This is a genomic window from Nostoc sp. (genome assembly GCF_036918245.1).
Lineage (GTDB): Bacteria > Cyanobacteriota > Cyanobacteriia > Cyanobacteriales > Nostocaceae > Nostoc.
Map to the genome: position 1 here is coordinate 1 of NZ_JBALEF010000060.1, position 57,671 is coordinate 57,671.

Annotated in this window: 49 protein-coding genes, 1 tRNA gene and 1 pseudogene; 32 read left to right on the forward strand and 19 right to left on the reverse strand. The window is 41.2% G+C overall.

Annotated features, from left to right (window positions below):
- Positions 1-139 precede the first annotated feature (139 nt).
- Entirely contained in the window at positions 140-847 is a 708-nt protein-coding gene (locus tag V7L12_RS16945) for a 2OG-Fe(II) oxygenase family protein (RefSeq protein ID WP_335085895.1), read from the reverse strand.
- A gap of 243 nt (positions 848-1,090) precedes the next feature.
- On the opposite strand from V7L12_RS16945, the gene modD reads away from it, so the two are divergent.
- The 3 genes from modD to V7L12_RS16960 all read left to right on the forward strand — a co-directional run bounded on the left by modD (position 1,091) and on the right by V7L12_RS16960 (position 4,163).
- Positions 1,091-1,966 (forward strand): ModD protein, encoded by an 876-nt coding sequence (gene modD / locus V7L12_RS16950; protein ID WP_335085897.1) that lies wholly within the window; start codon positions 1,091-1,093, stop codon positions 1,964-1,966.
- Between the two features lie 786 nt (positions 1,967-2,752).
- A complete protein-coding gene (locus tag V7L12_RS16955; RefSeq protein WP_335085899.1) occupies positions 2,753-3,430 on the forward strand; it encodes a hypothetical protein in 678 nt (225 codons plus the stop codon).
- A gap of 523 nt (positions 3,431-3,953) precedes the next feature.
- Complete coding sequence (locus tag V7L12_RS16960; protein WP_335085901.1) at positions 3,954-4,163, forward strand: TOBE domain-containing protein; 210 nt, start codon at positions 3,954-3,956, stop codon at positions 4,161-4,163.
- A gap of 506 nt (positions 4,164-4,669) precedes the next feature.
- Here V7L12_RS16960 and V7L12_RS16965 read toward each other — a convergent pair.
- The 7 genes from V7L12_RS16965 to V7L12_RS16995 form a co-directional block, all read right to left on the reverse strand.
- Positions 4,670-5,329, reverse strand: a complete 660-nt coding sequence (locus V7L12_RS16965) for a 2OG-Fe(II) oxygenase (RefSeq protein ID WP_335085903.1) — start codon at positions 5,327-5,329, stop codon at positions 4,670-4,672.
- Between the two features lie 28 nt (positions 5,330-5,357).
- Positions 5,358-6,368: an iron-siderophore ABC transporter substrate-binding protein gene (locus V7L12_RS16970; protein WP_335085905.1), complete on the reverse strand. Its 1,011-nt coding sequence runs from the start codon at positions 6,366-6,368 to the stop codon at positions 5,358-5,360.
- A complete protein-coding gene (locus tag V7L12_RS16975) occupies positions 6,368-6,754 on the reverse strand; it encodes a TonB-dependent receptor domain-containing protein (protein ID WP_335085907.1) in 387 nt (128 codons plus the stop codon). The genes V7L12_RS16970 and V7L12_RS16975 overlap by 1 nt, the downstream gene beginning before the upstream one ends.
- Positions 6,755-6,831: 77 nt before the next feature.
- Positions 6,832-9,465 carry a TonB-dependent siderophore receptor gene (locus V7L12_RS16980; RefSeq protein WP_335085909.1) on the reverse strand — a complete coding sequence of 878 codons (2,634 nt, stop codon included), beginning with the start codon at positions 9,463-9,465 and terminating at the stop codon, positions 6,832-6,834.
- Positions 9,466-9,665: 200 nt separating this feature from the next.
- A complete protein-coding gene (locus V7L12_RS16985) occupies positions 9,666-10,631 on the reverse strand; it encodes a helix-turn-helix transcriptional regulator (protein WP_335085911.1) in 966 nt (321 codons plus the stop codon).
- A gap of 91 nt (positions 10,632-10,722) precedes the next feature.
- Positions 10,723-11,481, reverse strand: a complete 759-nt coding sequence (locus V7L12_RS16990) for a HesA/MoeB/ThiF family protein (RefSeq protein WP_335085913.1) — start codon at positions 11,479-11,481, stop codon at positions 10,723-10,725.
- 309 nt (positions 11,482-11,790) lie between these two features.
- Entirely contained in the window at positions 11,791-12,189 is a 399-nt protein-coding gene (locus V7L12_RS16995) for a hypothetical protein (protein ID WP_335085915.1), read from the reverse strand.
- 231 nt (positions 12,190-12,420) lie between these two features.
- Here V7L12_RS16995 and V7L12_RS17000 point away from each other — a divergent pair, with 231 nt between their 5' ends.
- The 3 genes from V7L12_RS17000 to V7L12_RS17010 all read left to right on the forward strand — a co-directional run bounded on the left by V7L12_RS17000 (position 12,421) and on the right by V7L12_RS17010 (position 14,450).
- Positions 12,421-12,558, forward strand: a complete 138-nt coding sequence (locus V7L12_RS17000) for a hypothetical protein (protein WP_335085917.1) — start codon at positions 12,421-12,423, stop codon at positions 12,556-12,558.
- 383 nt (positions 12,559-12,941) lie between these two features.
- Positions 12,942-13,337, forward strand: a complete 396-nt coding sequence (locus tag V7L12_RS17005; protein ID WP_335085919.1) for a hypothetical protein — start codon at positions 12,942-12,944, stop codon at positions 13,335-13,337.
- Positions 13,338-13,700: 363 nt separating this feature from the next.
- Entirely contained in the window at positions 13,701-14,450 is a 750-nt protein-coding gene (locus V7L12_RS17010) for a hypothetical protein (RefSeq protein WP_335085921.1), read from the forward strand.
- A gap of 575 nt (positions 14,451-15,025) precedes the next feature.
- On the opposite strand, the gene V7L12_RS17015 is transcribed toward V7L12_RS17010, so the two are convergent.
- Complete coding sequence (locus tag V7L12_RS17015; RefSeq protein WP_335085923.1) at positions 15,026-16,300, reverse strand: ribulose bisphosphate carboxylase small subunit; 1,275 nt, start codon at positions 16,298-16,300, stop codon at positions 15,026-15,028.
- A 516-nt stretch (positions 16,301-16,816) separates the two neighbouring features.
- The gene (locus tag V7L12_RS17020; RefSeq protein ID WP_334818382.1) at positions 16,817-17,065 is read right to left on the reverse strand and encodes a hypothetical protein; all 249 of its coding nucleotides are present in this window, start codon (positions 17,063-17,065) and stop codon (positions 16,817-16,819) included.
- A gap of 389 nt (positions 17,066-17,454) precedes the next feature.
- On the opposite strand from V7L12_RS17020, the gene trmFO reads away from it, so the two are divergent.
- Positions 17,455-18,771 (forward strand): FADH(2)-oxidizing methylenetetrahydrofolate--tRNA-(uracil(54)-C(5))-methyltransferase TrmFO, encoded by a 1,317-nt coding sequence (gene trmFO / locus V7L12_RS17025; RefSeq protein ID WP_335085926.1) that lies wholly within the window; start codon positions 17,455-17,457, stop codon positions 18,769-18,771.
- Between the two features lie 72 nt (positions 18,772-18,843).
- Here trmFO and V7L12_RS17030 read toward each other — a convergent pair whose 3' ends face one another.
- Both V7L12_RS17030 and V7L12_RS17035 read right to left on the reverse strand, forming a co-directional pair.
- Entirely contained in the window at positions 18,844-19,488 is a 645-nt protein-coding gene (locus V7L12_RS17030; RefSeq protein WP_335085928.1) for a DUF4439 domain-containing protein, read from the reverse strand.
- A 325-nt stretch (positions 19,489-19,813) separates the two neighbouring features.
- Positions 19,814-20,122 carry a hypothetical protein gene (locus V7L12_RS17035; protein ID WP_335085930.1) on the reverse strand — a complete coding sequence of 103 codons (309 nt, stop codon included), beginning with the start codon at positions 20,120-20,122 and terminating at the stop codon, positions 19,814-19,816.
- A gap of 158 nt (positions 20,123-20,280) precedes the next feature.
- On the opposite strand from V7L12_RS17035, the gene V7L12_RS17040 reads away from it, so the two are divergent.
- The 6 genes from V7L12_RS17040 (at position 20,281) to ylqF (ending at position 25,558) form a co-directional block, all read left to right on the forward strand.
- Positions 20,281-21,468 (forward strand): murein hydrolase activator EnvC family protein, encoded by a 1,188-nt coding sequence (locus V7L12_RS17040; RefSeq protein ID WP_335085932.1) that lies wholly within the window; start codon positions 20,281-20,283, stop codon positions 21,466-21,468.
- Positions 21,469-21,509: 41 nt separating this feature from the next.
- A tRNA-Arg gene (locus V7L12_RS17045) sits at positions 21,510-21,582 on the forward strand.
- A 321-nt stretch (positions 21,583-21,903) separates the two neighbouring features.
- Positions 21,904-22,482 (forward strand): Uma2 family endonuclease, encoded by a 579-nt coding sequence (locus tag V7L12_RS17050; RefSeq protein WP_335085934.1) that lies wholly within the window; start codon positions 21,904-21,906, stop codon positions 22,480-22,482.
- Positions 22,483-22,722: 240 nt separating this feature from the next.
- Entirely contained in the window at positions 22,723-24,141 is a 1,419-nt protein-coding gene (locus V7L12_RS17055; RefSeq protein ID WP_335085937.1) for a DUF3370 domain-containing protein, read from the forward strand.
- A 34-nt stretch (positions 24,142-24,175) separates the two neighbouring features.
- Complete coding sequence (locus V7L12_RS17060; protein WP_335085939.1) at positions 24,176-24,586, forward strand: VOC family protein; 411 nt, start codon at positions 24,176-24,178, stop codon at positions 24,584-24,586.
- A 90-nt stretch (positions 24,587-24,676) separates the two neighbouring features.
- Positions 24,677-25,558 carry a ribosome biogenesis GTPase YlqF gene (ylqF, locus tag V7L12_RS17065; protein ID WP_335085941.1) on the forward strand — a complete coding sequence of 294 codons (882 nt, stop codon included), beginning with the start codon at positions 24,677-24,679 and terminating at the stop codon, positions 25,556-25,558.
- A gap of 127 nt (positions 25,559-25,685) precedes the next feature.
- Here ylqF and V7L12_RS33230 read toward each other — a convergent pair.
- Positions 25,686-25,847: pseudogene (locus V7L12_RS33230) on the reverse strand (IS701 family transposase); the annotation flags it as partial.
- A gap of 489 nt (positions 25,848-26,336) precedes the next feature.
- Between V7L12_RS33230 and V7L12_RS17070 the strand changes: the two are divergent.
- Positions 26,337-32,627 carry an ATP-binding sensor histidine kinase gene (locus V7L12_RS17070; RefSeq protein ID WP_335085943.1) on the forward strand — a complete coding sequence of 2,097 codons (6,291 nt, stop codon included), beginning with the start codon at positions 26,337-26,339 and terminating at the stop codon, positions 32,625-32,627.
- Positions 32,628-32,701: 74 nt separating this feature from the next.
- Here V7L12_RS17070 and ctpA read toward each other — a convergent pair whose 3' ends face one another.
- On the reverse strand, positions 32,702-33,946 hold the full coding sequence (gene ctpA / locus V7L12_RS17075) for a carboxyl-terminal processing protease CtpA (protein WP_335085945.1): 1,245 nt from the start codon (positions 33,944-33,946) through the stop codon (positions 32,702-32,704).
- 407 nt (positions 33,947-34,353) lie between these two features.
- Between ctpA and petB the strand changes: the two genes are divergently transcribed.
- The 6 genes from petB (at position 34,354) to V7L12_RS17105 (ending at position 39,944) form a co-directional block, all read left to right on the forward strand.
- The gene (petB, locus tag V7L12_RS17080) at positions 34,354-35,001 is read left to right on the forward strand and encodes a cytochrome b6 (protein WP_334815089.1); all 648 of its coding nucleotides are present in this window, start codon (positions 34,354-34,356) and stop codon (positions 34,999-35,001) included.
- Between the two features lie 255 nt (positions 35,002-35,256).
- Positions 35,257-35,739 (forward strand): cytochrome b6-f complex subunit IV, encoded by a 483-nt coding sequence (petD, locus tag V7L12_RS17085; RefSeq protein ID WP_334815087.1) that lies wholly within the window; start codon positions 35,257-35,259, stop codon positions 35,737-35,739.
- Positions 35,740-36,354: 615 nt separating this feature from the next.
- Positions 36,355-36,798 carry an ATP-binding protein gene (locus V7L12_RS17090; protein ID WP_292744744.1) on the forward strand — a complete coding sequence of 148 codons (444 nt, stop codon included), beginning with the start codon at positions 36,355-36,357 and terminating at the stop codon, positions 36,796-36,798.
- 485 nt (positions 36,799-37,283) lie between these two features.
- Positions 37,284-38,297 (forward strand): GDP-mannose 4,6-dehydratase, encoded by a 1,014-nt coding sequence (locus V7L12_RS17095; RefSeq protein ID WP_335085947.1) that lies wholly within the window; start codon positions 37,284-37,286, stop codon positions 38,295-38,297.
- A gap of 11 nt (positions 38,298-38,308) precedes the next feature.
- Entirely contained in the window at positions 38,309-39,490 is a 1,182-nt protein-coding gene (locus tag V7L12_RS17100; protein WP_335085949.1) for a glycosyltransferase, read from the forward strand.
- 82 nt (positions 39,491-39,572) lie between these two features.
- Positions 39,573-39,944 carry a hypothetical protein gene (locus tag V7L12_RS17105; RefSeq protein ID WP_335085951.1) on the forward strand — a complete coding sequence of 124 codons (372 nt, stop codon included), beginning with the start codon at positions 39,573-39,575 and terminating at the stop codon, positions 39,942-39,944.
- Positions 39,945-39,986: 42 nt separating this feature from the next.
- Here V7L12_RS17105 and V7L12_RS17110 read toward each other — a convergent pair whose 3' ends face one another.
- The gene (locus tag V7L12_RS17110; protein ID WP_334815077.1) at positions 39,987-40,418 is read right to left on the reverse strand and encodes a hypothetical protein; all 432 of its coding nucleotides are present in this window, start codon (positions 40,416-40,418) and stop codon (positions 39,987-39,989) included.
- Positions 40,419-40,750: 332 nt separating this feature from the next.
- On the opposite strand from V7L12_RS17110, the gene V7L12_RS17115 reads away from it, so the two are divergent.
- The 10 genes from V7L12_RS17115 to proB all read left to right on the forward strand — a co-directional run bounded on the left by V7L12_RS17115 (position 40,751) and on the right by proB (position 49,926).
- On the forward strand, positions 40,751-41,089 hold the full coding sequence (locus V7L12_RS17115; protein WP_335085953.1) for a hypothetical protein: 339 nt from the start codon (positions 40,751-40,753) through the stop codon (positions 41,087-41,089).
- Positions 41,090-41,376: 287 nt separating this feature from the next.
- Entirely contained in the window at positions 41,377-43,515 is a 2,139-nt protein-coding gene (locus V7L12_RS17120; RefSeq protein WP_335085955.1) for a pentapeptide repeat-containing protein, read from the forward strand.
- A gap of 103 nt (positions 43,516-43,618) precedes the next feature.
- A complete protein-coding gene (locus V7L12_RS17125) occupies positions 43,619-44,110 on the forward strand; it encodes a hypothetical protein (RefSeq protein WP_335085957.1) in 492 nt (163 codons plus the stop codon).
- 124 nt (positions 44,111-44,234) lie between these two features.
- Entirely contained in the window at positions 44,235-44,441 is a 207-nt protein-coding gene (locus V7L12_RS17130; RefSeq protein ID WP_094352643.1) for a hypothetical protein, read from the forward strand.
- A gap of 208 nt (positions 44,442-44,649) precedes the next feature.
- Positions 44,650-45,906 (forward strand): GNAT family N-acetyltransferase, encoded by a 1,257-nt coding sequence (locus V7L12_RS17135; RefSeq protein ID WP_335085959.1) that lies wholly within the window; start codon positions 44,650-44,652, stop codon positions 45,904-45,906.
- Positions 45,887-46,384, forward strand: coding sequence for a Holliday junction resolvase RuvX (ruvX, locus tag V7L12_RS17140; protein WP_335085961.1), 498 nt, complete (start codon positions 45,887-45,889; stop codon positions 46,382-46,384). Before V7L12_RS17135 ends, ruvX begins: the two co-directional genes overlap by 20 nt.
- 143 nt (positions 46,385-46,527) lie before the next feature.
- Positions 46,528-47,100, forward strand: a complete 573-nt coding sequence (locus tag V7L12_RS17145) for a DUF3727 domain-containing protein (protein ID WP_334932447.1) — start codon at positions 46,528-46,530, stop codon at positions 47,098-47,100.
- A 230-nt stretch (positions 47,101-47,330) separates the two neighbouring features.
- Positions 47,331-47,957, forward strand: coding sequence for a hypothetical protein (locus V7L12_RS17150; RefSeq protein WP_335085963.1), 627 nt, complete (start codon positions 47,331-47,333; stop codon positions 47,955-47,957).
- Between the two features lie 53 nt (positions 47,958-48,010).
- Entirely contained in the window at positions 48,011-48,550 is a 540-nt protein-coding gene (locus V7L12_RS17155) for a YqeG family HAD IIIA-type phosphatase (RefSeq protein ID WP_099100917.1), read from the forward strand.
- 266 nt (positions 48,551-48,816) lie between these two features.
- Positions 48,817-49,926, forward strand: coding sequence for a glutamate 5-kinase (proB, locus tag V7L12_RS17160; RefSeq protein ID WP_335085964.1), 1,110 nt, complete (start codon positions 48,817-48,819; stop codon positions 49,924-49,926).
- A gap of 145 nt (positions 49,927-50,071) precedes the next feature.
- Here the strand turns inward: proB and V7L12_RS17165 are convergent, their stop codons facing one another.
- Both V7L12_RS17165 and V7L12_RS17170 read right to left on the reverse strand, forming a co-directional pair.
- Positions 50,072-50,713, reverse strand: coding sequence for an HAD family hydrolase (locus V7L12_RS17165; RefSeq protein ID WP_335085966.1), 642 nt, complete (start codon positions 50,711-50,713; stop codon positions 50,072-50,074).
- 20 nt (positions 50,714-50,733) lie between these two features.
- The gene (locus tag V7L12_RS17170; protein ID WP_335085968.1) at positions 50,734-51,708 is read right to left on the reverse strand and encodes an ROK family protein; all 975 of its coding nucleotides are present in this window, start codon (positions 51,706-51,708) and stop codon (positions 50,734-50,736) included.
- Between the two features lie 111 nt (positions 51,709-51,819).
- Between V7L12_RS17170 and V7L12_RS17175 the strand changes: the two genes are divergently transcribed.
- Positions 51,820-52,041, forward strand: coding sequence for a hypothetical protein (locus V7L12_RS17175; protein WP_335085969.1), 222 nt, complete (start codon positions 51,820-51,822; stop codon positions 52,039-52,041).
- A 4-nt stretch (positions 52,042-52,045) separates the two neighbouring features.
- Here V7L12_RS17175 and V7L12_RS17180 read toward each other — a convergent pair whose 3' ends face one another.
- The gene (locus V7L12_RS17180; protein WP_335085993.1) at positions 52,046-52,798 is read right to left on the reverse strand and encodes a Mut7-C RNAse domain-containing protein; all 753 of its coding nucleotides are present in this window, start codon (positions 52,796-52,798) and stop codon (positions 52,046-52,048) included.
- Positions 52,799-53,902: 1,104 nt separating this feature from the next.
- On the opposite strand from V7L12_RS17180, the gene V7L12_RS17185 reads away from it, so the two are divergent.
- On the forward strand, positions 53,903-54,880 hold the full coding sequence (locus V7L12_RS17185) for a sucrase ferredoxin (RefSeq protein WP_335085970.1): 978 nt from the start codon (positions 53,903-53,905) through the stop codon (positions 54,878-54,880).
- A 170-nt stretch (positions 54,881-55,050) separates the two neighbouring features.
- On the opposite strand, the gene V7L12_RS17190 is transcribed toward V7L12_RS17185, so the two are convergent.
- Positions 55,051-56,646 (reverse strand): helix-turn-helix domain-containing protein, encoded by a 1,596-nt coding sequence (locus tag V7L12_RS17190; RefSeq protein ID WP_335085971.1) that lies wholly within the window; start codon positions 56,644-56,646, stop codon positions 55,051-55,053.
- Between the last annotated feature and the right edge of the window lie 1,025 nt (positions 56,647-57,671).

Below are 57,671 nucleotides of genomic sequence, written 5' to 3' on the forward strand. Positions count from 1 at the left end.
TCGGTCTATATCTTGAGGCAGGTTTTGGTTCATATTTGTGATACTCCCCCTCAAGTGTCCCCCTTGTCAATACTCTGCCACCTGAATCCTTACATCATTTGTAAGCATATCTCCAACCTTTTTGGATTTTTACTATCAACTAAGCACCTACATCGAGATTGTGAAAAAAAGTAATCCTGAGAGCCAATCGGCACTGTAGTGCAGTCGATGCTACTGGAGTTACCATGTGCCAGGAATTATCTGAGCGCACAATCACAGCCGAAAACTGGCCCAGTGGTGCAATATCTTGGAAGACAGATTCTGGTTTTTCGTCCAAGAGAATTCGCAAACAACCACCCCAGTCCATAGACCATTGTTCATTGAAAAATAGCAAATGAGTCAGAGCTTTCGATGGTTCATCAGTATGAGGGCGATGACAGTGACCTAGATTATATCGACGAAACCCAATCACCATTGCACAGTCTTTCAATTCCACCCCAGACATCTGTGTTAAGGCTTGGCGGTAAGCAGGTGTCCACATTTCTTCTATCACTTGTCGCCAAATACTGCTGAGATTACCAAGATTAGAAGATAATCTTCCTTGTGTAATGCGATCGCGCCAACGAGCTGACAACTCAGGGCTGGCGCGATCGCAAAACTTGTATATCAAAGCAATATCCTCATTACTCGCAAGCATCTCACTCCAAAGGTATCCATATCCTTCCCCTATTGATAAGCAAAACTGTTCCTGGGGAAAGCTGGCAGCAAGTTCCAAGCTAGCTGCTTTGGGCAACAAATTCTCTATCACAGCATAACTGTATGGAACTGATTGCATTGTTGTATGATAAATGGCATCTAAATTTAGCATTCTCAATCTTCTTTGGATTATGTTTGTAATTTACACTATCTGTATGATTGCTAAATTCAAGCTTGATATTATAAGTCAATAGTTTCCAATCTCAGCATTTAACTAATTTTGGCGACTGAGGTATATATTCTTTCTTAACAAAGTCATTTTGTTACCAACTATTTGGGATAATAGTAGTAATTATTACAATTCCTACAACTGAATGAGATTAGGTTGAGTGTGAATCTTGATTGAGCTATTTATTTGTCAGCCGATCATAAAACTAAAATGAGTGTTTTCTTCTCAGATGAGGCGATCGCTAGGTTAATTCAGGAAGATGTTCCCTACCTAGATTTGACAACCTACGGACTTGGCATTGGCAAGCAACCTGGTGAAATCGAGTTTTCTACCCGTGATCCGATGACCATTTGCGCTACTGAAGAAGCAGCCAGAGTATTAAAATATTGTGGTGCCGAAGTTCATTATCAAGTCGAAAGTGGTACGGTCTGCCAGGAGAAGCAATTAATTCTTCAAGCTAGTGGCACTGCTCAAGCTTTGCACAGTGGCTGGAGAGTTGCTTTAAATTTGATGGAATACGCCTCCGGCATTGCTTCGCGTACAAGAGTATTAGTAGATACTGCTAAAACAGTAAATCAGTCTGTTTCTATTGTGACTACTCGTAAATGTTTTCCAGGTACTAGAGCGCTTTCCATCAAAGCAGTTCTAGCTGGCGGGGGTTTTTTTCATCGCTTAGGATTATCTGAAACAGTTCTGATCTTTAACCAACACCTGATATTCCTGGGAGGTATAGTTGGGCTAATTGAGCGCATGAATGAACTGCGACGACAGTTTCCAGAACAACATATTTGCGTTGAACTAGATACACCAAAAGATGCTTGGATGGTTGCTCAAGCAGGTGTAGATTTAATTCAGTTTGATAAAATTCCCCTACCAGACCTTGAGCCTCTAGTTTTGAAGTTAAAGCAGCAGTATCCAAACTTAAAACTAGCAGTGGCTGGTGGTATTACCTCTGAGAATATAAAGGATTATGCTAGCACTGGTATAGATATTTTAGTGACAAGTTCACCGTACTTTGGTAAACCGTGCGATATTGCAGTCAAAATGACGATGGTACAGTAGGCATTTTTAATTTAGTTTGATACTTAAGATTGCAGCTGTTAAAACGCAGGAGTTGAGCCAGAAAGAACAGTGCTTACGCAAGACTAAGAACAGAAGTAAGTGGGCATTTTACGAACTTAAGCAGTTGAAATAGAGCGATATAGCCATCTATCGCTCTATTTACTTAATCAGTAATTGTAGCATTTATTTGGTCTATTGGTTGTATACACGGACTAGTGTAGTCGCTGTATGGTTTTGCTTCAACTATAGTATCGGGACAACTACAACCCTTCCCCATAACTCGGACGGTTTTCCAATTTACAGGTGAGTCTCACTTATAAACAGTTTATTAACTTGATAGTTACCTATTTATAAGGCAAATAACGACAGTTTAGTTTCTTTACAATATTAAGCTGAACTATTTTAAAAAGAAATAAAAATTAATTTTGTTCCTGTTTTATTACTATATTAGTTGGTATTTTACTCAATAAGTTGGTATTATCTTCATTAGATTACACAGATACACTTATCCATTTGGAGAAACGCAAATCTAACAAGAGGTTTGCGACTAACTTTGGCGTCAGTATTCATTAGTTTTTAATATGAGTTATTAAAAACTAGCTATTTAGTAGCGTCTGGTAAGGAGTTAAAAGTTTAACGATAGAACCGTTTTTCTTTTTATCTAACAGAATTTATTGTCAAATTGCTCAATTTTGGCGATAACGATACTAATTTTTGTTGAGCAAACAACTTTGAGCAAAACTATCTAATTTTTTCAATATTCAATAGGAAACGGAGAAGGATTTTATGCGTTTTACCCGCCAGATACCCATTACGTCTTTAATACTATCGCTACTGGTTTTATGGCAGCCTACTTTAGCTGACTCCAGAAGCGATGTTCCTTGGAATCAAAAAGAAAAAACACCTTCTCTTTGGGATAAAAATAAGTGTCTTGGAGGTTCTTCGCAAAGTTTTCGCTTGGGTGGAGAACTCAATAATCCAGCCACTTATAACTTGCAAAAATTGCAAAATTTACGAGATACTTTAAAAAAACAAAATCCAGCATTAGTTACTGAAATTACTGTGAGCTTTCAAACCGGCTCAGGGCCACGAACAGAAACATACTATGGAGTTCCCCTATGGGAATTAATTAATAATCCGAAAGCCGGAGGTGGTCTAAAACCTGGGAATTCTGGGGTGAATAGTAAAAACTCTTTTCTGAGGCAATATGTTCTAGTTGATGCCACAGATTGCTATGGTGCAGTCGTAGCTATTGGTGAAATTCAACCTAACTTTGAAGGGAAAACAGTGCTAGTTGCATTTGCAAAAAAAGGTAGTGATGGTAAAGTCGTGCCTTTAACAGATGAAGGATTTGCTCGTTTAGTAGTTCCAGGTGACAAAGCTGGAGGTCGTTACGTTAGTAATGTGACAAATATCCTCATATTATCTGCTCCTCCTTCTCCTTTGAAACCAAAATATTTCTGAAAACCCTTCTGATTAAAGACGCCGACAACGGAGAATTCCTACACCACTTGGTCAAGTAGACCAAGTGGCTTTCGATTGCAAACATTACGCCTTCTTGCTCGTTTAAAACTAAGCTTTGATATTTTCATCCAGATGCAAGAATCAGGGTTTGATAGAGAGCATTCCAATCTTGTAAAAAAAAGTTATATTAAATTATTAAAAAAGTAACCAATACAGTTAGTAGCATTCAACTGCTTGACAAATTATTAAATTTACCATATACCAAAAATTATCAGAACGCACCAAAATAACTGAGTAGCTAGATCACCAAAAACAGTTTTTAATGAATGCTCCGCCAAGCTTTGACTGTCCCTTTGACTACTTTACTATCAACTTTTTCGCGATATTCTAATACCAGTCTGATATCTAAGTTATTCTGTAAGGCAGAAAATAACATCCGACTAAATGAAGATAATCTAATAATCTGATAGTTGTTAGTATTACTTAGTTTAGAATTATCTTTGAACGTAGGGAGTATCAAAATATGGAAGTTAGCGCTCGTAATTCCTTAAAAGGAACTATTAAGGAAATTCGCCCAGGAGCAGTCAACTCTGAGGTCATATTAGAAATTGTGCCTGGGGTGGAAGTAACTGCAATTATTACCAAAGAGTCGGTAGAGCATCTCCAACTTCAAGAGGGAAAACAAGCGATCGCTCTAATTAAAGCGTCGGATGTTATAATTGCTACAGAATAGCTCGAAATGAGTAGATATGCACCTTGGGTTTGGACACAGGATTGATACTTGATAATAGACTTCTTGCATGAATCAAAGGTCCTCACCTTAAATCCCTCTCCCAAGCTTAGGAGAGGGACTTTGAAATTAGCTCCCCTTCTCCCCAAATTGGGAGAAGAGGTTGGGGGATGTAGCAAAATCCCGCAGGGTGGGCGAATTTTGCATTTGTGCAAGAGGTCTAATGAAACAAAATCAATTGATTGGGACGATGATTTTGTGACTGAATCAAAATTGACTGTTCTAGATACAGTTAGCGACGAGTTTGAATATGAAACAAAATCAATGTCACTTTTCCAATCTGTTTTTACATACCATGTCTGATTTTTTGGTAAATTATTTGGGTCAGTAGTGATTCGCCAGTAAATTATCAGTCTAGATTCGCTTTCATTTATCTGTTATATATATCTTTTTTCTGACTTTCCATTCAAATAGGCAAAATATTCTTAATAATTTGATAATCGAACGGCTTAAGACTCTGGCAGCCAAAAGCAAGTCTGTAGATGCAAACGGTGTTGAGTTGCATTAAGGGAAATAGGAGATACCATGTGCCAAGAGCGATCGCAACGTACAATAGCAACTGAATATTGCGGCAATGGTGGAACTTCTTGAATTACAGAAGTAGTTTGATTATCTTCGAGAATTCGGAAATACCCTCCCCACTCTGGGTTCCATGCTTCATTTAAATAGAAAAGTTGAGTTACATGTTTACGGGGGATATCTGTATGAGGACGGTTCCAGAACCCTAAATCATGTCGTGTTAAATAAATTGTTAGTGAATGGTTTTTCAAATTCAAATTAGTAAGATGCTCCATCGCCTCTCGATAATCAGGAGTGAGAAGTTGTTCAATCAATTTTTGCCAACTAAGACTCAAATCGCTGATATCTTGTAGACCTTTGTACTTACTTTCATCCAGAATGCAGCGTGCAAAAAACCTGTAGTCATCATATGTATATTCCGGGTATCCATCTGGCTCAAAGTCTCTAGCATGATATTCTTTATAGTTTGTAGTCGGAAAACTATTTGCTAGTTCAGATTGTACTGAAGTGTCAAGCAAGTTTTCAAATACAATCCATTTATAGGGAATTGACTGCATAGTTGCATTACTAATTGCACTTAAGTTCAACATAATCCCTCTTAAAAAACTTTCAAATAGTTTATTGCTGTTTAACTAAATATCGCTCCAAATCGTCTATCATCCGATTGGCTGCAAGGGGGCCAAACTGAACCCAGTAAAACCCCACCTCATGAACTTTTTCCTGTTGGACAACTTTCAACTTTGACCACAACGATTCTGCTTTCAGTTGCTCAAGCATTGGGTGTAAATCACTTGTGCCCAGTACGTCTTCTGATACTAGAAATAAAATATCCCCATCTAACTCCCTCAAAAGTTCTTTTGATAAAGCATAGCCAGCAGGGCCACCCCCTAGACTTAGGGTTGCTTGACTATCCAAAGTTTGAGAGTAAGGACGTGCAACACCCGCATCTTTAAGAATAACTCCTGAAAAACTTGCCTTCGCCCACAGCCAAAGTGCATCAGTACGCAATTCGGCAACCGAGACTAAAGTTGTATTCAGGCGATCGCCCATTTTTGCTTTAAACTGTGTCAAACGTGCATAATAATTATCCATTACCTGCTGGGCTGTTTTAGTTTTACCCAGAACACGGGCTGTGAAAGCAAAAGATTCTTTCCAAGCTCCAGTGGTTCCAGGAGGAGCCAAAACAGTGGGTGCAATGTGTGATAACAGTGGATAAATATCTTGATGAAAAGCCATACCAAAAATCAGGTCTGGTTTGAGAAACAAGATTTTTTCTATACTAGGAGGCAGCCAATCTACATCTTCAATACCTGATAGCGGGCCTACTAACCGCTGTAATTGTGAGACAAATAACTTTGGGGCAGCTATAGGTTTGATCCCCAACGCCAAAGCATTTTCTAAAGAACCACCACTAAGCACAACAACTCGTTGAGGATGAGCAGGAACTGTTGTTTGACCCATTAAGTGCTGAACTACTCGAACCTGACTTAAAGAAGAAACACTCAATTCATGGCTAACTTTTGGGTAATTAAAAAAGAAACAACCGTTTAGCCACACTACCACAGCAAGCAACCCTAAAAAAGGCAGGCATAGGACAAAACACTTGGTTAACCAATGAGTTGTTCTCATTAAAATTCCCACTTTACTGTCAACTCTGCTGTATACGGACGACCAGGAATAATTCTTTGGAGATAGTCAAAGCTTGCTTCATAATATCGAACATTAAATATGTTATTCAAGTTGAGTCCAACGCTAAAGTTGTTATTCCGATAGTACAGAGCTGCATCGGTGAGAAAGCAGCTTGGGATCGTAAATGTATTCAAACTATCTGGCTTATTATCTCCAACGTAGTTAAAGCCAATTCCACCTCCAAAACCTTTGAGAGAGCCAGTACCAAAGGTGTAAGTTGTCCACAAACTAGCGACATGAGCTGGTACTCCTTCTACTCGATTCCCGACTGGAATATCATTGTCTTTGGTAACGCGTGCATCTGTATAACCGTAAAAGCCAATCACATTCCAACCGGGTTGAGTTTAACCATTGAGTTTTACCCACTTGACAAGACTCTATTTTTCTTAACTTGACACCAATGCTAAAACTCCCACGAAATTGTGCCCAAGACCGTTAACGGCGCACCGGGATAGATAGTATCTCTTCCCTGGCTACTTTCGTAATATCTCTCATCAAAAAGATTCTTGATATTGATTGCAGCCTTCCAGTTATTGCGTTTGTAATAAAGTGCTGCATCCGTGCGGAAGTAGCTGGGCAACACAAAACTGTTATCCAAATCGCCCTGTCTATCGCCCACATAATACAGTCCCAATCCAAATCCCAAACCTTGTAAACTCCCACGTTGGATTTCATAGGTTGTCCACAGACTAACAGTATTCTTAGCAACGCTGCCCAACAAATTACCAACTGCATAGTCATTGTCTTTGGTGATTTGGGCATCGGTATAAGCGTAAGAGGCAATAATTTTCCAACCGGTCAGGATTTCGCCAGCGATATCTAGCTCAACGCCCCGACTACGTTGCTCCCCGGTCAAAATGGAAAAATCAGGATTGTTGGGATCGGTGGTCAAGACGTTAGTTTTTGTAATCTGGTAAGCAGCTAGGGTTGCAGACAGTCGGTTACTCAAATCGGCTTTAACACCCACCTCGTATTGTGTACCTTGGGCAGGATCAAATGTAGAACCATTGACTGAAGTACCAATGTTAGGAACGAAAGAACTGCTATAGCTAGCGTAGAGAGAAATTGCTGGTATCGGCTGGTAGACAAGACCAACCCGAGGGCTAAAGGCTTGGTCAGATTGACTAGTGCTAGTTGAGGCAAGTAAATTGTCATTTTTCTGCTCAGTAAAATCGAAACGCCCTCCGACTAGCAGCTTCAAATTATCCAGTAGGGTAATCTGATCTTGCAGGTAAATTCCTAATCTATCAGTGCGAATTTGTCTATTAACAAAAGTTGTTAAAGGATTGGTAGGGATAACGCTGTTATTCACCGGACTAAAAATATCGATAGGTGACAAAATACCTCTGCTAAAAATCAGCGGACCTTCGCTTCGGTTTAGCTCTATTCCCAAAAGCGGTTGGTGGATAATTGACCCGGTTGCAAACTTTCCTATGACCTCTGTTTGGAGACTGTAGGTGTCAGTTTCAAATTTACCATTTGTAAAATTCCTATCCAAAAACCGATCGTCGATCAAGTCCCCTTGTTCTGCCCGGAAATCATTTACCTTGTTTATAGTAATGGAAAGGGCATTGCGAAGCTGCCAATTTTTATTAAACTGATGTTCTAATCTGTAGCCAGCTCTGTAAGCTGTGGTTTTTGAATCATTTTCTCCTGGAACCCCTAAGAAGCGACTAATCGGAATTGGGGCAGGTCTGTTACCAATAGCGACGATGCCTCGATCAAATTGGGTATTATTGTTTAAATACTCAAAATCAAGGTTTAATGTTGTGTTGGTACCGATTTTCCAGGTTAGAGATGGTGCGATGAAGATACGTTCGGTGTCAACAAAGTCACGAAAACTCCCGGAGTTTTGGTAAGCAACATTCAAGCGATATAATAGAGTTTTGTCCGCATTCAGTGGACCAGAGATATCGAATGTGGGACGATAAAAACCGTAGCTTCCTGCGGTGAAGTCAGCAGCGTAATAAGGTTCACTCAGCGGCTGCTTCGTAACAAGGTTAATAATCCCACCCGGTTCAGCTTGACCGAAAAGCACTGAGGCTGGTCCCTTGAGTACCTCAACTCGTTCCAAGTTTGCTATTTCTGATAATGTGAAGAAATCGGCATCGCGGAATCCATTTCTAAAATTTCCATCCTGCTCAAAACCACGAATGATATAGCGAGCAGCTCCTGTACCCCCGTAGTTGCCTGCTTGTGTCACGCCGCTGACGTTTTGCACTGCATCCTGTAGCCGCACTGCTTTTTGGTCTTGTAACACCTGTCGGGGCACTATTTGAATTGAGGCAGGAATGTCACGCAGGGGTGTATCGGTTTTGGTGGCAGTAGAGGCATTTGGTACACGGTATCCATCCTGCTCGCCCGTCACCACTAACTCAATCGGTTCATTACGACTAGCTGATGGTTGAGTTGGTTGTGTCTGCAACCCTGGCTGCTGTTCTGGCGTTGTTGTTGGCTGTTGAGTAGTAGAAGTACTAGGGGTGACTCCAAAAACTAAACCTTCTTTTGTACTATCAAACAACTCCACCGCAGGCGCACTCATTTCCCCAGTCACCGTTACTCGCAATGTGTTCACATCTGAATTTGCAACTGTAATTAATGCAATTCCGGCTACTGGCTTTGATTGTCTAAAATCCCCACTTCTTAGTTGCAACTTGGCATTAGGGATATCTGCAATATAGGAATTACCCTCAGTTTTCGGTAAAACTTGTAATTTGAGAGAATTAGCTGTGACTAAAATTAACTCTATCCCTTTATCAGTAGAGTTAACCTGAACATCCGTAACTAATACCACATCTGTAGTTGCTTGACTAAGTTCGAGAGATTTATTCTGCTCTCTAGGTACTCTCCATAAATATGAAGCATTAGTTTTAGGAAACTGTAGCTGATTCAATGTTTGAATTTCTTGGAAGACTTCACCTGAGCGTACTAAAGTTTTTTTGACTAACGGTTGTTCAGCATATGCTGGATTGACTAAAGTTAGAGAAACAACAGATATTAACCAGCAAACAGCAGGGTACAGTAGTCTAATAAACATTTTTACACACACTTTTCAGGTAATATTAAGTATTTAAATCGAGATCAAGTATAATTTTCCTTACAGTCCATAGCTCTCAATTTCTACTAACTAAGTTGGTAGAAAAATATTTATACCAACCTAATTATTGTAAAAATATATAACTTTTCGGTGTTTGCGTCTTATTCGAGCCGGAATTTTTTTTATTCGAGACGGAATTTTTATCTCTGACAGGACTTAGGACTTACCCCAAACTTCTTACGAAAAGCATTACTAAATGAAGGTAAGCTAGCATAACCTACTGTTCTGGCTACTTCTGTGACATTCATATTTCTTTCAGTAAGCAGCTTATAAGCTAGTTCCATTCGGCAGTGATGCAGATAGCCAAACACCGTAGTCCCAAAAACCTGCTTAAAGCCTTGCTTCATTGTGCAATCATTTAAACCTACTTGTCGTGCTAGTTCAATAAGAGATGGTGGGTTGTCTAAATGTTTTAACAGAATTTCTCTAACATTGTAGATGCAGTCAATATCTGATGGCTTGAGTTTATTAATTTGGAAGCAACCTTGGTTGATTTCTACTTCTTGCTCTACTAGCATTGCTACCAGTTCCCAAACCTTACCTTCAAGATAAATTTGTTTAGTAAAGCCTTGGTATGGACATTGAAGAATTTGCTGTACTGCTATTTGCATTGCAGGAGTTTGAGTTCCATAGCGTTCATAAGTTGGTTGATCCCAACATCTAATTAGATGTTGTAATTCTTTTGGGAGTTTACCAGATGTATTTTCTGTAAAGCTATGAAACACATTTGGATGTAGGTGAATAGCTACTTCTACTATCCGCGCTGATGGCTCTAATACAGCGCACTCAGATGCCATACCACTACCACTTAAAAAGTATTCTGCTGTCTTGAACTCAAGGTTTTTAAATTCGCTCTCTAACAAAATAAGGAATCGAAATTCTAATGGATGCTTTCGCTCATGAAGTTTTAAAATGAATGATTTTGGCTGCTGATAATTGGAAATTTCTAAAAATATGCTATCTCGTAGCTGAATCTGTCGCCAATACCCTTGCCCAAATTGATACTTTCTAGTGATATCAAAATTATCTGAACTATCATTATTCTGAATTATTTCTGCTTGGTATAATAGTTTTACGTAATCTGGATATGGGAGTATTAATGTCATTGTAATGGTAAGCTACTATGAAGTATTTAAAGAGTCAAAATAACAGATACTTGGCTGATCAAGTAGATTCGGTTGTTTATAAAGATGTTGTTTACGAATTTTCCGAACAAGAACTACTACCACACACCAGACATGAAGGATCATGATAAGAATGTCGTTTGGCAAATTCCATTCGCATCAAGTCGATTGTCAGCAGTTGTGACAATAGCGGTTCACTAAACTTAGTAATCAGCTTTATTACCTCTAATGCACTAAGACAAGCTAGTGTCCCAGAAACAGCACCGATAACCGAGAACCCACGCTGATTCCAATCAGGCTTTTCTGGGAACAAGCATGATAGACAAGGAGTAACACCAGGAATAATCGTCGTCAGGTAAGCTTCCATTCCATCCATTGCAGCTTCCACCATTGGTTTTTGCCAGCGCACGCAAGCCTGATTGAGCAAGTTCCGCTCTGTGAAATTGTGGGCGCAATCAACAGCTATATCAGCAGATTGCACTAAAGAGTCTACATTTTCCTTTGTAACGTAATCATGAACTGCTTCCACCTGAATATCAGGATTAATAGCTTGCAGAGTTTCTTTGGCTTTAATTACTCTTGGCTTACCTACCCAATCATTTGTCATCAGAACCTGACGATTCAGATCATCTAGCCGTAAGTCACCACCCCGAACTAGGATTAGCCGCCCAACACCCGCTACTGCCAAATAAAGTGCTGATGTACCACCTAATCCCCCTACACCTGTAACCAAAACCGTTGCAGACTTCAAGCGCTTTTGTGCTGTCTCTCCAAAATTGGGAAGCATCATTTGGCGGTGATAGCGTTCTAACTCACTGGGTGTTAAGTTCATCGCTTTTTACCTCTTTATCAGTTGTAAAATTTACCACCTAGTTGGTAGCAATTATTGTAGTTGTCTATACAGTTTCTCATTTAATTACCTGTAAAGTTGGTATTTATTTTAGACACTATTAAGGGAGCTATGTATAAATAGAGCGATGTCTACGACGGGCTACGCCTACGCGAATAATGAAATAAACCCTACAGCAAAGCTGCGAGGTATTTGAGATATTAGGAATGGCTGATGCAGGTATTAGTACGGCATCTATAACTGAATGGCACGCTTGACTCATGTGAAACCCTTGTAAAGTCAGGGTGTGGGCTATAAAATACTTGGCCAGCAAAGAGTCAGCAACATAATTAAATTGCTTGACCAAAATAAAAGTAATACCCATAACACACTATTAATTATCTTAAAATTCGCTTGAGATAAATCAGTAGTTTTAAGAGATTGCTGCTCATACCAAAGTTGCCAAACTCGTCCCGCAGTGTAAAGTGTACCAATACTCACCACTAAACTTGGCAACCAAACACTACTGACTATTTTTTCAGTAACAATTTGGATTACAAGAATTAGCAAATAGAAGCCAAAGACTTTACGAACTTCTGGGTATTTAAACCAAACAATAAATGCAATTGTAGGAACAATAAATCCAATTGCGATCGCCAACCAGATCCAGACTCGAATAAATCTTAGCCCAGCATCACTGTAGTTAATCACTTGACTAATTGGTAATATTCCGATTCAGGTAAACCAACCTATAAATACCGCTACTAGAGTTGCCAGTACTACAAATAGAAATGTTGTTCTCCAAGTCATTAATTGTTTGCTCCATGAGGTAATTGAGCCAAATTTTCCTTGTCCTCTTCTATATTTAATCAAATATAGGCGAGCGTGCTAGTGTCACAAAGGTAATAAAATCCCCTCCAGGAACAAAAATTGGAGGGGAATATGCTAAATGAAATAATTACTGTCTATGCTATCGCTGATAAAGCATTTTACGCTTTTTTATCTTTCTATTTTGTTAAAGTCCCGTTAACTACAATTTGGGTTGATGGCGGCTATCGAGGCAAGAATTTTCAGCATTAAGTGATGAATGTATACCGATATATTATGTCGGTTGTTATCTGCATCAACATCGCAATATTCTTCATCAACGTTGCAATATTTTTCATCAACATTGCAATATTTTTCATCAACATTGCAATATTTCTCATCAACATTGCAATATTTCTCATCAACATTGCAATATTTCTCATCAACATTGCAATATTTCTCATCAACATTGCAATATTCCTCATCAATATTAAAGCAATTGCAAAGAAAAACAGGTAAAAACTGAAAATCAAGAGAAATTACTCAGATTGGTTTGGATTTTTTTAACAAATATAATTATTCACTAATTTTACTGAACCAAAAAACAGCTTTAGTAAGGCAAAGTAGCTTTAGAAACCTCTTTAAGGAATATATTGATGTCTCGTAAAAAACGTACATCCCGTGTTCTCGAAAAAGCTGAGTTGAGATCCGCTGGACTAAAAGCAATTGATTCAAATATGAATTTTGGTGATGATTGCGATTTGCAAAACTTGAGTCAAGCAATTGAGCAGCTAAGAACTATGCTTGATGATTATAACACTGCTTTAACTGTAATCGATTCTTCCAAAACTAAAATCGATGTGATGGAAAAAACCCTAAGTAATCTTACAGACAAGATGGTAAGAGGGGTTGCTTTTAAATATGGCAAAGATAGCAGCGAATATGAAATGGCAGGTGGGGTTCGTGATAGTGAACGGGTTCGCAAAAGCAGATTGAGCCGCCTGAAAGCTGCGGCTGGAGAAGCATCAGATGAAAATCCTAAAACTACCTAATACAGCCCGGATAAAAGCATAAGACACAGGAAAAGCAATCTTCTTGCAAGGGATGTAGGGAACGAAGAAAGGCTACTTTGCTGATTAAAATTATTTTCTTAATTACTGCAATTGTTTATGGTAAAGCATAACCTATTGCATTTTTTTATATTTACTAATACTCTTTGATAAACAATAATTATATACAGCTAGTATCATGCATCGTCATGCATATTAGATCGGGTATTTTGTAGTCCTGCTTAATATTTTGCAATGTTGAAAGTCTTGCAGAGTAGCATTTTCAACCATTTTACTTGTCTAAATACTGATTAGAGTTTATAGTGATACGGTGTTTTCCGTTCCTTGTCTCGGCAGATTCATAACATGATATATTCTGGCAAATTACAAAAGTATTTTGCGGGCATTTCTTTGTCTGTAATTTTAGTAGGTGACTTAGTTCTCACACAAAAAACTGCTCCAGTTTTAGCCAAAACCATAAATACTTCGATCGGTGAGGCTGTGACATTCAGTTGCAATGATAGTGAAGCGACAATCGCAGCTAAAAAGGGCCCCAAAGTAGTTAATGGAACAGCAAGAATTTACATTGGTTATCAGCAACTCTCAAATAACAAAAACCCTGTAACTATCCGCTTCAATAATGGGATAAAAGCATGGTGTCGTAATGATTACGAGACAACAAATGACGATGGTACAGGTTACGGATTGTATTGGAATGGAAGTGATGTCTTATATGGCATCTACTCTTCCACAGGCACTCAGGCAGGTAATGATTTTCGCCGCTTTGCCAGTGGGCGTTGGTTGTCTAGCTATGGCAATGGAGGCGGGCCAAAAGCCGCAGTTATAGCCCGGCTTAATCCAGCTAATGGCCAGGTTAATTATGCCACATTTTTATCTGGTAAAAAGCCAGATAATGGACAAACGAACTCTTTACTTGTCCAGTCTCTATCATGGAATGGCGCAAATTTGACTGTGAAAGCAATGTCATGGTGGAATCCACGTGGCACTAATAGAAATTCCATGAATTGCTCTGGTTCATCACCTTATCAATACACAGCCGCATTTACAGGCGATTTAAGAACGATGACCTCAGTTTCAGCGAGTACTTGTAGGTAAAAGAGAAAAATTCAGCTACCAAATTGAGGAAGCATATTGTTTCCAGTTGTTTGAGAATTAACAAAAACCCTAGCGACTCGAATTCGCAGCCTCAGATACCCGACTTCTCTAAGAAGTTGGGTATCTTATACCAATTCGTAATGACGCTCCTGCGTCGCTAACGCTGCGCTAACGTAATTCCTAATGACGCTCCTGCGGACGCTCGCGGACTCGCTACCGCTACGCTAACGCTGCGCTAACGTAATTCGTAATTAAAAAAGTTAGATTTAATCTGGGTTTTCAGCTTTACATCTGTAGCCTGATTTGGGAAAATTGGTATTATTGTTCACAAATAATTTAGGATTGGCTTTGTAGAGACGGCGATTCATCGCGTCTCTTGCCTTAACCGAACAGTATTGGGATTGCTATAACTAAAACACCATTTCTTTAGCAGCTAATTACCCAGACATGATATGAGCTAATAGAAAATAAAGCTTTTTTAAACCCGCTCGCGCGGGTTTTGTCTGTGTAGACGCAGTTTCTAACCGTCGATTTAACTTCCGATTCCTAACTCCCAGATTCTGCTGTATCTGCCCCTAATTGTTTCCATTTGGACGCTGAATTATTGTCTCCACCACCCGCCGCTTGGCTTGAGGATCGATACCTACTAAGCGCACATACTCACCGCTATATTCTGCCAAAGTTGACTCCAAATTTGAGATGGCATCAGACTCGGCATCAATGTGGCTATGAACACAAGTTTGCCAAGAACCTGTGCGGAAGCGGCGCTCATCTACGTGTTCAATACTAATTTTGTAACCTTGAGATAATAATTCCCTAATTTGAGCTTGTGTATCTAGAGTCAAATGTGGACTGGATGCTTCCTGTTTTTGGAATCCATTAGTTTTTGCTTCTTGAGTTGCAGCATTGCTTGACGGTTGACTAATTGGTTTCACAGGAGCAGGTGGTGCTGATTGAGAATTTCTACCTCGATTGAGTCGATTGTAATCATCAACCAAATGGGAATTTTCCACCCGTTTTTGTTCGCCAACCAGGAAGTTACCAGACTCGATTAAGTGAGACAGTCTGAAATCTGGCTTTTTAAATTCTGGTGGCCCTTTAGCGCTGTTAACCACACTCAAGGATATCTGCTCAAAACCTACTTTATGAATGTAGGTGCGGATTTGTTCGTCATAAATGCGCGATCGCAAAGCGCTGAAAAAGTCAATAGACTGATTGACAAAAGTATCAACTAGCTGTTCAACTTCCTTTTGTGACAGTCCATCGGGTTCAAAAATCCCCTTGACAATTCCTACTTTGTCATCTCTATCTGGTTCCCAGTAGAATTTCTCCATCCGTCCATCCCGAATTAACGGTGCATAGAGGGTGGAAAAATCATTACCTGTGACAATAATCGGCACACGATGTAAAGGTGTGGAATCATAGCTTCCCGGCAACTGCACATCTGTGGGATTATCAGCAATATTCATCAGTGTGGCATTCACCAACTGTGTATTTACAGTATATTGAGTCCCTTCATCAAAGCGTCCAGCACCGGCATCTAAATCGTTAATCATTAGTACACACATTTTGCCGCGTACTTTGATCAGTTCTGCTGTTTCCCGATAGCGCAACCGAATCAACCGCGCTGGATCTCCGGCATCTGGACTTTCCAATTCGCCGCCAGATATGTGAGTTACTTCGATACCCATTTTCTCGAAGACTAATTGACATTGAAATGTTTTGCCTTCTCCTTTGCGTCCATGAATACCCAATATCACGGGAACTCGCACACCAGGAAGCTTCAGGAAATTTTTGGTAATGTGGACAGCAAGTTTGTCCAAAAAGCGGGGAGCGATGTAGTAACCCATGAGTTTATGTGATGAAAAATTAACACTTCTAAGGTTAATGTTAAGTTTTTTTTGGGGATAGCGATCGCTTTTCTTTCAGACAAGCTTGTGCTTGTTAATTTGTTGGGTTGATTGTCTGTTGCCAAAGGTGAACAGGCTCCCAAGCATGGAAGGAGTGAAAACTGCTGTTATTTGGTAGTGCCAAAGATTTGATTACAATATCAAATGACTTTGATAAGCCATTAGAATAATTCCAGGATTACTGAGATTAGCCTATTTTTTAAAATACAGCGTGTTTGAAAACACGTCTTAGAGGATGTTTGAAAAGTCATGATTGATGTATAAGATATTTTTTTACCCCTCCCTAACCCTCCCCTTGTAAAGGGGAGGGAACCGAATTTTTCTTGTTTCCCCCCTTTACAAGGGGGGACTAAGGGGGGTAACAACGTAATTAAAATCACAGCCAATCACTTTTCAAACAACCTTTTAGTATTGCATATCGCTACATTTAATAGAAATCGTTTGTATCTACTACGTCTACTTACCCAAAACTCCTTTTAAAGCAGACAACGCCTCTTCTGTTAATGTATTTGGGTTGTTAGGATCGGTAGGCAATTTAATATCGCGATTTGCAAGAGCAGCAATAATCTTAGTGTTTAGTACTGAATCAGGAGGCGTTTCGCCACCCCATATACTTTTTAATTCCTGATCATCTGTTACTTCCTCAATAAATATAACTGGAGCTTTATTTAAATCAACGTTATCTTTGATTTTGTTTTTAGTCATAAATCATGTCTCAGTTACGTATAGTTAACTAGTTATTGAATACATACTTAATGTATCATCTGGAAAAAGGAGAAATCAAGGGTTTATACCAAATATCCTCCTTTTATTACTACTTTTCCGACTTTTTTGATTAATGCAATTAGGCAATGGCTGAGGACGCGATCGCACTTGCTGGCAATGTGCCAGTTGGAAAATGTTAAGCCCACCGCTGACGGTGGCTTTTCGTGTTACAGCAAAATCGATTGTAAAAAACCTTGAGAGTGCAGTCTCAAGGTTACAATTGACCCAATACTTTATTTGCACTTGTTATGGTTTAACATGACTTTTTATTTAATTTTACTTCTGTAATGTTGATGGATACTTATAATATGGGAATTAAAAATTTAACTATGGAAATACAACCGATACAAGTAATTGGAGGTGGACTAGCTGGGACAGAAGCAGCTTGGCAAATAGCCCAAGCTGGAGTGCCAGTAATTTTGCATGAAATGCGTCCAAAGCGATTTAGTCCTGCTCATCATACAGAACATTTAGCAGAATTAGTCTGTAGTAATTCCTTTGGGGCAATGGCAAGCGATCGCGCCGCGGGATTATTGCACGAAGAATTACGCCAACTCGGTTCGATCGTCATCTCAAAAGCTGATGAACACGCCGTTCCGGCCGGTGGGGCGCTAGCCGTAGACAGGGGACAATTTGGCCAAGATTTAACTGAAACTTTAGCGAGTCATCCTTTAGTTGAATTCCGCCGGGGTGAAGTGTCTGCAATTCCTGAAGGGATTGTGGTTTTAGCAACCGGGCCTTTAACCAGTCCTGATTTAGCAGAAGATTTGCGCCGCTTTACGGGGATGGAATACCTCAGCTTTTTTGATGCAGCTAGTCCGATTATCGTGGGAGAATCGATTAATCCTGACATTGCTTTTATGGCATCACGTTATGACAAAGGTGAAGCCGCTTATCTCAACTGCCCAATGAATAAAGAGCAGTACTTGCACTTTCGAGAAGAACTCTGTAAAGCTGAACAAACAGAACTCAAGGGTTTTGAACGAGAAACGGCGAAATTTTTTGAAGCTTGTTTACCCATAGAAGAACTAGCACAGCGGGGAGAAGATACCATGCGCTACGGCCCCCTAAAGCCAGTGGGATTGTCAGATACTCGCACAGGGGAACGCTCTTATGCTGTGGTGCAGTTACGACAAGAAGATAAAGCTGGTCAACTATGGAATATGGTAGGATTTCAAACTAATCTGCGTTGGGGTGAGCAAAAACGAATCTTTCAATTAATTCCAAGTTTGGAAAAAGCAGAGTTTGTCAGGCTGGGAGTGATGCACCGCAATACTTTTATTAATGCTCCCCAGTTAATGCATCCTACCTTGCAATTTAAAGAGCGTCCGACATTGTTAGCCGCTGGACAATTGATTGGTACAGAAGGTTATACTGCTGCGGCTGCGGGTGGTTGTTTGGCGGGAATTAATGCAGCGCGATTAGCTTTGGGTAAAGAAGCTTTGGTTTTACCACCAACAACAATGATGGGTGCGTTATTAGAATTTATTAGTTCCGCTTCGCCGAAGCATTTCCAACCAATGCCGCCTAACTTTGGGATTTTCCCCGATTTAGGAGTGAAAATCAAAAGTAAACCAGAGCGTTATGGACGTTACCGCGATCGCTCTTTAGCTGATTTGGCAAACTGGAAAGCTAATCATAATTAATGGGAATGGGGCATTGAGATTTCCCCATTACCCCTTATCCCCAGAGGGGGCCCCACCTTCCCCACTCCCTATCTATACCTTCAGTACCCAGGCTTCACGATTCTCAGAGCTAACAAAAGACGCTGGTACGATTTCGAGATTTACTCCAAGTGCTTTGAAAGTGGCACGAATAGCCGCAGCATGGGCAGCCTCAGTAGAACCGATACTTGCCCCGACAGTAATCAATTTTGGAGTTTTCAACTTAGCAATTTCGTGGCTATAGGCGATCGCAGCATCAGTCTCCAAAGCTAAAGCCAGCTTGGCAATATTCACATCGCTATCCAAGTTCCCCTCACCCCTTTTGATGTAAGATGAAAGATCATAGGTAGACTCTGTTTTTACTGGAGTTCCCCCCAAAGTGGTGATCGTAGCTGCTAAAGCATCTCGATGCTTTTTATGATCCGCTTGGTTGCGGAGCGCCAAAGCCAAAACAGCTTTACCAACTTCAGTATTAGTCAGTTTGCCAGCAGCAGCACCATAAGCCCAAATTGCCTGATGTTCGTAATAAAGAGCATTGTTCAGAATTTTTACATCGTTTCGCCCAGCAGTTGTTGTCCGAGCATCAGCTTTCTGGGCAATCAGGGGCAAACCTAATGCAGTCGCTATACCACCAACTGCTCCACTCACTATTACCCCACGGCGGGAGGATTTTTTGCTGAAAGGGTTTTGATAGTCCATGAGTTAGTGTCTCCTAAAGAAATTACGGTTTTTTTGATGCGGATATGAAAATGAGGAAATAGCCAGGGCATGAATAACCCTGGCTGCAAGTATTACCTTTGGAAAAGAATAATTTTGCCCAACGAATAGTTCTAATGTGTCTTGACTAGATGTTTACTTTCCAAGTCAATGACTGCTCATTTGTAACTCATTTTGGTAATGGTGTCAGCAATTACACGAAATATGGATAAATACTATTTTTGTATTTTTAACGAAACGCAGTATAGTCAAGCATTTAGTCAGATTATTCCCTTTTCAAAGAAAAGCGAATAAAAGTAACTTTGTATTATTTATGACCGTTTAATTTACTTGTCTTAATAGTGACTAATCCGTGTATACCTAGCGCTGTAATTACAGCTCCTAGCAATCCCCAAGTACCATCGGCAAATACGTTGATGCGATGAATGTAGGTGCGATGATAGGCATACTCTAACTGTCTATCACTTACTTTTCCAACCTCTACCAGGTTTTCCACATACTTTTCAGCTTTGATCAGTGCTGCATAATCGAGATTAAACCAATACAACGATACTCCCACCACTGCTAAACCTGGAAAAACCAAGGTAATTAAGAGAATTGCTATACGTGCATTCATACATCTCACCCGCTGATATATGTGCTTAATGCTGACATAGCTGGAATCCTTGTGTTACAACTTGGCAGACAATTTAATAATGCGTTGGAGTGGGTGAATCAAATTTTGGGAATAATCCTCATAGTGTTTGAAAGTATCGTTTTGATTAGGTTCGCACTATGAGAGGGCGATTTCTAGAAAAAAAGCAGATTTATTGCTGTTTATCGATTGCATTTTGCTGCATTTTGTGGATTTGTTTGGCATTAATTCCAGCCGACGCAACGTCTACAGGGTCTATTGATACTCTGCGGCAACAGCAGCAACAAATGAACCAGCAGCGTCAGGGTGTGGTTAACGATCGCGATCGCTTAAATAATCTCCAACAAGAGGCCCAAAAACACCTCACTGGTTTAAAGCAAAATCTGCAAACTACAGATAGCTATCTTCTAGAGAGCGAATCACGATTACAACTGGCTACCCAACGCCTCCAGCAGTTAGAAGCTGATTTAGATGTGGCAGAACGTTCATATCAGGAGCGGCAAATTGCAACAGTAGCACGATTGCGTTACCTCCAGCGATCGCCTGCTTCTGCTGGATGGGCGGTTTTGCTCGAAAGTGAAAATATCAGCGACTTTTTCAGCCGTCGTCATCAGTTGAAGTTAGTGTTTCAGGCAGACCAACAAATTTTAGCAAAACTCAACACCCAAGCAAGCTCTATCGATAAACAAAAAACGGAAGTAGAACAGCAAAAAAATGAAATTGGCTTAATTCGTGAGCAACTGTTGGCACAAAAAGCTGATTATCAAACCCAGGCGCAATCACAATCAGAATTGATTCAACGCCTGAATAGCGATCGTTTGGCCTTAGAAGCAGCGCAAAATCAGCTAGAGAGGGAATCCAAAAATCTGGAAGTCTTGATTCAACAAAAGGTAGCAGAAGCCCAAGCAAAAACCAACAGCCGGACAAGTATCATCATTCGGGGAACTGGTGTAATGGCATATCCTAGCGATGCTTCTACTAGCAGTCCCTTCGGCTGGCGGGTACACCCAATTCTTGGCTATCGTCGCTTTCATGCGGGGTTGGATTTTGCCGCCAGCTATGGCAGTAAAATTCGGGCAGCCGATTCGGGAACAGTAATTTTTGCTGGGTGGTATGGTGGCTATGGCAGAGCGGTAATTATCGATCACGGTAATGGCATGACTACACTTTACGGTCATACCAGCGAGTTATATGTTTCTGAGGGACAAGCAGTTGAACGCGGACAAGCGATCGCTGCTGTCGGTTCCACAGGTTTCTCCACTGGCCCCCATCTCCACTTTGAAGTTCGTCGGAATGGTACGCCCGTAGACCCAGCTAATTATCTTTAATGCGAATATTATCACAGACGTGCTATAATATTGAAGATTAAGGGCGCGTAGCTCAGTGGATAGAGCAACAGATTCCGGTTCTGTGGGTCGGGGGTTCAAATCCCTCCGCGCTCGTTACCTTTAGAAGACTAACCAAGAAATTAATGTGTCATTTTCGGTCATGGGATAAACCCAATTTACCCTATGAGAAAGAATGGCAACGGATAGTCTGGAATACAAAAATTAGTGTACGTAATGTAATGAGTGATATAACACTATACATTTTGTTTTATTATTCAGTCTCTCATCTTTATACTTACCCCAAACTTTTTTAAAAAATAAAACAACGTCGCATTTGTTGGCAGGAATTCCTAAAGTAGAGGTAGAGGCTAAATCTTCCCTATTAGCAGCGCATGGGTTTGATGCAACTAAGATTTTTGTGGAGCGCAATTAATTATGACTGCTTTAACCTTACAATTACCTTCTAATCTGCAATTTACTGATGAGGAATTTGCACAGATTGTAGCGGTGAATAAAGAATTACGACTAGAGTTAACTGCGGAAGGGGAATTAATTATCATGTCACCGACTGGGGGAGAAACGGGAAACCGTAATTTTGATTTATTAGGTCAGATATGGTTTTGGAGCAATCAAAATAATTTGGGAAAAGCTTTCGATTCTTCTACTGGGTTTAAACTGCCAAATGGGGCAACTCGTTCACCTGATGCTTCTTGGGTAAGGATAGAAAGATGGGATGCTCTTACTCCAGAACAGAGAAAGAAGTTTATCCCTTTGTGTCCTGACTTTGCAGTGGAATTAGTTTCTGAAACTGATGATGTGGAAGATACTAAAGCCAAAATGGAGGAATACTTAGCAAATGGCTTACAACTGGGTTGGTTAATTAATCCTAAAGATAAACAAGTAATAATTTATCGCCCAAATCTTGCACCGAAAGTTTTACAATCTCCCACAAGTTTATCGGGTGAAGATGTTCTCCCTGGTTTTGTTTTAAATTTAGAGCAGATTTTTGCATAGCTCGCTGATTATCTTGATTTGATTTCTACAATCACTGAACGTTCTCAAATTCGCCTAAACCTTCGGCATTTCCTTTAAACATCAAAAGCCCTGCGGATGTGGGCTACTGGAACTATACTTACAATTTAATAGCGATGCCTGCGGCGGGCTATGCCTACGCATTCTCAGAAATCCCCTTCAAGGAACTTGTAGTAATAACTTCCAATCTTTGACACTACAGCTTTCTTGATGCTTAAATTTATGCTAGCTAAATTCCCATTATCTGTATTCACACTTTTATTAGGACTTGCCATAACTCAAACCTTTGAATGCACAACTCAAAAAGATAATTCAGCGATCGCTCAAACTTCACCGAAGCCAGCGCCTCAAGAAATTGTGCAACCAGGAGAAGTTCGAGCCTTACCTGGCAAGTTGGATAACATACCTGTTTTTAACAGCAATAGCCCAGAATGGATTAAAACTGAGGGTATTTTACTTTCTACCTTTCCTCCAAACGGTAAAAAAGTTCCAGCAGCACACCTTAATTTTCCCTTTCAGGGACGCTTTGACTTATTCGCCCACCACTACAGCCACACTCCCAAGGATTTACAAACGCTATATTTGGGCGTAATTGTGCAGAACCCTGGTAAAAAACCAGTAACAGTAGATGTATTGCAAGCCGCGAGTTATTTGATGCAGGATGCGCCCTTTGTCACTTTATCCCCCTACATAGAAAATAACGATGGTAAGGCTTATTCAGGCCCAGGCGATCGCGCTGTTGGTGATGTACTCCGGGGTGTTCGCCAAGCTGATTTTCCCGCAAAGCTGATAATTCCTCCAGGACAAAGCCGGATGTTGTTAAATCATCCGATTCCTGTACGAAATCTAGAAAAGCCGGTGAATGGTCGCTCTAGCTTTATGCGGCTGCGTAGTAGCGATCAAGTTTATGCGGCAAGTTTAGCAATGTTTGCCAAGAAAAATTCTGATAATACAGAACGCCAACCCACTCTTGCAGAATGGCAAGCTTTACTAAATACCGGCAACTTTGCTGGACCGCGAGATAAAACCCCTACTCCTCCAAATGCTACCAGTGGCGCACTAATTTATGGGCGTGTAGCTGGTGTGTCACAAGGTTCTCAATGGCAAGCAAAGTTGGTAGATAATCCCCAAAGCAAATATCTGACTATTCCCCAGCGTGGCAAAGCTATTTCTTATGCTTTAGACACATTGCTTAGTGGTCGATTGGGCACTCAACAAATCCAAACGGCCAAAATGCTGGTACGTTATCCAGATACGGCTTATGAAGCACATGGTAATTATGGGGTGGAATATAAACTCACCTTACCTTTAAGCAATAATACCAACCAAAATCACACCGTGACTGTTACTTTAGAAACACCTTTGAAGGAAGATAAATTATCTCAAGGTGGTATGCGTTTTCGCAAACCATCCCTAGATTTTCCTTTCTTCCGTGGTACAGTGCGGCTACGCTACTTTGATGACCAAGGTCAACAAAAGACGCGCTACATACATCTATGGCACAGAACTGGTCAGGTGTTAGAACCATTGGTGCAGCTTGTACTTCCACCTTCGACTCAGCGGATAGTACAAGTAGATGTGATTTATCCACCAGATTCGACACCACCGCAAGTGCTGAGTGTAAGAACTTTAGAAAAGTAAGAGTCTCAAAAAAATCAAATAATTTAAAGCTTATATGGTTTTCCAGTACACTAACGCATTTGTCACCATAGCATCAGTTAATTGTGATAATTTAGTGAATTTCTATACCAAATTGCTGGAGCAAAAGCCAGTTATTTTGATTCCGAATGTCTATGCTGAGTTTAATTTGGTTAGTATGCGATTAGGTATTTTTAAACCAAAGAACACAAACGAATCGGAATTTGAAGCAATGTCTGACGACAAGCCACTTTGTGTCTACGCCAAAAGTAAGATAAGTTTGTGTTTAGAGGTAAGTAACTTAGAAGATGCGATCGCTCACCTAACTGCTTTGGGCTATCCTCCACCAGGAGACATTTCCATTGCTTCCCACGGCAGAGAAATCTATGCTTATGACCCTGATGGCAACCGTTTGATTTTACATCAAGCTGCTAGAGGGAGTCATTAGTCATTTGTCACTTGTACTGAGCGTAGTCGAAGTATTGGTCATTTGCAAAGGACAAAGGACAAAAGACAAATAACAAAGGATAAAGGACAAATGGCTATAACTCAAAACTATAGATTAAACCTGATTCAATGGTATCCAGGTCACATTGCGAAAGCTGAAAGGAAGCTCAAAGAACAGCTGAAGCGCGTAGATGTGGTGTTTGAAGTGCGAGATGCTCGGATTCCCTTAGCGACTCACCATCCCCAAATAGGTGAGTGGGTGGAAGGTAAAACACGGGTGTTGATACTTAACCGAGTAGATATGATTACGCCGCAAATGCGATCGCTGTGGATCGATTGGTTTAAACGTCAAGGAGAAGTTCCTTATTTTACCAACGCTCAACATGGTAAAGGTATAGCAGAAGTGGCGCGGGCAGCGCAAGCTGCTGGGGTAGAACTCAATCAAAGAAGAAGCGATCGCGGCATGTTACCCCGTCCAGTGCGGGCTGTGGTGATTGGTTTTCCTAATGTCGGTAAATCAGCTTTAATTAACCGCCTGTTGGGAAAGCGAGTCGTGGAAAGTGCAGCCCGTCCTGGGGTAACTCGCCAACTACGCTGGGTGCGAATTTCCGAACATTTAGAATTGCTAGATGCTCCTGGTGTCATCCCTCTAAGATTAGAAAACCAAGATGCAGCCTTGAAATTAGCTATTTGTGATGATATTGGTGAAGCATCTTACGATAACCAGCTAGTAGCAGCAGCTCTAGTGGATTTACTCAACTATTTAGAAGCTGTAGCCGCAGATTTATTACCAAAAAAACCATTACAGTCTCGCTACCAACTCGATTCGACATCAGAGACTGGGGATACCTATTTGCACGCCTTAGCAGAACATCGCTACAAAGGTGATGTAGAGCGAGCTGCAAGGCAACTTTTAACAGATTTTCGCAAGGGGTTGTTGGGTGAAATGAGTTTAGAATTACCACCCAATTAAATCTAAATACAAAGAGTAAAAATTTTGCAAATTGTCTACATATATAAAAAACCTATTTGATTTGTGACAGGACTTACGCAACTATCACAAGTAATGGCGCAGCCACACCGCGCTGCGCGCCAAACAACTAGGCGATAAACATCGTAATGTCTTGACGTGTTAATTGCCGAGCTAAATAATTTGACAATAATCTATGCTTAATTTGATAAATTGTTTGACCAGTTTTATAAGCTAAATCTTTGAGCTTAAACTAGATTAAAATAGCGCAGGCAATATTATTTCTCGGAATAGTACATAGTTACGGCAAAAATGCGATCGCGCTAGATACCAGCGCCACTTGGGATGACCTAGCACTACAAGAACAACAGCAACTGCATGAAATGATCGTTCATGTCCAACACCTGACTAACGGTTTATGACAAATGGGAATTCGCCAATATAAAGTACTCGCGGCTTGAACATTACGGCATTATTTTCTGGGATGAGCGGTACTGGTAAAACTATGCCCGCAGAAGTTATTGCCACTCACCAACTAAATTAATACTTCTTTGCTGTTGCCTGATGCCTTTGTTTGTCAGATCAAAAACTCCTTGACGGAGTTCTGATGCTAGTTTGGGAAATCATCAAAAAGCGATCGCCATATCTACATGAAGGTGCTTTGCATTCCTACTCTTTGCCTCTAGTGCCCTATACTCAATGCAACTTTTCTAACGTTTGTTAACCAAGATATGGTAGTGGGAATCATAACACTAGTATAAAGAAATTTTCGTCAAAATTTATGAGCGCAAAAGTTGATGGAACTTTAAAGATTGCTGGCTACCAAATCATCAAGCAACTTTATTCAGGTTCTCGTACTCAAGTATATCGGGCAATTCGAGAATGCGATCGCCTACCAGCTGTCATCAAGCTCTTAAAACGAGAATACCCAACTTTTACCGAATTAGTACAGTTTCGCAACCAATATGCGATCGCTAAAAACCTAGATATTCCCGGCATTATCAAACCCTACAGCCTGGAAGCCTATCACAATGGTTATGCCCTAGTGATGGAAGACTTTGGTGGTATTTCCCTGCGGCAATTTCCTCAAGGAAAAACACTGACATTAGAGCAATTCCTACCCATTGCTCTGCAACTGCTAGACACTTTACACCAGTTACATCAACAGCGCGTCATTCACAAAGATATCAAGCCAGCCAACATCTTGATTCACCCTGACACCAAACAAATCAAGCTGATTGACTTTAGTATTGCTTCGCTTTTACCACGAGAAACCCAGGAAATCCAGTGCCTCAATGGATTGGAGGGAACGCTAGCCTATCTGTCGCCAGAGCAAACCGGACGGATGAACAGAGGCATTGACTACCGCAGCGATTTCTATTCTTTGGGTGTGACTTTCTTTGAATTACTGAGTGGACAACTGCCCTTTGAGTCCCAGGAACCGATGGAGTTGGTGTATTGCCACATTGCGAAACTTCCACCTTGCGTCTGCGATTTCAATCCCAAATTGCCCTTGATGCTGGGCGAAATTGTCCGCAAACTGATGGCGAAGAACGCCGAAGACCGCTATCAAAGTGTGCTAGGACTTAAACATGACCTTGTTACCTGCTTAGAACAGTGGCGAGAAACAGGCAAACACACCTGGTTTGATTTAGGACAGCGCGATATCAGCGATCGCTTTCTCATAAGAGAAAAACTCTACGGGCGGGAATCGAAAGTAAAGGCCTTACTAGAGGCATTTGGTCAGGTTGCCAATGGTAGCTCTCAATTGATGCTAGTGGCAGGTTTTTCTGGTATTGGCAAAACCGCAGTCGTCAATGAAGTGCATAAGCCGATTGTGCGGTGGAATGGCTACTTCATCAAGGGCAAATACGACCAGTTCAACCGCAACATTCCTCTGTCTGCTTTTGTACAAGCCTTTCGTGACCTAATGGGACAGTTGCTTAGTGAAAGCGATACTCAGCTAAAGCAATGGCAGAAAAAGATTTTAGCGGCAGTTGGAGAGAACGGACAACTTCTGATCGAGGTAATTCCTGAACTGGAACAGATGATTGGCAAACAGCCTGCGATCGCTGAACTATCTGCCAGTGCAGCACAAAACCTTTTCAATTTGCTGTTCCAACAGTTCATTCAGGTGTTCACAACCAGAGAGCATCCGTTAGTAATATTTCTGGATGATTTGCAGTGGGCAGATTCAGCATCGCTGAATTTGCTGAAGTTATTAATGTCTCAGAGTGATTGCGGCTATCTATTCATTATTGGCGCATACCGCGATAACGAGGTGTTTGCGGCTCATCCACTCATGTTAAGGCTAGATGAAATCAAAAAGGCATCCTCCTGCATCAACACCTTGAGCCTAGCTCCCTTAAGTCAAGCAGATGTTAACCATTTAATCGCCGATTCGCTCAGTTGTGCAACTGAAAAGGCATTACCGTTAACAGAGTTAGTTTATCAAAAAGCCAAAGGCAATCCCTTTTTCACAACTCAGTTTTTGAAAGCGCTATACGAGGATGGGCTGATTACCTTTGATTGGGAGGTAGGTTTTTGGCAGTGTGATGTAGCGCAAGTGCGATCGCTTGCCCTCACCGATGATGTGGTGGAATTTATGGCACAACAGCTTCAAAAATTGCCATCCAACACTCAAGATATTTTGAAACTGGCAGCCTGTATTGGCAATCAGTTCGATTTAGCGACGTTAGCGATCGTCTCTGAAAAGTCGCAGATGGAAATCGCTGTAGACTTGTGGAAAACATTGCAAGAAGGATTTGTGATTCCAACCAATGAAGTCTACAAGTTTTATCAAACTGAAACATCAGCTGCCACAGTCCCAATATCAGCACAGAAGGTTGACACCTGTGCTTACAAGTTCTTGCACGATCGCGTTCAGCAAGCAGCCTACTCTCTCATTCCCAACCAGCAAAAACAGGTCACTCACCTGAAAATTGGGCAACTTTTGCTGAACCATACACCAGCCTCAGAACAGAACGAAAAACTATTTGAGATTGTCAATCAACTCAATATCGGGAATAGCTTAATTGTCGATCCATCTCAGAAAACAGAACTCGCTCAACTCAATTTACAAGCTGCACAAAAAGCAATAGCTGCAACAGCATACACCGCCGCATTTGAGTATGCCACTATAGGTATTGCAATGCTTGCACAAGATCGGTGGCAAACAGAATATGAACTAACCCTGACACTTTATGAAGCTGCCACCGAAGCAGCTTACTTAAGTGGCAACTTTCAGCAGATGGCACAATTTCCAGCAGTCATTTTGGAAAATGCTAGAACCTTATTGGATACCGTTAAAGTCTATGAAATCCAAATTCAAGCCGCTCAAGCTCAACATCAATTTCTACAGGGCGTGGAGCTTGCTCTCAAGATTTTAGAGCAGTTAGGAATCCATTTTCCAAAGCAACCGGGTGAATCAGATATTGCATCGGCTTTCGAGGTAACCAAATCCATCTTAGCTGGAAGGCAACCGCCAGATTTAATGGCTCTACATCAGATGATAGAGTCAGACAAATTAGCCGCTATGCGGATTCTCGTAGGTGTCTCTTGTTCTGCCTATGTTGTCGCTCCAACACTCTTACCATTTATTATCCTTGAGCAAGTAAATTTATCTGTTCAGTATGGCAATACCTCAGACTCTACAAATGGTTATGCCTACTATGGACTGCTGCTTTGTGGGGTGGTAGGAGACATTGAATGCGGCTATCAGTTTGGACAACTGGCACTCAAATTACTCGAACAGTTTAATGCCAAAAATTTGAAAGCCAGAACTTATGTCGCAGTATGCTGTAGTGTATTGCATTGGAAAGAGCCGCTCAAGAACACCTTAGCGCTTTTCCGGGAAGGCTATCAAATTGGGCTGGAAACGGGAGATTTAGAATCAACTACCATTTGTGCATTCGGTTACGTCATGCACTCTTTATTTGTCGGTAAAGAACTGGGGGAGCTAAGTCGGGAGAGCGATGCCTTCCGCCTTCAACTCACTCAACTCAAACAAGAAGGACTTCTCAGCCATCTGACTATTTTTCAGCAAGGAATTTTGAATTTAATCGGCGATGATGCTGAAGTATGGCAACTGATTGGTAAGGTTTTTAATCAAGAGCAAATGCTGCCAGTCCTCCAGCACTCAGGCGATCAAACTGCGCTGTACTATTTCTATGTGAGTAAACTTTTTCTCGGTTATCTGTTTGGGAAGTTTGAACTTGCAGTGGAAGCTGCGATCGCAACTGAAAATTATCTAGGCGGTGTCATCGGATTATTTGTGGTTCCAATCTTCCACACCTATGATTCTCTGGCTCATTTGGCAATCTATTCCCAAGTTTCCGCAACAGAACAACAACACATTCTTGGGCGGGTGAGCAAAAATCAGGAAAAGATCAAAACTTGGGCTAGCTATATTCCAGCCAATCATTTACACAAGTTTTATTTGGTTGAAGCAGAACGATATCGGGTTCTGGGACATAAATCAGAGGCAATAGAATTGTACGATCGCGCCATTGCTCTTGCCAAAGAACACGGTTACACCCAAGAAGAAGCACTTGCCAACGAACTGGCCGCTAAGTTCTACCTCGACTGGGGTAAACAGCGCATTGCCCAGGAATACATGACGAACGCCTACTATGGCTATGCTCGTTGGGGCGCAAAAGCTAAAGTCGCCGACTTAGAACGCCACTATCCCCAACTCCTCGCCCCCATCCTCCAGCAAACCCGTTTTCCCCTCTCAACTAACGAAACTATCTTTACATTGGAAAGTTTCACCTCCACCAGTTCTGCCACTTCCAGTAGTAGCAGCGTATCTGTTGCTTTAGATTTAGCAGCCATTCTCAAAGCTTCCCAAACCCTTTCTGGGGAAATCGAACTCGAAAAACTGCTTTCAGCTTTGCTGCATATCGTCATTGAAAATGCTGGAGCTGATAAATGTGTATTCATGCTTTTGGAGTCAGATCGGTTGCTAGTTCAGGCTTTAGCACAGCTTTCCCTGAGTGATGTACAGAATCAGGCTGCCAAGGTCGATTTTTACCCGATGTTGCTCAACCCACAGCCCGTTGAAGACTCAGTTGATGTACCAGTTGGCTTAATTAATAATGTCAAACGCAACTTACAACCAGCAATAATTACTGATGCTACAGTGCATCTGCAACTAATCAATGACCCATATATTCAGCAACAGCAACCTAAGAGTATCTTGTGCAGCCCAGTTTTGCATCAGGGTAAATTGCTGGGCGTATTGTACCTAGAAAATAATTTGGCAACCGCAGCCTTTACAAGCGATCGCGTCGAACTGCTGAACTTACTTTGCGCTCAAGCTGCAATTTCTCTGGAAAATGCCCGACTTTATCGCAATTCTCAGAACTCTGCTCAACAGTTAACACAATCTCTAGCAAAATTGCAGGCTAGTGAAATCCGCTTCCAAAATTTGGCGAATAATATTCCTGGTATGGTGTACCAATTCCGTCTGGCGGCTGACGGTTCAACTTCAACACCCTATGTTAGCTCTGGCTGTTTTGACTTATATGGGTTAGAGCCAGAGTTGGTGATGGCAGGGACGCATAGCCTTTATGCCATGAATCATCCTGACGATCGCCCAGCTATTGCCCAAGCGATCGCCTACTCTGCTCAAAATCTCACACCATTTGAGCAAGAATGGCGCATTATCCTGCCTTCAGGAACTATGAAATGGATTCAATCTGCTTCTCGACCAGAGCAACAAGCCGATGGCGCAATTCTATGGGATGGGGTGGTAATTGATATTAGCGATCGCAAACAGGCCGAAGCATCTCTAGTCAAAAAACGAGAGTTCTTGAATGCCATCATTCACAATATTACCGATGGGATTGTTGTTTGCGATGCTAGTGGGAAATTGACTCTATTTAACAAAGCAACTCGTGAATTTCATGGCTTACCAGTAGAATCATTACCAGCAGAAGAATGGACAGAACACTTCGATCTTTATCAACCGGATGGTCAAACACCCCTATCAAAAACGGAAATTCCTCTGTTTCGCGCCTTACAAGGGGAAATCGTCGAAAATGCCGAAATGGTAATTGCGCCAAAGCATGGTTCTAAAAGAATTTTATTAGCAAGCGGACAAGCGATCGTCGATTCTTCGGGCAACAAATTCGGTGCAGTCGTTGTGATGCGAGATATTAGCGATCGCAAACTTGCAGAACTTGCCTTGCAGCAAAAATCACAAGATTTGCAACAAGCCTTGAACGATTTACAACACGCCCAATTACAAATTGTTCAAAGTGAAAAGATGTCAGCCCTGGGCAACTTAGTTGCAGGTGTGGCTCACGAAATGAATAATCCCCTCGGTTTTATTGCTGCCAGTCTCAAACAAGCTAAACCTACCATCGCTGATATTGTTGAACACTTAAAACTCTATCAAGAAAGCTTGCTCAATGTAAATGATGAAATTAAAGACCATGCTAAAGAAATCGATTTAGATTATAGCTTAGAAGACTTGCCCAAGATAATTGATTCCATGACTATGGCGTGCGATCGCTTGAAAAATATCAGCACCAGTTTACGAACTTTCTCGCGTGCCGATAAAGATTATAAAGTACCGTTTAATATTCACCAAGGCATCGACAGCACGATTTTAATTTTGAAACATCGTCTCAAGGCTAACGAGCAACGTCCAGCAATTGAAGTGATAACTAAATACAGCATTTTACCTCAAATTGAGTGTTTTCCTGGACAATTAAATCAAGTATTTATGAATATCTTAGCAAATGCTATTGATGCCTTGGAGGAATCGAATCTTGGCCGAAGTTTTGACGAAATTAAAGCAAATCCAAACTGTATTACAATTACAACTACAGTAGAAAATAATCTAGTTAAAATTACAATCGCCGATAATGCAAAGGGTATAGATGAAAAGGTAAAACAAAAAATATTTGACCATTTATTTACGACAAAAGCTGTCGGTAAAGGTACAGGATTAGGATTGGCGATCGCTCGTCAAATCATTGTAGAAAAACATGGCGGAGCGATCGCGGTGAATTCCCAACTTGGGGAAGGAACTGAATTTGTGATTCAGCTACCGTTATCGGCATAACTAAATCTTATTTGGTAGTTATGGTATCAGATGGAGTCTAAATCCCCACCTGATTTGTCTCCTTGTCCCCTTATTCAAGCCTTACCCACCACCATCGAGTTTTTCACCAAAAGTTCGACTGCTGCTTGATATTGCAGATCCGCTTCGGTGCCAATCTGTTCCCGGTTAATGGCTGGTTGGGAAATAACTTTATCCGGCTTAATACCTAGTTTGTTAATATCCCGGTGTTCAGGAGTTTCATACTTAGCAATTGTCACTGCCAAGCCCGAACCATCTGATAATTCAAACAAGGATTGAATTAATCCCTTGCCAAAAGTGGTTTCGCCTACCAACTGGGCGCGATGGTTATCTTGGAGTGCGCCAGCGAGAATCTCACTGGCACTAGCAGTTCCTTGATTCACCAAAATCACCAGAGGATCTTTGGTCAGGGCTGGCCCAAGGGCTTCAAAACTACCCTGAATGCCTTGTCGGTTAACAGTGTAGACGATAATCCCAGAGTCTAACCACAGACGGGCGATTTCAATTCCTGATTGTAATAATCCCCCAGGATTATTTCGTAAATCTAGAATGTAGGCAGCAGCGCCTTTTTTTTCTAGACTAGAAATAGCGTGTGCCACTTCCATTGAAGCGTTGGCATTAAATTGTGTAAGACTTAGGTAGCCAATGGGTGTACCCTCAGCAGAAACACGCAAATCTGAAACCACAGGGTTAAGAGCAATGCGATCGCGTGTCAGTCTAATTTCCGTTTCTGTCTCTCCGTCTCGTTCGATCAAGAGAGTCACAAGGCTGCCACTCGGCCCGCGCATTCTGGTTGCAGCTTCATCAAGGGTGAGATTTTCTGTGGAAACACCTTCAATTTTGAGAATGCGATCGCGTGGTCGAATCCCCGCTTTATCCGCCGGTGAACCGGCGATGGGAGCCACTACTTCCAACTTCCCATTCTCAGGATTCAGGGCAATTTGCAATCCTACCCCAGTCAGTTCCCCAGAAGTATTGACCTGCAAGCTGCGGTACTGTTCTGGATCTAAAAAGCGGGTAAAAGGATCGTCGAGGCTCTTGAGCATCTTCCCAATTGCCTGATAACTGGCATTTGAGTCTGCCAGTGGCTTCTCTAGAACCTTTTGCCTGACAGCCGCCCAGTTTTGATGATTAAACGTCTCATCTAGATAAGTACGATTAACAATTCGCCAAACTTCCGAAACCAGCTTTTGTTCCCCAGTCAAAGCCAGTGCTGGCTGAGTGAGCGTACCCAACACCAAGCAAAATGCCATTAACAATGAAAATCCAACCCGAAAGACTTGTTTGTTCATGAACCCCATTATCAATTCCACCTCAACCCAAATTGCCTAGATAATGCCCACTTCCTCTGTTGTTGATGAAATCTATCTCTCGATTATGTTACTTTTTTTATAGAAGTGGTGCATTTTTCTCATCAAGTTGTTCAGTCAACTGATGCATCGTATCCACTCAGCAAAGGATAAAATCTACTTTGTGTCCACCATTTTCTGTGTAGGGGCGTAAAGAGATCGCAATATATTCCATCTTTACAGAGTGTAAAGTTTCTGAAGTCTCTTAGCACGCCAAAAGCCCAAAAGCAAACAAAAAAACTCCCCTTTACTAAAATCCCAAAATTACTAGTTGGGAGAGAAGTCTGAGCGAAGGCTTCTGCCGATTCAGAACTTCGGGATTTATCAACCGCAACCGACTTTTAGGAACTTGAGATTGTATGACCAACGTTTCCGACTGGTTTGAGGAACGCCTGGAGATTCAGGCACTCGCCGAAGACGTCACTAGCAAGTACGTCCCTCCCCACGTCAATATTTTTTACTGCCTGGGTGGAATTACCCTGGTTTGCTTTCTGATCCAGTTTGCCACTGGATTTGCCATGACGTTCTACTACAGGCCAACAGTCACTGAAGCTTTCTCCTCAGTGGAGTACCTCATGAATGAAGTGAACTTCGGTTGGCTAATTCGCTCCATCCATCGCTGGTCTGCCAGCATGATGGTATTGATGATGATTTTGCACACTTTCCGGGTTTATCTGACTGGTGGTTTCAAAAAGCCCCGCGAATTGACCTGGATAAGTGGTGTGATCCTAGCTGTGATTACCGTTTCCTTCGGAGTTACCGGCTATTCCCTACCTTGGGATCAAGTTGGCTACTGGGCTGTGAAAATCGTTAGCGGCGTACCAGAAGCAATTCCCGTGGTTGGAGTTCTGATTTCCGACCTGCTGCGCGGCGGTTCTAGTGTTGGTCAAGCAACACTAACTCGTTACTACAGCGCACACACATTTGTACTGCCTTGGTTGATTGCAGTATTCATGCTGTTTCACTTCTTGATGATCCGCAAGCAAGGTATTTCCGGGCCTTTGTAATCTCAGCTATTAGCGAAAGGCAACATTTGTTAGTTTTCAGATCAAGTTGTTTGTTTTAAACTTATGAAACACAATAAATTAATTGCACATAAGTTACAAAAAACAAATACTTGTATCTGAAGCCCAAAGCTGTAGAAAACTTCAGGCGGATGACTGTAGATATAGTAAACGCTGTTTCTTGCCTGTTGGTTGCCTAGTAGCTGATAGCTTTCACAAATGCTTTAATTGAACTTAAGCAGGAGAGCACATTTCAAAATGTCAACACAAAAAAAACCTGACCTGAGCGATCCTCAGTTAAGAGCAAAACTCGAAAAAGGCATGGGTCACAACTATTATGGTGAACCCGCTTGGCCTAATGACCTACTTTACGTCTTTCCAATTGTGATCATGGGTTCCTTCGCTGCGATTGTGGCTCTAGCTGTGCTAGATCCCGCAATGACCGGTGAACCAGCAAATCCTTTCGCCACACCATTGGAAATTTTGCCAGAGTGGTACTTGTATCCAGTCTTCCAAATTTTGCGATCGCTTCCTAACAAACTTTTAGGAGTGTTAGCAATGGGTTCCGTACCAGTAGGTCTAATCCTTATTCCCTTTATTGAGAACGTGAATAAGTTCCAAAACCCCTTCCGCCGTCCAGTTGCAACCACAGTATTCCTCGTTGGTACTCTTGTCACCTTGTGGCTGGGTATTGGTGCTGCTTTGCCATTGGATAAATCTTTGACCTTGGGACTATTCTAAATTAGTCACTAGAAAATGCTTTGACGCCTGTAAGTTTCAAGAGCAGATGCAGATGTGCTTTTGAAAACAATCAACAGGCGTCAATTTTAACAGGAAAGAATTCAGGAGTCAGAAGCCAGAATTCAGAATTTAATTCTGAATGAAAAGCGGATAACGCTACCCAAAGCGAGTCCGCGTATCCTATGGGAAAGCAAGTTAAGCACTGCGTCTCGTAGATAGCGTCTGAAGAAACGGGTTTAATTCCTACACTAAATATGCTGTTTTCAGTGGTCAACAAGATAGTGTTGGGTTTGTAGCAAGACTCTACAGAGTATCCCTCACTGATTACATTCTGAATTCTTCTTTAATAGTTCAGATTGCATCTGGTATTTGAAGTTTTGGATGGAAAAGCTATTCCCAAATCTCAAATGATCAAAAGTCAACAAATACAAACATTTCTTACTTACTTAACGTAAGTTGCTAGTTACAACCCTCAGATTGCCAAAATCGTTCATGTTTTGTATTTTGGTACACAGAATATGTCAATTTAGATTTTTTTATGTGAGAGAAATTTTGCGAACAGCGCAGAATTTAATAACTAGCAACTTGGGTTTACTTATATTCAACTCACAGTTAATGCTTAGTATAGTGCAGCAAGACCATCTGACTGTTAAGAGCGAACTCAGGCTCTTAAACCAGGTGCAAGAATGGTTTGAGCAATTTTGTCTGCAACACTTGTCTCAACTTGGCTGGTCAAAAACCCAACTTGATCGCCTCAATTTAGCATTAGCAGAAGGCTTTACCAACGCTGTTCGTCATGCTCATCATGCTTTACCCCCGGAAACAACCATTGAAATTAACGTTTATCTGTGGATTGACCGACTAGAGATTAGAATTTGGGATTACGGAAAACCTTTCAATCCTGATGCGATCGCAGAGCCAGCCCCAGGTACTCTGCAAGTAGGTGGGTATGGATGGTTTCTCCTCCGGCGGTTGGCTGACCGGGTTGTATACGAACGTGGTGCGGATGGTAGAAATTGCCTGCTCATTGTCAAATACTCTGTAGAAGCACAAAAGTAACAGTGAAATTTGGCTTGTAAGCGGAGTGTAGGGAAGGAGTATCGACAAAAAACTAGGGCTTTTCTTCTCTACAATACTCTCTTGCTAGCTCGCCCGTACTTAGGAGTCAAACAAATAAAACTTCTCCTATAGTCGTCACCAAGCTAACGAAGATTTTGCTAAAAGTTGAGGTACACACTTTCAAACAGAAGCAGTTTTTGCTGAGATACATAGTTATTTGATTGATAAAAGTATACTCCTTTTTTAATATTATTTAAATTGGAGAAATATATTTTTTACGTAAAATTGCTTATTAATTATGATTTTTTGGTAAAATTTTAAGTAATATTTTTGTATAAAAAGGATTAGTGAATATAGTAAAAATAGCATTCGAGTTACACTAGCTCCCTTGTTAAGATTTGTCAGCAGTGTTGAGAATCTTAATGTTTGTTCTCTAACAAGTGCCATTTTGTGCTTAAAGAGATAGACAGAATAGGGGACAAAATATGACTAAGACAGCCCTAATTACAGGAATTACTGGTCAAGATGGCTACTATCTCAGCCATTTGCTTCTCAATCGTGGTTATCGAGTTGTCGGATTAGTACCCCCACATCGACAACCTAATTTGACAAAACTGGGAATACTGGCAAATCAGGTAGAAATTTTTACGGTTGACTTGAGGGATAGTGCGGCACTGTTGACCGCAGTTGAACAACTGCGTCCTCAAGAAATTTACAATTTGGCGGCTCCCAGTTTTGTACCCGACTCCTGGAACGACCCATTGGGAACCCTGGATTTAATAACTGGTACAGCTACCAGGCTCTTGGAAGCAGTACGAAAAGTTGGTTTGTCTACCAGATTTTATCAAGCCAGCAGTTCAGAAATGTTTGGCGATGTATTCCTCTCGCCTCAAGATGAGGAAACTCCTTTTCGTCCCAAAAATCCTTATGCTGCGGCTAAAATGCACGCCCACTGGACGATGGTACATCATAGACAGCGCTATGGACTATTTGCCTGTAGCGGAATTTTATATAATCACGAGTCTCCTCTCCGCGCACCTCAGTTTGTCACACGCAAAGTTTCTTTGGCGGCTGCATCAATTAAATTGGGTTTAACTGACACCTTAGAAATCGGTAATCTCGATGCCAAACGTGATTGGGGCTTTGCAGGTGATTATGTAGAGGCCATGTGGCTAATGTTGCAAATTGATGAACCAGAAGAATATGTGATTGGCACTGGTAAACTGCATAGTGTTAGAGATTTAGTTGCCACAGCCTTTGAGTCAGTCGGATTGGATTGGAAGCAGCATGTAGTCTTAAATACTAGCTTGTTGCGGCAAGATGAGCATTTTCAACTAGTAGCTAATCCCAGTAAAGCTAAAAGAAACCTCGGCTGGGAACCCCAAGTAAGCTTTGAGGAACTTTTAGAAAAAATGGTAAAAACAGATTTGGAGCGGTTACAAAGCGGTGCGTTGGATGAAGTCCTTGCCGCAGGCATCGTGCCCTTACCGCGAGTGTAAATAATCTTAAGATGCACATCACTACAGTGACAAAAAACCTGAATCTAGGTGATAAAGTTAACAAAAAAACTAACCATGTCTTCGTGTTTTTAGAAATTTTCGCTCACGAAGGTGGTATTCAATCGTATATAAAAGATATTTTTCGCGCCTATCTGGGATTGAGCCAAGACTACAAGGCAGAAGTTTTTTTACTGCGAGATAGTGCTGATAGCTTAAATCCGTTTGAAGACGAGAACTTAAAATTTCATTACTTTAAAAATCAGTCCCCCTATTTGGGGAGATTGCAAATGGCAGCGGCTTTACTGAAGTGTCTGTTGCAGAGCCGTCCGCAGCAGGTTTTCTGTGGTCATATTAACTTAGCAGTATTAATCCAAACACTTTGCCAGCCCTTGGGAATTCCTTACACTGTGCTAACTTACGGCAAAGAAGTCTGGGAACCGTTGAAAAATCAAGAACGTCGCGCTCTGACATCAGCAGATAGAATTTGGACAATTAGTCGCTACAGCCGCGATCGCGCTTGTATTGCCAATAGTCTAAACCCGAAAATGGTACAGATGATGCCTTGTGCAATTGATCCAGATAAATTTACTCCTGGTTCCAAACAACCAGAATTAGTCCAGAAGTATGGCTTAACTGGTGCAAAAGTGTTAATGACAGTAGCGCGGTTATGGTCAGGAGATATTTACAAAGGTGTAGATGTCACCATTCGGGCTATACCACAAATCGCTCAAGTTTTTCCAGAAGTGAAATATTTGGTAATTGGTCGCGGCGATGACCAACCACGATTAGCTAAACTTGCTGCATATTTAGGTGTGAGCGATCGCGTCGTGTTTGCGGGTTTCGTTGCCACAGAAGAATTAATGGAACATTATCGCCTTGCTGACGCCTATATTATGCCTTCGCAAGAAGGCTTTGGCATAGTTTATCTAGAAGCAATGGCTTGTGGAGTGCCGGTGTTATCCGGTGACGACGATGGTTCCGCTGACCCCTTGCAGGATGGTAAACTGGGATGGCGAGTACCACACCGCAGTCCTGATGCTGTAGCAACAGCTTGTATAGAAATGCTTCAAGGGGATGACCAGCGATGTGATGGGGAGTGGCTAAGAGAACAGGCGATCGCTCTGTTTGGCCTAAATGCCTTTCAACAGCACTTACAAAAAATGCTGCTATCCTCAGTAATAAAGTCCATTTGAGTCCAAATGACAAACGATCAATGACTCATAACTAATGACTAAAATCGCTATCCTAGAAGGAGAGCAGGACGATATTTAAAAAATGAGCTTTAAGTCATTTCAATTGAATCTTTTAAATCTCCGCCCTTGGCTCACCCTGCTGGCAGTTGTTTTGTTACTGGCATCAGTGGGCTTGGGTTGGTTAGTTAATTCATTGCTAATTATTTTCGGGTTGCTGTTGTTGGCACCTATTGTGGCTTTTTTTGGCTTTCGTTGGTGGCTGCAACGCAACTTGGTTGCCGATCAATGTCCCGTCTGTGGATATGAATTTACAGGTTTAAATAACACTCAGTTGCAATGTCCTAACTGTCAGGAATTACTGTTAGTACAAAATAGTCATTTTCAGCGCTTCACACCAGAAGGCACAATTGATGTCACTGCTGTCGAAGTTCCAGCCAAATCACTGGAAGAATAGTCAAGGATCGTTAGTCATTAGCAAAGCATAAATGACTAATGACTATTTATTTTTTTGCGAGATTGAGAGGCTGTAAGTATACTGTTGCGGGGATAGTTCGCCCACATACAGCGAGTATTTTCCTGCCTGCCAATAACCAGAAAGTTCTGACTTACCTCCAGAATAACTATCTGCTAGTACACAAAAGCGCCCCCCAGGCCCGTCGATCAGCAGTGTTGGCTTTCCTTGACTCTCTACTGTTAATCGCAAATAAGGTAGTGACTCTGTAACTTGGATAACTTGATTAGGTTCAGTGGTAATATTGCCACAATTACTTTTGACAGTTCCCCCAGACTTGCCGTTCAAAATCATTGGATCTGGTTGGGAATTTCGATTAATTTGGATTGTTGGTGTCTGTGCCAAATTAGCCTCAGTGAAAACCAAACTCATAGCCAAAGCTGTGGGAATAATTGCAAGTAGCCTAAGCGTCTTCATTTTAATTAATGCTCCAGTTTTTAGAGCAATATTGTTATACAGTCTGATTTATATAGACGACAGCAATCCGTCTTGGTTCCAAAAGACGCCGTATAAAGCAATACCAGTCTGTTAAGGATTATTTGTGAAGATTTGATAGGTGTATGTAGAGACGTTGCATTGCAACGTCTCTACAATTGATGTCTGGAAGGCAACAAAAAAAACATAATTTTTCCCTGTTCAGAAAGGTCTTGCACTTACAGACATTAGCTAAAATCACTAAGACAACCACCAAAAATAAAATTTGGTTGGTCTATTGTTGAATAAGTATGCTAACGAGGTAGGAAAGATTGATGAATCCTCAACCAGAAGAAGACTTACAGCGTCGCCTCAATCAGCTAGAGGCAGAGATTAATTCCCCGCCTGGGGTGGTTTCACAAGAACAAAAACAAACGCCTCAGTCTGTTTTTGCCAGCTTCAACTTGCAACTGGAGCGATTTCAGATTTGGTTCAACAGCTTATCTGGTGTGAAAAAGCTGGTAGTTTCAGGTGTGACGGTGCTAGTAGGCTTGGCGATACTGCAAGCAGTGTTTAAACTAGTTGCATCTGTAATCAGTCTGGCACTTTTGGCAGTGTTAGTGTATGTTGGATACAAATTTTTTGTGTCTGGTAGCTTTCAACGTAAGCAATAAGTTGATATGCATTTACTTTGCACTTTGTCGGGAGTTATGAGAGTCAGGAGCCGGAATCAAAACGGCTTCTGACTTACAGAGGATTTCAAGGAAGGTGAAGTCCAGAAGTGAAGTGTCAAAACTAGGTATCAAGCCTGTTTTACTTCTAAATTCTGAATTCTGACTCCTGAATTCTGCTGTATAACTCCTAAATCCTATTTCAATATGCTTTTCTTTTTGCTGATTAGCTTAGTCTATTTTAATTGTGCCGATCGCGGCGTAGAAATAATATCAAAGGAAATTATACGATGACCTCACCAATTGTCAGGAGAACTAGTAATCAATCTGGTCAGTCAAAAAAATCGGAAAGAGCCAATTCGCTGCTAGCAAGTAGGCGTTTCGCTGCTTGGGCGGCTGAAATCACACTAGTAGTTACTAGTGGGTTGATTCCCTTTGGCATTGGTGTCTATGCCAATTCTAGAAGCGATCTGAACCGAGTGCCGCTTAACCCCGTGCTAGTAGTCACAGAAAGAGCGATCGCCAGACCCCTAGCTCTACCTGTAAGCTATGGCATCCGTAACGTTGCATGGCCGACTAATATTTTGTGGACAATCGCCCTGTTAGCACCTGTAACTCTTTCGTGGTGGCAATTGTATTTATTAGCTAAGACTGGTAGCACAATTGGGAAACGTTGGTTAAAAGTGCGGGTTGTCAACGAGCAAGGGAAGCCGCCCGGACTGGGGGCAGTTGTAATTAGAGAAGGCGTTGGGCGTTGGACTGTACCCATTTCCATAGCCTATTTGCTGTGGCGCTACAGCTTTGCTTTTCCGAATTTAGGATTATTCACATTTTTGTCTTTGTTAATGATTGTGGGTGAAGGGATAGGCTTACCGTCGCGTCGGGGGCGTCGCGCATTCCACGATCAACTCGCAGGTACTTATACAATCGATGCAGTCTTAGCTAGCAACAAACAAGCTCAGTCTGCTGACGGTAATGATCAAGCAGAAGAAAAGCACGAGGGTGAAGAATTAGCGGCAGAGCAAACCAGCCAGTCGCCTAATTTGTGGCGGCGAATACAGCAAAATCCCAATCTGACTTTGTTTGGGGTAGGGCTGACGAGTATGACTGCTGTGCTGGCAACTTTAATTGGCACTCAAGTTTATATCCAAATTCAACAATCCCAGCGAGCAACCAAGCAAATCAACAGCCAACAATTCCTCGAACTTGTCAAACAATTGACTCCCAACTCTGGGGCGACTAATGAGCAACGCCAAAGTGCAATTCTGGCTATGGGTGGTCTTAATGACCCACAATCTATTAAATTTCTCGCGGATTTATTAGTTAGCGAAACTAACCCCAGCCTTCTGGATACGATTCAACAAGCTTTGACAAGTGTTGGGCCCCAAGCTATCCCGGAACTCAAAAATAAGAATCAGTTTTTGGTCAGCGAACTGGAATCTGTGGGTAGCACTGCAACCAAAGAGCGGGAATTACGGCAAGGGCGGCTACAAAGAAACCAGCGGACAATCAACAAGATTCTCTCTGTTTACAGCGGTAAAAAAATCGAGGGTGTTGACCTAAGTAGCACCCAATTAGGTCAAAGCGGTACTTCAGGAAGTTCCTTCTTCAACTTAGTACTGGACAATCTTGATTTATCTGGAGTTAAGTTTAAATCTGCAAATCTTAACCAAGCCAGCTTTAAAGGTAGCCGCTTTCGGGGCGTGGGTGAAGATGGGCGCTGGGATACCTACGACGATGTAATGGCTGATTTAAGCCAAGCTCAGTTGCAGCAAGCCAATCTTACTGATGCTAACCTCAGTTGCGTCTTGATGAACCGGATCGATTTGAGTCGCGCCACTCTTAACAGAGCCAACTTATCTAACGCGCGTCTATATGATGCTAAACTCAACAGCACCCAACTAGTAGGAGCCGATCTGCGAAACGCAGTTTTGGAAAAAGCCAGCTTGACTGGGGCAGATTTAGGCGATGCCAAATTAAACGAAGCCAATCTGTATGCAGCGCGTTTAGGTCGCGCCACTGCCATCGGAACGCAATTATCTTTTGCTAACTTAACTAACACTGATTGGCAAGGAGCAGATTTATCAGGAGCTTATTTGGATCGTGCTAATCTCAGCAATGCTAACCTTAGTGCTACTCGTTTAACTGGTGCTGTTTTGCGTTCTGCCCAAATGGAAAACGTTAACTTGCAAAATGCCGACCTGAGTCTTGCAGATTTACGAGGGGCAAATGTCGCTGGAGCAGATTTTAAGGGGGCAATTCTCGCTCCTAGCAAACAAGATCCAGCAGACCAATTTGTCCAAACCCCAGATTTAGGCTCAGTATCTGCCGTAGTCCAAGGTGTTGATTTTTCTCAAGCCAAAAATTTAGATGCCAAGCAATTAGCGTACATTTGTACTCAAGGTGGTATTCATCCCCGTTGCCCGTAGAATGGAGGGGGCAGGGGAGCAGGGGGACAAGGGACAAGGAAAATAACTATGCCCAATGTCCCATGCCCAATACCCAATAATAAAATGGTGTGAGGAGTTGGTTATGAAGTATATTCCATCTTTGGTTTCAGTTTTGGGGGCTGGTTTGGTCTTGAGTCTGGCGAGTATGAAACCAGCACAAGCTCAAGTAGCTTATGGCAGTTATATTGGTATCGGTCCCACTATTGGTATTACTGATGGTATCCAATTTGGGGGGGTGATAGCAGGGCGCTACAAGCTTTTGGAAGCACCAATTTCACTGCGTGCCCAAGTGTTAATTGGTAATAATACGGCTGTTGTACCAACGGTTTCTTACGATTTCCCCCTCAACTGGCAAGCTGATGCCTACCTGGGTGCTGGGTTAGTGCTGGCTGGTGGTGGTGGTTCTTCTCCTGTGGGCGACAAAATTAGTTTTGCTTTACAACCAGGTATTGATTATATGATCCCACATAGCAATACTGTCCTTTTTGGCAATGCCATTATTGCTTTTGATGCCTACCGAGATAGCAGTGGTACAGCTATCTCAGTTCAAGGTGGTGTTGGTTTGAGATTTTAAGGGACACGCTATCCCTAAGAAGCGTTAAACTTCATTGCAAATAAAGAAGTTAGTCCAAACAACGTGATAGTTTTTGGTCATGAAGAGAGACAGCACAGGATTAACACAGGAGAACACAGTGGCAATGGAATCAAATTTATTAACAGATGCGGGCGCAGATGAAGTGAATCAAGATTTCAGTGAATATGTCGCCAATCTGCAACTTCACATGACTCTGCAAGCTCGCAATCTTGTTCCAACGCTGAAGCAAACACTGGTAGATAGTCGCCACCAATTACTCCATCAAACCCAAGCCCACTTTGAAAAGCTAGTTTCTCGGCAAGGGTTATAAAATATATACAAATTTTAATCAAAATTCAAATAAAATAAGGGCAGATGTTGTTGGGTCAATGCCAATGGTGTTCTCACAAGGTCTGCTTTTTCTGCTTTTTAAGTATTAAGTTACTAAAATCACCCTTTTGGCACAATAGTAGAGAGCAGAAACTAGTTAAGATTATTGCAGCAGTTCCTTCCTTTCAAGAGCAGTTAGTTAAGGCTAAATGGCGGCTCGAATAAAAATGACTTCATTACTTCCCAGAAACCTCAGCGTTGTTATCCGACCAGTCCAATACCGGGATATGGACGGCATTGAGCGCATAACTCAAGAGTCATTCGCAGCCCTCACTCCGAAGGGAGCAGGTTTTGCCATCAGCCAGATGCAAAGGCTGCGTCGCTGGTATGGATTACTCAAATTTTTAAGTTGGTTTCCTAACCCGCTACAGTATCGCCTCTGTGCTTATATCGCGGAGCAAGGGCGGATACTTTTAGGAATGATTCAAGTGTCACCCTTTAACCGCACACGTAGCACTTGGCGGATCGATCAAGTGTTACTAGAGCGTGGTGTGGATAAACAAGGAATTGGTTCGCAACTTTTGCGTCACTGCTTTGAGTCGATTTTAGAAGCTCGCACTTGGCTATTAGAAGTTAACATCAATGACATAGAGGCGCTGGCACTATATCGGCAAAATGGATTCCAGCGTCTAGCAGAAATGACATACTGGGAAATTGGGCCAGAATTACTGGCTGAATTGGCACAAGCAGAGCCAGACTTGCCCAACCTGTTGCCAGTGAGCAATGCTGATGCCCAGTTACTGTATCAATTAGATACGGCATCGATGCCACCTTTGGTGCGTCAGGTTTTTGACCGCAATACCCGTGACTTTAAAACCAGCTTGTTCGGCGCTTTAACTGATGCAGTGAAGCAATGGCTGACCAAAACAGAAGTAGTCAGTGGTTACGTATTTGAACCGCAACGCAAAGCTGCGATCGGCTATTTTCAGGTGCAACTCGATCGCAAGGGTGAAGTTCCCCATGCCGCAACGCTGACAGTTCATCCTGCTTACACCTGGCTTTATCCAGAATTACTATCTCAACTGGCTCGCATTGCCCAAGATTTTCCCCAGCAAGGGTTACAACTAGCCTCCTCAGACTATCAGGCAGAACGAGAAGAATATTTAGAGCGAATTGGAGCAAAACGCATAGAACATACATTAGTGATGTCTCGCTCTGTGTGGCACAAGCTACGAGAGTCGAAATTCGTCTCCTTAGAAGGAATCCAGTGGACTGATATGCTGCAAGGTTTACAACCTACTCGTAAACCTATACCAGGTGGGATGTCATGGATACAACCAGGAAAGTTGCCATCCTCAGACAAACCTCTGCCAAGCAAGCCAGAACCGATTAACTTTTCGGTAAAAAATCCTAGCATAGAAACATCGCCGATTTCTGAATCAGCAGATGGACAGCAGGAGAATTAGTGTGATATCCCAAGAGCAAGCAAAACCGTTTATTTCCGCCTTGGGACTAGATTTTGGTCGCAAGCGGATTGGTGTGGCTGGGTGCGATCGCACTGGTTTAATTGCCACGGGAATCACCACTATTGAGCGTACATCTTTTGAGCAAGATGTCGAGCAAATCCGACAAATAGTTAATGAACGTGAGGTGCAAGTTCTAGTTATGGGCTTACCTTATTCGATGGATGGCTCACTAGGATTTCAGGCTCGTCAAGTTCAGAAATTTACTACAAGACTTGCTAAAGCACTAAAATTGCCTGTGGAATATATGGATGAGCGATTAACTTCATTTCAAGCAGAGCAACTGCTGATAGCTGAGAACCGCTCCCCGTCACGCCATAAAGGTTTGATTGACCGCAAGGCAGCCGCTTTGATTTTGCAACAATGGCTGGATGTTAACCGTGCCAACTCCCGCAGTTCAGTTACGGCTATTGAATATTGATACCTTTTAACATGATATTCTGAAAACGATTAGCCAGCACTTGTATCTACGTATAAAGCTATTTGTTTGACATAATATGTCATTGACTATAGTTAAGCGATTTTCAAACTTGCTGGTATTTATTAAATTTCTACATTTCGGCTATGTTTTCCTCTCCATTTCCTGAAGAAAATGATAACGCTCATGCGGGTTCCATCACTTTAACCGATGACAAAGGGCGATCGCTCGACTGTTACATAGAGCATTCCCTGGAGGTAGATGGACAAGAATACGTTTTGCTTCTTCCTGTTGACTCACCTGTAGAAATTTTTTCTTGGGAAGGTGACGGTGAGGAAGAAGAAGCAGTTCTGGTAGAAGATGACACGATAATTGAGCAAATTTTTGCTAATGCCCAAGCTGTACTATCTGAGCAGAACTTGATACTGAAGAACACAGCTTATGCTCTGACTGTTGCAGGTGATTTACCGCCAGTGGAAGAATCAGAACTCTTCACCTTAGAAATCGAAGACGAAGAGGCAGATTTAGAGCCTGAGCAATTACAGCTACTCGCTAGCTTCTATGATGAAGATCAGGAGTATGCAATTTATACACCTCTAGATCCCCTGTTGTTTTTTGCACGGATAACAAAAACAGGTGAGCCTGAATTACTTTCTCCAGAGGAGTTTCGTAAAGTGCAACCTCTGTTAGAAGAACATCTTTTTAATGAAGTGGAATAAGATTAAAAATTCAAAATGTAATATTTTCATTTTGAATTTTTTAATTGGTAATTTTTCATTGAAATCACAATTTACTTAAATCTTTTACTATGTCCCATTAAATGTTAGAAGCAATGAAACATTAATACTACATGGGAAAATTAGTATTGTTTAAAATTCGGTAAAAAGCATTTTGGTAGGGATTTTGAATTCCATTATCTAAAATCCAAAATTAGCATGAGGTGCTGAAAATGGCTTATAGCGATTTTACATTAAGTAAATTTAAAAAGTCATTCAACATCCGCATTGATGAAGAAACTGATTTATGTGCTGACATAGAACCTTTACAGGCAAGTGAGAAACTCAAAAATTCTTTAGAAGAAACTACAGAACTAGCTTTAGCAATTAATACTGAAAAAGCTCGTTCAGAAATGATTATCACTCCGATATTGTTGGAGGTAAGACGCAGGGCTAATTATCCAATTAGTTTGTTTTCGGGAACGGATTTTAATGTAGATGCAGAAAAGGGTCTGAATGGCTATTGTGACTTTATCATTAGTCGTTCTAAAGAGCAACTAACAATTAATGTGCCTGTGGTGGTTATTAGTGAAGCCAAAAATGAAAATATTAAAGGTGGATTAGGTGAATGTGCAGCAGCAATGTTGGCAGCACAATTGTTTAATCAACAAGAAGGTAATGAAATTAGTAAAATTTATGGTGCGGTAACAACAAGGGATATTTGGAAGTTTTTGAAGTTAGAAGAAAACGATATATTTATTGATTTGAGTAATTATTACATCAAAGAAATAGATAAGATTTTAGGGATTTTATCTCAAAATGTTCAGGGAGACATTCCAGGATGGAGTTCGACTAACTAAACTATATTGGGTTATGCTCATTTGTCTTAGCTATCTACATTTGACTGTTGATTATGGTCTGGAACAATCTTTTACAGCCTGATTTGATTTTAGAGGGTTCAGTGTTGAACCTAACACCAGATATTATCCAAAAATACGGGCTTAAAGGGCTGGTATTGGATGTAGATGAAACTTTAGTACCCTTTACAGTCGGGATAGCTTCCCCAGAACTACGAGAGTGGGTGGAGCAAATTCGCACCTGTACTGCACTGTGCTTGGTGAGTAACAACCTCAGTGAAGCCCGAATTGGTGGAATTGCGCGATCGCTCAACTTACCTTACTACTTAGGTGCGGCCAAGCCTTCCCGACGCAAAATTAGAGCAGCACTTAGGGGAATGGATCTACCAGTGCATCAAGTGGGAATGGTAGGCGATCGCTTGTTTACCGATGTTTTAGCAGGTAATCGCCTGGGAATGTTTACCATTTTAGTCGAACCAATTGTTCATGCCGACGCGGCTCTCCGCTCTCATCCCGTCCGCAACTTTGAAGTTTGGATATCTGAAATTCTGGGAGCCTCTATTACTCCCAAGAAAACCAAGATTCACAAAAGTTGAGAAATCATCAGGAAAGTAAATCTAAAGAAATAATTAAGGAATCTTACTGGAACCAAAAAATCGGGGATCATAAGTATTAATAACATGGGGTCAGCCAAAAAAGACCCTAACTCATACTAAGTAAATATACTTCCGTAAAGCGTCAACCTTCACTATAGAGGGATTGGCGCTTTACAATTTCTTTAGTCATTTGTCCGTTATCATTCGTCAGTTACTAATGACTAATGACTAATGACTGATGACCAATGACTAATGACTAATGACTAATGACTAAAACAATTGTTGTCAAAATCGGCACTTCTAGCCTAACTCAACCTGAAACGGGACAATTAGCACTTTCTACCATCGCTACTTTGGCGGAAACACTCTGCCATTTAAGACGCCAGGGACATCGGGTGATTTTGGTTTCTTCTGGCGCTGTAGGCGTAGGTTGTGCGCGGTTGGGTTTAACTGAACGTCCCAAGGCGATCGCACTCAAACAGGCTGTAGCAGCAGTTGGACAAGGCAGGTTAATTCGGATATATGATGATTTATTTACTACCTTGCAACAGGCGATAGCCCAAGTATTACTGACTCGTAGTGACTTGGTACAGCGCAGCCGCTATCTCAACGTCTACAACACTTTTCAAGAACTATTGGGACTTGGAGTGATTCCCATAGTAAATGAAAATGATACCGTAGCAATAGACGAACTAAAATTTGGTGATAATGATACTCTTTCAGCATTGGTTGCCAGCTTAGTAAAAGCAGATTGGCTATTTTTACTTACCGATGTCGATAGGCTGTACTCAGCCGATCCGCGTTCTGTACCAGATGCGCGGCCGATCGCTGTAGTTAGTAGCATTAAAGAATTAGCTCAATTACAAATACAAACAGGTTCCCAAGGTTCTCGGTGGGGTACTGGTGGGATGGTGACAAAAATTTCGGCTGCGAGGATTGCGATCGCGGCGGGAGTGCGGACTGTAATTACCCAAGGGCGATTTCCCCGGAATATCGAAAAAATTATCCAAGGAGAACTTATTGGGACGCATTTTGAACCGCAACCGGAACCAACTTCGGCGCGTAAACGTTGGATAGCTTACGGACTTGTACCTGCGGGCAAATTGTATTTAGATGAAGGTGCGATCGCGGCAATTTCTCTAGGGGGAAAATCGTTATTAGCTGCTGGAATTAAGGCAGTAGAAGGAGAGTTTGACACACAGGATGCGGTGCAATTATGTGACACCAATGGTAACGAAATTGCTAGAGGACTTGTGAATTACAACAGCCATAATCTGCAAAAGATTCGCGGCTGTCATTCACGAGAAATTCCCACAATTTTAGGCTATCCAGGTGTGGAAACCGTGATTCACCGTGATAATTTGGTTTTGACTTAAGATGTAAATAAGATAAATTTTGTGACTACTAACTGCGATAGTCAAAAATATTATGACTCAAAAAAATATTTGGATATCGGTCACAATATTAATTAAATAAAACAACAATAGAATCTACCAAAGAACATTATTTGACATCTGCTTTCTAATCGTGTGACAACAAACAAGGCAGTTGATACATGGAGTGGAAGACACGCGCTCCAGATGCCTCAAGTAGAGTAGCCTCCCTTTGCTCGGTGTAACCGAAAACTCTCATACCAGCAGCAACACCTGCACGTACACCCAAAATACTATCTTCTATAACAGTGCAAGATGGAGCTTGAAATCCCATACTTTTAGCTGCATGTAAGAACAAGTCGGGTGATGGTTTCCAGCTTCCAATTTCATACGAACTAAAGATCCGCCCTTCAAATCGAGGCAACAAATTAGTTACACGCAAAGCTAACTGAATTTTTTCTGGTGGGCCACTGGAAGCAACGCAAATAGGTAGATTAATCTTGTCTAAAGCTGCTTCTATTCCTTCTACAGGAAGTAGTTCACACTCGAATGCTTCAGCAGTGCGGGCACGAAACTGAGTCACAAAATCTTGCGGCATCTTTTTTTCAAGCCTTTGCTCAATCACAGCAACACAATCAGCCATTTTGCAACCTTTAAATAACAAAATGGCTTCTTCAAGTTTCATTGCAAGTCCAAACTCAGCGACAAATTCTACAAGAACGCGATTGCCTAATCCTTCGCTGTCTACTAACACTCCATCACAGTCAAAAATAACTAATTCTGTTTGCACACGCTATACGCCTTACTCATTTACAAATTCGAGATTGTTATAGAAGCGATCGCCACACCGCCCCATAAAGGTGCATCATCCCCTAGAACCGCCGACACAATTTCAAAATCAACTTCTGGCAAAGCCGTCTCCCGCGCCACCTGACGCACCACCCGCCAAAAATCCTCCCCCGCCTTCGTCACACCGCCTCCCAACACAAAGCGCTGCGGATTCATCAAATTCGCTACATTGCCAATACCCACACCCAGCGCCCAAGCAGCTTTGTGCAATACTTCCTTAGCCAAATCATCTCCAGCCGCCGCAGCTTCAGCTACCAACTGTCCCGTCAGCAACGTTAAATTATCACCCACCAAACCTCTCAAAATCTCTCCATCTCTAAGTCCTCCGCGCCTCTGCGGTTCCTTTTCCAAAATTTCCCTAGCGTTTTGCGCCATATAAGGTCCCGAAGCCAAACGTTCCACACATCCTCGCTTACCACATAAACACATTGGCCCAGAAGCATCTACAACGATATGTCCAATTTCGCCAGCCATCCCACCAGAACCCCGCCAAGGCTGGCCGTTGAGTATCCAACCACCACCCACACCAGTGCTGACAGTTATATAAAACAGGCTATCGTATCCTTGACCAACACCAAAGCGGTGTTCTCCCAAAGCAGCAACATTAGCATCGTTGTCTACACTAACAGGAATACCAAACTCATCCTCCAGTAACCCTTTGAGAGGAATATTTTCCCATCCAGCTACATGATGAGATAGTCGCACTGTCCCCGTGGAAGCGTCAACTGGGCCGCCAAAGCTAACACCGATTGCAGCGGGTTTTGTGTCTTGCAGCAGCGAGTAAATTAGCGATCGCATAATTTCCAAATCAGTGCTAGCATCTGCACCTACTGGTGAGAAACGACGTTCATAACGCAACCACTTTCTCGAACCGATATTTACCGTTGCTGCCGCCAGCTTAGTTCCGCCAAAATCGAGAGCTAAAATTAATGTCATTCACTCACCTTTTCTTACACCTTCATACAACGTAGTTTCTTTCTTCAGAAAGATGTTTGCGCTCAAGATACATTTAACACTAGAAAAAACTACACTATTATTTAACAACTCATGACTACTGAGCAACCCAATCCACTTATCGATTTCTCTCACGCCAAAGAACCTCCTATTTCTCTTGATGTAAAGAAAGATCAAGAGGCAGATCCCATTGAACCAGAAGAAGTTAGTGGACAGAGTAAGCAAAACCCCACCCCTGATGATTTGAATCGCGAAGATGAAGATCCAAAAATCGGGGGTAGTCAAATAATCAGTGGGAATATTTCAGCTGGGTAAATACTTACTCACCTTTTTGTGAGTTAAGTACTCCATCAATAAACTGTTGTAATCGTTCATAATGTGAACCTTTCCAATAAATGCGATCGCAGTCCTGGCAACGCTGGAATTCATCAATCTGCGATCGCACCTTTTCTGGCACTTGTTCAATAATGGATTGCTTATCTACAGGTTCTAATAATCCATTACAACGCAAACACCGTTTAAATGGTGAGATTAATTTAAACAAATCGAAGCGTTGCAGTACTTCTAGGATTTGTTGTTGAGGGTTAGTGTTTCTAACATAATACCCATGCGTTACCAAACTACGCATCAATAGACCTTTATCACGAGTCAAGAGAATCCGCGCTTGGTTGGAGGATATTTGGGCTAATTTCTCATCCTCGTAGTCATTGCGGTATAAAGTATCAAAACCTAAAAGTCGTAAAGATGTCGCAAGCTTCCCCAAATGAATATCTAAAACAAAGCGGATAATACTGAGCGGTTTTGGCAGAACAGAAACGCTTGGTATAATAACCTTCCTAGCTGAAATTGGATAAACATTGATAGTGTCTCCATTGGAAACTATGTAAGAAAAATTTACATATTCACCATTAACATTTATAGAATCCACCTCTGGATGAGGCACACCCAACGACTCAATCATGTCCTTAATACAGGTTTTTTCCTCAAACAAATGAGAAATTCTCACCTGCTTATGATGCCGTGGTAAAAAATGATTCAATTCTGCATGAAAGTAGAAATATGCGATCGCCATAGCTACAGATATTTGGATTAGTAAGTGCGCCTTTACTAGCAACAATTCGTCACAATGGCAAAACTTTATCTATTAAATTGAAGCTATCAATGCTTGTTATAGTAAGATATCTCTACGATGAAATGCCTGTTCACCTTGATTTAAGCAATGTCCTAGAGGCAACAAATTGTAAAGAAGTCATAAAGATTCTTAAATACTTGCATTTCTTATTGACTTCAGTTACAGTCAAAGCAGATGCCTATCATCAAACCCTGACACTATCTTCGGGAAGTTAGATTAGGTAAAACGCTAAATACCAAATTTGTTAATGTTAATCTCAGTGACGCTGCTAATAATTAGTCACTACTTTTAATTATTAACTTATCGCAGATGGAGTACGGGGAAGTAAAGCATTTACCCCTAATTTAACTTTTTTTATTTTCTCAAGCTATTGAGAAAAATTTGCAATATGGATAGTTCCATAGATAAATTGAAAGCAGATAGTGTGGAAGAAGTCTTAAAACAGTATTGGCTTACCAAAGCGATCACTGATTATTAAATGTTTCCGCATCTACCTTTAGGAATATGTTTGTCACAAGAGCAGCACAGAATTATATCTTTATGTGTAAAAACAGGATCTGTAACTAGCTATGTAGATTATTTCAGCAAAACTTTAAACAACTAGGTTACTGCTAAGAATATTTTTGATTGTAGTATCAGCTACATCGATATTGTTAGCAAGTTAATCGTCGGTAACTCTCCAAGTCGCTTTGCGTCTATATAGCAGGTTTAATATATTTGATTTTGCCAAAGAAACCAAGTTTAGAAAAACTGAGTTTCCGCAAATTAAAATTTATGAAATACCAAATAACAATAAAACTAGATACAAAATTAACGCCACTCATACGGAAAAATCTATCTTGACACTGTTTATCTTTATTGTGGAGAATTTATTAACCGGAAAGACCTCAATCAATAATGATGTTATAAAGTGGCTACCTAGTTTTAACTGAGAAATGAATATTGTTCTTTTTTATCTCCTTTAACCAAGGATATTGTAGCTAAGAACACAATTGTAGTTTGGAATACCTTTTGTCCATAAAATATGCTAATGAGTACAGCGAGATGAATACTTTTTTTTGTTCTGATGATTCACGGCAAGTAGGAGAAGATGTTATTGGTAGTGCCACCAATTATCAAACTTATATTTTAGTTGAGTGTCCTTTACCTTGGATATCAGAAGCCTTTAACTCCAAATGGGTACCCCAGAATTTGAGGATTTTGGTAGAAGAAGTGAAGCGTGCTAAACTGCCGATTAGATTCCTCTTAATTGCTAATGATGTATCACACAAGGTAAATCACACTACGCTTTTGATTTATCAAAAAGAAGAGGGGCTAAGTAATGGATACCATAAGCAAGAGTTTAAGCTAGCAAATATTGAGCAAGTAGCAGGAGTTGTCCAAAAATGGATATGGGGTATCGGTTCTAATCTTGAAGTAGAAACTACTACAACTAGAGATATTTTAGTTTGTACCCACGGTAGCCATGATAAGTGTTGTGCGAGATATGGTGCTCCTTTTTACTTTCATGTGACAGCGAGTAATGCTGATTTGTGCTTAGATAATGTGCGAATTTGGAAATCATCGCACTTTGGTGGACATCGCTTTGCACCAACAGTTATAGACTTGCCAGAAGGAAGATACTATGGTCGTCTCGATCAAGATTCATTTAGATCGATTTTGACTCGTAGTGGTGATATTCAATGCTTACATAAAGTCTATCGAGGCTGGGGAATTCTGCCTGCTGCACTTCAGGTTTTGGAAAGAGAGTTAATCCTCTGTAAGGGATGGGATTGGTTTAATTACAAAGTTGCAGGCAAAATTTTAGAGCAAAGTTTAGACAATAGTACTATCTTAGCTGAACTTAGTTTTGAACAACCTTGTGGTTCTCTTTACACTTACCAGGCTAAACTTGTGAAAGATGAAACCAAGACTCAACAACTGAAGAGTTCATGCAATGCTACACGAGAGTTGGTAGTTACTAAATATGCTGTCGGTAGTTTTTGGATTACCTCTAGTAAGGTAATGAGTTATAGTACATAGAAGTGGAGAGTTTTTAAACGCAGAGGGACGCAAAGGGAAGCGCAGAGGAACGCAGACTATTATTAAATTTAGTTCGCTACGAATTAATTAAATGCTGTATTTAATATAACGCTGCACAAATTCGTAACAAAATCTCTGCGTTCGGCTGCGTTTAAATTCTAAATTCTGAATCAAGATGAAGCCATATTTAAGACTTTTCGTAACAGTACTTGGTCTTCTAATTTGGCTTTTAAACGACCATTCTCGATATCTCGAATCCAGCTTTGGCTTTTACCTGTGAGTTTTGCCAATTCTCTTTGGGAAAGATTCAAATTTTTTCGCGCCTGCAAAATCTGTTCGCCTAGCAAATCGTTTGTAGCTTTGGGCTTCTTTTTGGCTTTAGCAGTTCTTGTTTTCTTTTTTTCCGATTCTGAGATTTGCTGTTCCCATTCTGGCGGCAGTTCAAAAGCCAAAATCCGCGCATTCATTAGCAGATTCCATTTACCACGGGGGCCTGTGTCTGTGAGGCGAGTTTCAGCACCACCGTCATTAGTCCAAAATTCTAATGCTTCATCTGGATCTTCGGGAAGATCAATTAACTTTGCCCACAAAGGTTGAATTTCTGGTGGGTAAGTAACTGGATCGAAAAGTGGTTTCATTCCATAGTGATTGAGAATTTCTAAATCGCTTTCAAAGGTTCGCAACAGACGTTTGCGTTCTTCCCGTTGTCTGGATGCAAGGGCGACTTTTTCTTCACCGTAAGCAATACGCAGCAAGGTAGGAATGGTGATGCGTTGTTCCTTGCCCATTTTGGTTTTAAACAGCAACCACAGCATTAATCGAACTGCACCTTCATGTTGCTGCCAAATACTCATGACTGTGGTTAGCAGTGTTTTGGGAAGACTGCCGTATTGATAGAATGCGGTTCGCTCTTTACATGCTTGTTTGTTTAAGAAATATTGTGCCCAGACACCTGCTTTTACTTTAAAAGTTAGCCCAATTAGATATTTGCATCCGAGATTGTCTTCCTGGAAGTGGTGCTGAATATCTACTAAGTGCCATAAGCGGCTTCCGACAACAGAGAATCCGTTAATTCGACCTTGTTGGGGCCAGTCAATGGAGATAATCAGGGAGCAAGCTTGCTGAACGATATTTTTCATTAAAGCTAGCTTGGCAGCTTTGCTCAAGTCTTTGCGTTTCTCCATCCCCAAATATTTCTCAATTTGTCGCTCATCGATCGCAAATTCTTGCTCCCAAGGTTGCTCTAAAGCTGTAGCATAAGCTGCAAAAATTAGATGTATGCAAGCGGCTCTAATGTCAAGCCCCTCAATTGCTGCTATATCTGTGGCCTTGTCGTTGACTTTGAAGGGATCTTGAATATGAAAAGCGATCGCACCTCGGCCTTGATTGACTTGTCGGCTGTAACTAATGTAGCCTTCTTCATCGGTTTCCCAATGTAGGGATGTGCGCTGCGCTAATACATTACAAGCTTCCCAAATTGCGATCGCTGAAGCAAATGGATTATTCTTGCCATTAGAAAACAAGTCTAAGCTGCTAGCATCTCTTGGTTCAACTTTGCATCTTCCCTTTTTCGCCTGCCAAGGAATAGGAGAATTAGTTGGACAAGCTATTACACATTGCGGTTCTGAATAATAGCCCTCACAATTATTACAAAGACCAGGATCAACCCAGTATTCATTGTCCTCTATTCTGATTGCACCCGTAGGACATTGGGGGCGGCAGTTGTCACATCCAACGCAACTGTTGTTAGGAATTGTATAAGGCATTTGGCTCTTTTCCCACTCTAATCGTTGAGATGTCTGGCTCAGGTCTCCCCTGGATGAGTCCTGTTTATTCATGACTCGCTACCACATTAGCTTTCTAGTGAGAATAATCTTTTCTCACCAGGTTAAATTCCCACATCCACTTGTTAAATTTGTATCTAATTACAAGCTATTTAAGGCTTCAAAAATAGCCTGATAAAACTTCTTATTAACTATACATTTCATGAAGAAAATGATTAATTTGTTCGTATTGAGCTTAGAAAAAAACTTTAACATTTATTTAATTAGGTACTTAATGAACATTTTTGCTTTGACCATAAAACCTTACACAAAGTATTTTTAGGAAATGTTTAAGCCTCCGACAATTGAACTTGCTCTAATTTGTTAATAATTTTAATATTTAAGGCATAATAATATTCTGCCATAAACTTTACAGTTCCTTTATAAATTAATTCTGTTTATTCAGATGAAATAAGAATATTCCTTTTGTCATCATTTATCTAAATATTTAAATCAAACTAAATTGAAAATTGTTGCTTTCTAAAATACATACTGCATATATCAAAATGTAACTGATAAACATTTATTTTGGTATAGATGTATACTGTTTCTAGAAATTTATTTGCCCAAGTCTACAAATATTTGAAAAAAAATATCATTACTCTTATAGATATAGTTGCATTTGCTGTAAATAATAGTTAAATCGGCAGTTATAAACCACATATACATGAGGCTTTACTCACCTGTATAGGTTTCAAACCCTCAACTTTTTACTTATCCTCTGTATGGAAATGGCTAATCGTGGGTTGCTGCCTCTAGTCAGATATTGAGTCTCTGGCTCAATGAATGTATTTCCATGTAGAGCATGGGAACGAGGAATACTAAATATTCATAAGAATTATTTGCAATAATTTTCATCTATAAATTGAAATAAAAAACCATTGAGCATTGTGTTCAAAGTCATCGAAAATTGATGTGGTAAAAGTAAGTTTTGAATACAAAACAATAAAAGATTAGGATAATATGAT

What these genes read in the sequence shown, in the direction of transcription:
- V7L12_RS16945 (WP_335085895.1), bottom strand. Translation starts at nt 847, where the DNA reads ATGCTAAATTTAGATGCCATTTATCATACAACAATGCAATCAGTTCCA.
- V7L12_RS16955 (WP_335085899.1), top strand. Translation starts at nt 2,753, where the DNA reads ATGCGTTTTACCCGCCAGATACCCATTACGTCTTTAATACTATCGCTA.
- V7L12_RS16960 (WP_335085901.1), top strand. Translation starts at nt 3,954, where the DNA reads ATGGAAGTTAGCGCTCGTAATTCCTTAAAAGGAACTATTAAGGAAATT.
- V7L12_RS16965 (WP_335085903.1), bottom strand. Translation starts at nt 5,329, where the DNA reads ATGTTGAACTTAAGTGCAATTAGTAATGCAACTATGCAGTCAATTCCC.
- V7L12_RS16970 (WP_335085905.1), bottom strand. Translation starts at nt 6,368, where the DNA reads ATGAGAACAACTCATTGGTTAACCAAGTGTTTTGTCCTATGCCTGCCT.
- V7L12_RS16980 (WP_335085909.1), bottom strand. Translation starts at nt 9,465, where the DNA reads ATGTTTATTAGACTACTGTACCCTGCTGTTTGCTGGTTAATATCTGTT.
- V7L12_RS16985 (WP_335085911.1), bottom strand. Translation starts at nt 10,631, where the DNA reads ATGACATTAATACTCCCATATCCAGATTACGTAAAACTATTATACCAA.
- V7L12_RS16990 (WP_335085913.1), bottom strand. Translation starts at nt 11,481, where the DNA reads ATGAACTTAACACCCAGTGAGTTAGAACGCTATCACCGCCAAATGATG.
- V7L12_RS17000 (WP_335085917.1), top strand. Translation starts at nt 12,421, where the DNA reads ATGCTAAATGAAATAATTACTGTCTATGCTATCGCTGATAAAGCATTT.
- V7L12_RS17005 (WP_335085919.1), top strand. Translation starts at nt 12,942, where the DNA reads ATGTCTCGTAAAAAACGTACATCCCGTGTTCTCGAAAAAGCTGAGTTG.
- V7L12_RS17010 (WP_335085921.1), top strand. Translation starts at nt 13,701, where the DNA reads ATGATATATTCTGGCAAATTACAAAAGTATTTTGCGGGCATTTCTTTG.
- V7L12_RS17015 (WP_335085923.1), bottom strand. Translation starts at nt 16,300, where the DNA reads ATGGGTTACTACATCGCTCCCCGCTTTTTGGACAAACTTGCTGTCCAC.
- V7L12_RS17020 (WP_334818382.1), bottom strand. Translation starts at nt 17,065, where the DNA reads ATGACTAAAAACAAAATCAAAGATAACGTTGATTTAAATAAAGCTCCA.
- trmFO (WP_335085926.1), top strand. Translation starts at nt 17,455, where the DNA reads ATGGAAATACAACCGATACAAGTAATTGGAGGTGGACTAGCTGGGACA.
- V7L12_RS17030 (WP_335085928.1), bottom strand. Translation starts at nt 19,488, where the DNA reads ATGGACTATCAAAACCCTTTCAGCAAAAAATCCTCCCGCCGTGGGGTA.
- V7L12_RS17035 (WP_335085930.1), bottom strand. Translation starts at nt 20,122, where the DNA reads ATGAATGCACGTATAGCAATTCTCTTAATTACCTTGGTTTTTCCAGGT.
- V7L12_RS17040 (WP_335085932.1), top strand. Translation starts at nt 20,281, where the DNA reads ATGAGAGGGCGATTTCTAGAAAAAAAGCAGATTTATTGCTGTTTATCG.
- V7L12_RS17050 (WP_335085934.1), top strand. Translation starts at nt 21,904, where the DNA reads ATGACTGCTTTAACCTTACAATTACCTTCTAATCTGCAATTTACTGAT.
- V7L12_RS17055 (WP_335085937.1), top strand. Translation starts at nt 22,723, where the DNA reads ATGCTAGCTAAATTCCCATTATCTGTATTCACACTTTTATTAGGACTT.
- V7L12_RS17060 (WP_335085939.1), top strand. Translation starts at nt 24,176, where the DNA reads ATGGTTTTCCAGTACACTAACGCATTTGTCACCATAGCATCAGTTAAT.
- ylqF (WP_335085941.1), top strand. Translation starts at nt 24,677, where the DNA reads ATGGCTATAACTCAAAACTATAGATTAAACCTGATTCAATGGTATCCA.
- V7L12_RS17070 (WP_335085943.1), top strand. Translation starts at nt 26,337, where the DNA reads ATGAGCGCAAAAGTTGATGGAACTTTAAAGATTGCTGGCTACCAAATC.
- ctpA (WP_335085945.1), bottom strand. Translation starts at nt 33,946, where the DNA reads ATGGGGTTCATGAACAAACAAGTCTTTCGGGTTGGATTTTCATTGTTA.
- petB (WP_334815089.1), top strand. Translation starts at nt 34,354, where the DNA reads ATGACCAACGTTTCCGACTGGTTTGAGGAACGCCTGGAGATTCAGGCA.
- petD (WP_334815087.1), top strand. Translation starts at nt 35,257, where the DNA reads ATGTCAACACAAAAAAAACCTGACCTGAGCGATCCTCAGTTAAGAGCA.
- V7L12_RS17090 (WP_292744744.1), top strand. Translation starts at nt 36,355, where the DNA reads ATGCTTAGTATAGTGCAGCAAGACCATCTGACTGTTAAGAGCGAACTC.
- V7L12_RS17095 (WP_335085947.1), top strand. Translation starts at nt 37,284, where the DNA reads ATGACTAAGACAGCCCTAATTACAGGAATTACTGGTCAAGATGGCTAC.
- V7L12_RS17100 (WP_335085949.1), top strand. Translation starts at nt 38,309, where the DNA reads ATGCACATCACTACAGTGACAAAAAACCTGAATCTAGGTGATAAAGTT.
- V7L12_RS17105 (WP_335085951.1), top strand. Translation starts at nt 39,573, where the DNA reads ATGAGCTTTAAGTCATTTCAATTGAATCTTTTAAATCTCCGCCCTTGG.
- V7L12_RS17110 (WP_334815077.1), bottom strand. Translation starts at nt 40,418, where the DNA reads ATGAAGACGCTTAGGCTACTTGCAATTATTCCCACAGCTTTGGCTATG.
- V7L12_RS17115 (WP_335085953.1), top strand. Translation starts at nt 40,751, where the DNA reads ATGAATCCTCAACCAGAAGAAGACTTACAGCGTCGCCTCAATCAGCTA.
- V7L12_RS17120 (WP_335085955.1), top strand. Translation starts at nt 41,377, where the DNA reads ATGACCTCACCAATTGTCAGGAGAACTAGTAATCAATCTGGTCAGTCA.
- V7L12_RS17125 (WP_335085957.1), top strand. Translation starts at nt 43,619, where the DNA reads ATGAAGTATATTCCATCTTTGGTTTCAGTTTTGGGGGCTGGTTTGGTC.
- V7L12_RS17130 (WP_094352643.1), top strand. Translation starts at nt 44,235, where the DNA reads ATGGAATCAAATTTATTAACAGATGCGGGCGCAGATGAAGTGAATCAA.
- V7L12_RS17135 (WP_335085959.1), top strand. Translation starts at nt 44,650, where the DNA reads ATGGCGGCTCGAATAAAAATGACTTCATTACTTCCCAGAAACCTCAGC.
- ruvX (WP_335085961.1), top strand. Translation starts at nt 45,887, where the DNA reads ATGGACAGCAGGAGAATTAGTGTGATATCCCAAGAGCAAGCAAAACCG.
- V7L12_RS17145 (WP_334932447.1), top strand. Translation starts at nt 46,528, where the DNA reads ATGTTTTCCTCTCCATTTCCTGAAGAAAATGATAACGCTCATGCGGGT.
- V7L12_RS17150 (WP_335085963.1), top strand. Translation starts at nt 47,331, where the DNA reads ATGGCTTATAGCGATTTTACATTAAGTAAATTTAAAAAGTCATTCAAC.
- V7L12_RS17155 (WP_099100917.1), top strand. Translation starts at nt 48,011, where the DNA reads ATGGTCTGGAACAATCTTTTACAGCCTGATTTGATTTTAGAGGGTTCA.
- proB (WP_335085964.1), top strand. Translation starts at nt 48,817, where the DNA reads ATGACTAAAACAATTGTTGTCAAAATCGGCACTTCTAGCCTAACTCAA.
- V7L12_RS17170 (WP_335085968.1), bottom strand. Translation starts at nt 51,708, where the DNA reads ATGACATTAATTTTAGCTCTCGATTTTGGCGGAACTAAGCTGGCGGCA.
- V7L12_RS17175 (WP_335085969.1), top strand. Translation starts at nt 51,820, where the DNA reads ATGACTACTGAGCAACCCAATCCACTTATCGATTTCTCTCACGCCAAA.
- V7L12_RS17180 (WP_335085993.1), bottom strand. Translation starts at nt 52,798, where the DNA reads ATGGCGATCGCATATTTCTACTTTCATGCAGAATTGAATCATTTTTTA.
- V7L12_RS17185 (WP_335085970.1), top strand. Translation starts at nt 53,903, where the DNA reads ATGAATACTTTTTTTTGTTCTGATGATTCACGGCAAGTAGGAGAAGAT.
- V7L12_RS17190 (WP_335085971.1), bottom strand. Translation starts at nt 56,646, where the DNA reads ATGCCTTATACAATTCCTAACAACAGTTGCGTTGGATGTGACAACTGC.